Annotated in this window: 56 protein-coding genes and 2 pseudogenes (1 of these 58 only partly in view); 36 read left to right on the top strand and 22 right to left on the bottom strand. The window is 56.6% G+C overall.

The window, feature by feature from the left end:
• Positions 1 to 165, top strand: partial view of an NUDIX hydrolase gene (locus V7Q49_RS21865; protein WP_333855147.1) — the end only. 459 nt of this gene lie to the left of the window's left edge; 165 of the gene's 624 nt are visible here — the last part of the coding sequence; its start codon lies beyond the left edge, outside the window; the stop codon is at positions 163 to 165.
• Between the two features lie 39 nt (positions 166 to 204).
• On the opposite strand, the gene V7Q49_RS21860 is transcribed toward V7Q49_RS21865, so the two are convergent.
• Positions 205 to 591, bottom strand: a complete 387-nt coding sequence (locus V7Q49_RS21860) for a VOC family protein (protein WP_333855145.1) — start codon at positions 589 to 591, stop codon at positions 205 to 207.
• 132 nt (positions 592 to 723) lie between these two features.
• Between V7Q49_RS21860 and V7Q49_RS21855 the strand changes: the two genes are divergently transcribed.
• Positions 724 to 1,617 (top strand): PhzF family phenazine biosynthesis protein, encoded by an 894-nt coding sequence (locus V7Q49_RS21855; protein WP_333855143.1) that lies wholly within the window; start codon positions 724 to 726, stop codon positions 1,615 to 1,617.
• A 184-nt stretch (positions 1,618 to 1,801) separates the two neighbouring features.
• Positions 1,802 to 2,146, top strand: coding sequence for a HigA family addiction module antitoxin (locus V7Q49_RS21850; protein WP_333855140.1), 345 nt, complete (start codon positions 1,802 to 1,804; stop codon positions 2,144 to 2,146).
• Positions 2,147 to 2,221: 75 nt separating this feature from the next.
• On the opposite strand, the gene V7Q49_RS21845 is transcribed toward V7Q49_RS21850, so the two are convergent.
• Positions 2,222 to 2,572, bottom strand: coding sequence for a type II toxin-antitoxin system HicB family antitoxin (locus V7Q49_RS21845; RefSeq protein ID WP_333855138.1), 351 nt, complete (start codon positions 2,570 to 2,572; stop codon positions 2,222 to 2,224).
• Between the two features lie 470 nt (positions 2,573 to 3,042).
• On the opposite strand from V7Q49_RS21845, the gene V7Q49_RS21840 reads away from it, so the two are divergent.
• Together V7Q49_RS21840 and V7Q49_RS21835 are read left to right on the top strand one after the other, a co-directional pair.
• Positions 3,043 to 3,480, top strand: a complete 438-nt coding sequence (locus tag V7Q49_RS21840) for a hypothetical protein (protein WP_333855136.1) — start codon at positions 3,043 to 3,045, stop codon at positions 3,478 to 3,480.
• A 93-nt stretch (positions 3,481 to 3,573) separates the two neighbouring features.
• Positions 3,574 to 3,747, top strand: coding sequence for a hypothetical protein (locus V7Q49_RS21835; RefSeq protein WP_333855134.1), 174 nt, complete (start codon positions 3,574 to 3,576; stop codon positions 3,745 to 3,747).
• 64 nt (positions 3,748 to 3,811) lie between these two features.
• Here the strand turns inward: V7Q49_RS21835 and V7Q49_RS21830 are convergent, their stop codons facing one another.
• A complete protein-coding gene (locus V7Q49_RS21830) occupies positions 3,812 to 4,330 on the bottom strand; it encodes a DUF6622 family protein (RefSeq protein WP_333855132.1) in 519 nt (172 codons plus the stop codon).
• A gap of 585 nt (positions 4,331 to 4,915) precedes the next feature.
• Between V7Q49_RS21830 and V7Q49_RS21825 the strand changes: the two genes are divergently transcribed.
• The 7 genes from V7Q49_RS21825 to V7Q49_RS21795 all read left to right on the top strand — a co-directional run bounded on the left by V7Q49_RS21825 (position 4,916) and on the right by V7Q49_RS21795 (position 9,803).
• The gene (locus V7Q49_RS21825) at positions 4,916 to 5,101 is read left to right on the top strand and encodes a general stress protein (protein WP_103180815.1); all 186 of its coding nucleotides are present in this window, start codon (positions 4,916 to 4,918) and stop codon (positions 5,099 to 5,101) included.
• Positions 5,102 to 5,193: 92 nt separating this feature from the next.
• On the top strand, positions 5,194 to 5,688 hold the full coding sequence (locus V7Q49_RS21820; protein WP_032613377.1) for a YciE/YciF ferroxidase family protein: 495 nt from the start codon (positions 5,194 to 5,196) through the stop codon (positions 5,686 to 5,688).
• A 31-nt stretch (positions 5,689 to 5,719) separates the two neighbouring features.
• The gene (locus V7Q49_RS21815) at positions 5,720 to 6,226 is read left to right on the top strand and encodes a ferritin-like domain-containing protein (RefSeq protein ID WP_333855127.1); all 507 of its coding nucleotides are present in this window, start codon (positions 5,720 to 5,722) and stop codon (positions 6,224 to 6,226) included.
• A 15-nt stretch (positions 6,227 to 6,241) separates the two neighbouring features.
• Entirely contained in the window at positions 6,242 to 7,114 is an 873-nt protein-coding gene (locus V7Q49_RS21810; RefSeq protein WP_333855125.1) for a manganese catalase family protein, read from the top strand.
• A 75-nt stretch (positions 7,115 to 7,189) separates the two neighbouring features.
• A complete protein-coding gene (locus V7Q49_RS21805; RefSeq protein WP_333855123.1) occupies positions 7,190 to 8,593 on the top strand; it encodes a cytochrome ubiquinol oxidase subunit I in 1,404 nt (467 codons plus the stop codon).
• Positions 8,593 to 9,603: a cytochrome d ubiquinol oxidase subunit II gene (gene cydB / locus V7Q49_RS21800; protein ID WP_333855121.1), complete on the top strand. Its 1,011-nt coding sequence runs from the start codon at positions 8,593 to 8,595 to the stop codon at positions 9,601 to 9,603. The genes V7Q49_RS21805 and cydB overlap by 1 nt, the downstream gene beginning before the upstream one ends.
• 29 nt (positions 9,604 to 9,632) lie before the next feature.
• Positions 9,633 to 9,803, top strand: a complete 171-nt coding sequence (locus tag V7Q49_RS21795; protein WP_333855119.1) for a hypothetical protein — start codon at positions 9,633 to 9,635, stop codon at positions 9,801 to 9,803.
• 48 nt (positions 9,804 to 9,851) lie between these two features.
• On the opposite strand, the gene V7Q49_RS21790 is transcribed toward V7Q49_RS21795, so the two are convergent.
• The 4 genes from V7Q49_RS21790 to V7Q49_RS21775 are packed head-to-tail and all read right to left on the bottom strand — an operon-like array spanning position 9,852 to position 12,343.
• Positions 9,852 to 10,838: an SDR family oxidoreductase gene (locus V7Q49_RS21790; RefSeq protein WP_333855117.1), complete on the bottom strand. Its 987-nt coding sequence runs from the start codon at positions 10,836 to 10,838 to the stop codon at positions 9,852 to 9,854.
• A 9-nt stretch (positions 10,839 to 10,847) separates the two neighbouring features.
• Complete coding sequence (locus V7Q49_RS21785; protein ID WP_307763218.1) at positions 10,848 to 11,372, bottom strand: 2-oxo-tetronate isomerase; 525 nt, start codon at positions 11,370 to 11,372, stop codon at positions 10,848 to 10,850.
• Complete coding sequence (locus V7Q49_RS21780; RefSeq protein ID WP_333855114.1) at positions 11,369 to 11,821, bottom strand: DUF421 domain-containing protein; 453 nt, start codon at positions 11,819 to 11,821, stop codon at positions 11,369 to 11,371. The genes V7Q49_RS21785 and V7Q49_RS21780 overlap by 4 nt, the downstream gene beginning before the upstream one ends.
• Positions 11,822 to 11,830: 9 nt before the next feature.
• The gene (locus tag V7Q49_RS21775) at positions 11,831 to 12,343 is read right to left on the bottom strand and encodes a hypothetical protein (RefSeq protein WP_333855112.1); all 513 of its coding nucleotides are present in this window, start codon (positions 12,341 to 12,343) and stop codon (positions 11,831 to 11,833) included.
• A gap of 142 nt (positions 12,344 to 12,485) precedes the next feature.
• Between V7Q49_RS21775 and V7Q49_RS21770 the strand changes: the two genes are divergently transcribed.
• The 13 genes and pseudogenes from V7Q49_RS21770 to V7Q49_RS21710 all read left to right on the top strand — a co-directional run bounded on the left by V7Q49_RS21770 (position 12,486) and on the right by V7Q49_RS21710 (position 28,475).
• Positions 12,486 to 12,878 (top strand): YdeI family stress tolerance OB fold protein, encoded by a 393-nt coding sequence (locus V7Q49_RS21770; protein WP_333855110.1) that lies wholly within the window; start codon positions 12,486 to 12,488, stop codon positions 12,876 to 12,878.
• Between the two features lie 278 nt (positions 12,879 to 13,156).
• The gene (locus tag V7Q49_RS21765; RefSeq protein ID WP_333855176.1) at positions 13,157 to 14,779 is read left to right on the top strand and encodes a ShlB/FhaC/HecB family hemolysin secretion/activation protein; all 1,623 of its coding nucleotides are present in this window, start codon (positions 13,157 to 13,159) and stop codon (positions 14,777 to 14,779) included.
• A complete protein-coding gene (locus V7Q49_RS21760) occupies positions 14,779 to 15,327 on the top strand; it encodes a toxin-activating lysine-acyltransferase (RefSeq protein ID WP_333855106.1) in 549 nt (182 codons plus the stop codon). Before V7Q49_RS21765 ends, V7Q49_RS21760 begins: the two co-directional genes overlap by 1 nt.
• A complete protein-coding gene (locus tag V7Q49_RS21755) occupies positions 15,320 to 23,812 on the top strand; it encodes a two-partner secretion domain-containing protein (protein WP_333855104.1) in 8,493 nt (2,830 codons plus the stop codon). The genes V7Q49_RS21760 and V7Q49_RS21755 overlap by 8 nt, the downstream gene beginning before the upstream one ends.
• Complete coding sequence (locus tag V7Q49_RS21750; protein ID WP_333855102.1) at positions 23,805 to 24,053, top strand: hypothetical protein; 249 nt, start codon at positions 23,805 to 23,807, stop codon at positions 24,051 to 24,053. The genes V7Q49_RS21755 and V7Q49_RS21750 overlap by 8 nt, the downstream gene beginning before the upstream one ends.
• Positions 24,054 to 24,078: 25 nt before the next feature.
• A pseudogene (locus tag V7Q49_RS21745) lies at positions 24,079 to 25,048 on the top strand (VENN motif pre-toxin domain-containing protein); the annotation flags it as partial.
• A gap of 12 nt (positions 25,049 to 25,060) precedes the next feature.
• Positions 25,061 to 25,294: a hypothetical protein gene (locus V7Q49_RS21740; protein WP_333855100.1), complete on the top strand. Its 234-nt coding sequence runs from the start codon at positions 25,061 to 25,063 to the stop codon at positions 25,292 to 25,294.
• 130 nt (positions 25,295 to 25,424) lie between these two features.
• Positions 25,425 to 25,517: pseudogene (gene imm45 / locus V7Q49_RS21735) on the top strand (Imm45 family immunity protein); the annotation flags it as partial.
• Positions 25,518 to 25,571: 54 nt separating this feature from the next.
• Entirely contained in the window at positions 25,572 to 25,820 is a 249-nt protein-coding gene (locus V7Q49_RS21730; protein WP_333855098.1) for a hypothetical protein, read from the top strand.
• A gap of 69 nt (positions 25,821 to 25,889) precedes the next feature.
• Positions 25,890 to 26,306 (top strand): Imm63 family immunity protein, encoded by a 417-nt coding sequence (locus V7Q49_RS21725; RefSeq protein ID WP_333855096.1) that lies wholly within the window; start codon positions 25,890 to 25,892, stop codon positions 26,304 to 26,306.
• 227 nt (positions 26,307 to 26,533) lie between these two features.
• Positions 26,534 to 27,175 carry an SMI1/KNR4 family protein gene (locus tag V7Q49_RS21720; RefSeq protein ID WP_333855095.1) on the top strand — a complete coding sequence of 214 codons (642 nt, stop codon included), beginning with the start codon at positions 26,534 to 26,536 and terminating at the stop codon, positions 27,173 to 27,175.
• Positions 27,176 to 27,388: 213 nt separating this feature from the next.
• Entirely contained in the window at positions 27,389 to 27,724 is a 336-nt protein-coding gene (locus V7Q49_RS21715; protein WP_333855093.1) for a hypothetical protein, read from the top strand.
• A gap of 190 nt (positions 27,725 to 27,914) precedes the next feature.
• Positions 27,915 to 28,475, top strand: coding sequence for an Ail/Lom family outer membrane beta-barrel protein (locus V7Q49_RS21710; protein ID WP_333855091.1), 561 nt, complete (start codon positions 27,915 to 27,917; stop codon positions 28,473 to 28,475).
• A 14-nt stretch (positions 28,476 to 28,489) separates the two neighbouring features.
• Here the strand turns inward: V7Q49_RS21710 and V7Q49_RS21705 are convergent, their stop codons facing one another.
• Positions 28,490 to 29,401, bottom strand: coding sequence for a LysR family transcriptional regulator (locus V7Q49_RS21705; RefSeq protein ID WP_333855089.1), 912 nt, complete (start codon positions 29,399 to 29,401; stop codon positions 28,490 to 28,492).
• A gap of 97 nt (positions 29,402 to 29,498) precedes the next feature.
• Here V7Q49_RS21705 and V7Q49_RS21700 point away from each other — a divergent pair, with 97 nt between their 5' ends.
• On the top strand, positions 29,499 to 30,101 hold the full coding sequence (locus V7Q49_RS21700; RefSeq protein ID WP_333855088.1) for a short chain dehydrogenase: 603 nt from the start codon (positions 29,499 to 29,501) through the stop codon (positions 30,099 to 30,101).
• A gap of 77 nt (positions 30,102 to 30,178) precedes the next feature.
• Here the strand turns inward: V7Q49_RS21700 and V7Q49_RS21695 are convergent, their stop codons facing one another.
• The 6 genes from V7Q49_RS21695 to V7Q49_RS21670 all read right to left on the bottom strand — a co-directional run bounded on the left by V7Q49_RS21695 (position 30,179) and on the right by V7Q49_RS21670 (position 37,921).
• Positions 30,179 to 31,582, bottom strand: a complete 1,404-nt coding sequence (locus tag V7Q49_RS21695) for an amidohydrolase family protein (RefSeq protein ID WP_333855086.1) — start codon at positions 31,580 to 31,582, stop codon at positions 30,179 to 30,181.
• A 47-nt stretch (positions 31,583 to 31,629) separates the two neighbouring features.
• A complete protein-coding gene (locus V7Q49_RS21690) occupies positions 31,630 to 32,577 on the bottom strand; it encodes a carbamate kinase family protein (RefSeq protein ID WP_333855084.1) in 948 nt (315 codons plus the stop codon).
• Positions 32,578 to 32,697: 120 nt separating this feature from the next.
• Positions 32,698 to 34,242 (bottom strand): xanthine permease, encoded by a 1,545-nt coding sequence (locus V7Q49_RS21685; RefSeq protein WP_333855082.1) that lies wholly within the window; start codon positions 34,240 to 34,242, stop codon positions 32,698 to 32,700.
• A gap of 11 nt (positions 34,243 to 34,253) precedes the next feature.
• On the bottom strand, positions 34,254 to 35,669 hold the full coding sequence (locus V7Q49_RS21680) for a DUF1116 domain-containing protein (RefSeq protein ID WP_333855080.1): 1,416 nt from the start codon (positions 35,667 to 35,669) through the stop codon (positions 34,254 to 34,256).
• Complete coding sequence (fdrA, locus tag V7Q49_RS21675) at positions 35,669 to 37,210, bottom strand: acyl-CoA synthetase FdrA (RefSeq protein ID WP_333855078.1); 1,542 nt, start codon at positions 37,208 to 37,210, stop codon at positions 35,669 to 35,671. The genes V7Q49_RS21680 and fdrA overlap by 1 nt, the downstream gene beginning before the upstream one ends.
• A gap of 105 nt (positions 37,211 to 37,315) precedes the next feature.
• On the bottom strand, positions 37,316 to 37,921 hold the full coding sequence (locus tag V7Q49_RS21670) for an ankyrin repeat domain-containing protein (protein WP_333855076.1): 606 nt from the start codon (positions 37,919 to 37,921) through the stop codon (positions 37,316 to 37,318).
• A gap of 319 nt (positions 37,922 to 38,240) precedes the next feature.
• Here V7Q49_RS21670 and V7Q49_RS21665 point away from each other — a divergent pair, with 319 nt between their 5' ends.
• Positions 38,241 to 39,173, top strand: coding sequence for a LysR substrate-binding domain-containing protein (locus tag V7Q49_RS21665; protein WP_333855074.1), 933 nt, complete (start codon positions 38,241 to 38,243; stop codon positions 39,171 to 39,173).
• Here V7Q49_RS21665 and V7Q49_RS21660 read toward each other — a convergent pair.
• Positions 39,170 to 39,328 (bottom strand): YqaE/Pmp3 family membrane protein, encoded by a 159-nt coding sequence (locus tag V7Q49_RS21660; protein WP_333855073.1) that lies wholly within the window; start codon positions 39,326 to 39,328, stop codon positions 39,170 to 39,172. The genes V7Q49_RS21665 and V7Q49_RS21660 overlap by 4 nt on opposite strands.
• Before the next feature lie 222 nt (positions 39,329 to 39,550).
• Here V7Q49_RS21660 and V7Q49_RS21655 point away from each other — a divergent pair, with 222 nt between their 5' ends.
• The gene (locus V7Q49_RS21655; RefSeq protein WP_333855072.1) at positions 39,551 to 39,730 is read left to right on the top strand and encodes a hypothetical protein; all 180 of its coding nucleotides are present in this window, start codon (positions 39,551 to 39,553) and stop codon (positions 39,728 to 39,730) included.
• A gap of 43 nt (positions 39,731 to 39,773) precedes the next feature.
• Here V7Q49_RS21655 and stpA read toward each other — a convergent pair whose 3' ends face one another.
• Positions 39,774 to 40,178 carry a DNA-binding protein StpA gene (gene stpA / locus V7Q49_RS21650; RefSeq protein ID WP_333855071.1) on the bottom strand — a complete coding sequence of 135 codons (405 nt, stop codon included), beginning with the start codon at positions 40,176 to 40,178 and terminating at the stop codon, positions 39,774 to 39,776.
• Positions 40,179 to 40,807: 629 nt separating this feature from the next.
• On the opposite strand from stpA, the gene alaE reads away from it, so the two are divergent.
• Positions 40,808 to 41,257 carry an L-alanine exporter AlaE gene (alaE, locus tag V7Q49_RS21645; RefSeq protein ID WP_333855070.1) on the top strand — a complete coding sequence of 150 codons (450 nt, stop codon included), beginning with the start codon at positions 40,808 to 40,810 and terminating at the stop codon, positions 41,255 to 41,257.
• A gap of 32 nt (positions 41,258 to 41,289) precedes the next feature.
• Here the strand turns inward: alaE and V7Q49_RS21640 are convergent, their stop codons facing one another.
• Positions 41,290 to 41,634: a DUF2002 family protein gene (locus tag V7Q49_RS21640; RefSeq protein WP_333855068.1), complete on the bottom strand. Its 345-nt coding sequence runs from the start codon at positions 41,632 to 41,634 to the stop codon at positions 41,290 to 41,292.
• 161 nt (positions 41,635 to 41,795) lie between these two features.
• On the opposite strand from V7Q49_RS21640, the gene V7Q49_RS21635 reads away from it, so the two are divergent.
• From V7Q49_RS21635 to nrdF, 5 genes are all read left to right on the top strand, one after another.
• The gene (locus tag V7Q49_RS21635) at positions 41,796 to 42,122 is read left to right on the top strand and encodes a DUF883 family protein (RefSeq protein WP_333855066.1); all 327 of its coding nucleotides are present in this window, start codon (positions 41,796 to 41,798) and stop codon (positions 42,120 to 42,122) included.
• Between the two features lie 227 nt (positions 42,123 to 42,349).
• A complete protein-coding gene (nrdH, locus tag V7Q49_RS21630) occupies positions 42,350 to 42,610 on the top strand; it encodes a glutaredoxin-like protein NrdH (RefSeq protein WP_333855064.1) in 261 nt (86 codons plus the stop codon).
• The gene (gene nrdI / locus V7Q49_RS21625) at positions 42,607 to 43,017 is read left to right on the top strand and encodes a class Ib ribonucleoside-diphosphate reductase assembly flavoprotein NrdI (protein ID WP_333855062.1); all 411 of its coding nucleotides are present in this window, start codon (positions 42,607 to 42,609) and stop codon (positions 43,015 to 43,017) included. The genes nrdH and nrdI overlap by 4 nt, the downstream gene beginning before the upstream one ends.
• Positions 42,990 to 45,134: a class 1b ribonucleoside-diphosphate reductase subunit alpha gene (nrdE, locus tag V7Q49_RS21620; protein ID WP_333855061.1), complete on the top strand. Its 2,145-nt coding sequence runs from the start codon at positions 42,990 to 42,992 to the stop codon at positions 45,132 to 45,134. The genes nrdI and nrdE overlap by 28 nt, the downstream gene beginning before the upstream one ends.
• Before the next feature lie 9 nt (positions 45,135 to 45,143).
• Positions 45,144 to 46,103, top strand: coding sequence for a class 1b ribonucleoside-diphosphate reductase subunit beta (gene nrdF / locus V7Q49_RS21615; protein ID WP_333855059.1), 960 nt, complete (start codon positions 45,144 to 45,146; stop codon positions 46,101 to 46,103).
• Between the two features lie 41 nt (positions 46,104 to 46,144).
• Here nrdF and V7Q49_RS21610 read toward each other — a convergent pair whose 3' ends face one another.
• Positions 46,145 to 47,014 (bottom strand): aldo/keto reductase, encoded by an 870-nt coding sequence (locus V7Q49_RS21610; RefSeq protein ID WP_333855057.1) that lies wholly within the window; start codon positions 47,012 to 47,014, stop codon positions 46,145 to 46,147.
• A 253-nt stretch (positions 47,015 to 47,267) separates the two neighbouring features.
• Here V7Q49_RS21610 and V7Q49_RS21605 point away from each other — a divergent pair, with 253 nt between their 5' ends.
• A complete protein-coding gene (locus tag V7Q49_RS21605; protein ID WP_333855055.1) occupies positions 47,268 to 49,517 on the top strand; it encodes a sensor domain-containing phosphodiesterase in 2,250 nt (749 codons plus the stop codon).
• A gap of 6 nt (positions 49,518 to 49,523) precedes the next feature.
• A complete protein-coding gene (locus tag V7Q49_RS21600; RefSeq protein WP_333855053.1) occupies positions 49,524 to 50,990 on the top strand; it encodes a GGDEF domain-containing protein in 1,467 nt (488 codons plus the stop codon).
• A 109-nt stretch (positions 50,991 to 51,099) separates the two neighbouring features.
• Here V7Q49_RS21600 and cspE read toward each other — a convergent pair whose 3' ends face one another.
• The 4 genes from cspE to V7Q49_RS21580 all read right to left on the bottom strand — a co-directional run.
• Positions 51,100 to 51,312 carry a transcription antiterminator/RNA stability regulator CspE gene (gene cspE, locus V7Q49_RS21595; protein ID WP_106994905.1) on the bottom strand — a complete coding sequence of 71 codons (213 nt, stop codon included), beginning with the start codon at positions 51,310 to 51,312 and terminating at the stop codon, positions 51,100 to 51,102.
• A gap of 492 nt (positions 51,313 to 51,804) precedes the next feature.
• Positions 51,805 to 53,952, bottom strand: coding sequence for a formate dehydrogenase subunit alpha (gene fdhF / locus V7Q49_RS21590; protein WP_333855051.1), 2,148 nt, complete (start codon positions 53,950 to 53,952; stop codon positions 51,805 to 51,807).
• 161 nt (positions 53,953 to 54,113) lie between these two features.
• Complete coding sequence (locus V7Q49_RS21585; RefSeq protein ID WP_333855049.1) at positions 54,114 to 55,133, bottom strand: HoxN/HupN/NixA family nickel/cobalt transporter; 1,020 nt, start codon at positions 55,131 to 55,133, stop codon at positions 54,114 to 54,116.
• Positions 55,134 to 55,147: 14 nt separating this feature from the next.
• On the bottom strand, positions 55,148 to 55,542 hold a 395-nt coding region (locus tag V7Q49_RS21580), incomplete at its 5' end, for a Kae1-like domain-containing protein (protein WP_442913090.1).

Raw genomic sequence — 55,542 nt, 5'->3', positions numbered from 1 at the left:
TGTGAAGAGACCGGCGGCAGCCTGGCCATCAACCACGAAACCACCAGCCTCGGTTTCTTCGACATCCATGAACTTCCGCCATTGTCGCTGACGCGGATTGTCGCCGAAGAGCTGGAGGTCAGCATGGCAATCGCCACGTCAGATCGCCCGACCTTTTTTGACTGAGTAATGATAAAGGAGCGGGATCCGCTCCTTTACGTGCATTCAGCCCCACGCCCGGTTCTGCAAAACGACCCGGTAGCCGTCGTGATCCACGAAGGTACGCCCGTTAACGTCCCAGTAGGGATTAAACGAATCCACTCTGCTGAAACCCGCGTCGATCATCCGGGCGCAGGCCTGCTCCCACTCCGCTTTATCGGGATAATAGAGCACGAACAGGTCCTCTGCGGTGTGCAGAGGCTGGACGGGATGATGGAGACAAACCGTGAATTCGAGATGCCAGGGCAAATCTTCCCTGCCTGACATGATACCGCTGAAGCCCTGATGATCCTCGAAGTCGGCAAGCTTTTGCAGGCCTAACCCCTGGCTGTACATCTGAAACGATTTTTCGGGATCGGTTACGGGTCTGGCAATGCGCATATGGGTGAACATCGGATGCTCTCCTGTGGATTCAGGTTCGTAAGTGCGCTTTAGTGTATCTGCCGTTACGTTTTTCATTTTCCCGTGCGTGCCGAGGGAGTAACGTTACCGGCGTACTTTCAATCACTTCATTCAGGACAGGAAATGAAAAGACGCTATGTCGTTGCCGATGTTTTTACCGATAAACCCTTTCTCGGCAATCCCGTCGCCGTCGTGTTAGACGCAGAGGGTCTGAGTACAGAGCAAATGCAGCGGATTGCCGTTGAGTTTGGCTACAGTGAAACCACCTTTGTGCTTCCGCCCGACGATGCTGCCCATACGGCGCGGGTGCGAATTTTCACCCCCTCGCGTGAGATCCCGTTCGCCGGCCATCCCAACGTCGGCACGGCGTTTGTGCTGGCAAGCGATGCCGCGATAAAGGGCACAACGCTGCCCGAGACGCTGCTGTTCGAGGAGATTGCGGGCCTGGTGCCCGTCAGGCTGTTAAAAGACAACGACACGGTGACCGGCGCCGAACTCGTCACGCCGGAAGCCTTATCCTGCCGCTCTGAAGTCAGCCCGGAACAGGTCGCTGCCTGCCTGTCGCTGACGGCGGAAGATATCCGTACCGACACGCATAACCCTGTTGTTGCCTCGGTTGGCCTGCCGTTTCTGGTGGTGGAGCTCGCCTCGCGGGATGCACTTCGCCGCTGCGTGCCGAATATGCAGGGCTTCCGCGCGACGCTGCCGCTGGATGGCGCGGTCTCTGTTTATGCTTATACCCGGGATAAAGATGCCGGTGAGGTGGGCGATCTGCAGTCACGGATGTTGACCCCGCGCATGACGGAAGATCCGGCGACCGGCAGCGCCACCGCCGCGGTGACCGCCCTGCTGGCACTGCATTGGGATAAAACCACGCTGTCGCTGCAGGTGAGCCAGGGCGTTGATATGGGGCGGGCAAGTTTGCTTTATTCGGGGTATGACGCCGCGTCAGGCCAACCCGTGGTGCGGGTGGGCGGCAGCTGTGTGATTACTTTGGAAGGGGCGTTTACGCTGTAAAGTTGCATCGCTGGACCATCGCCGGGTGGCGGCTACGCCTTACCCGGCCTACGAACGGCGGAGTTCGCACCATAAGATAGCCACACGAACCATGTAAACAAACGCACTTGAGCACAGTGCGTGAGTGCATTACACTGCCCTACGCTTTCAGATGGGGATACCCGCTAAACAAGGCAGGTCATAAATGGCATTCACAAACAGCACCCGTAAACCCACTACACCCGGCGATATTCTGCTTAACGAGTTTCTTGAGCCGCTGCATTTAAAAATTGCCGATCTGGCCGTGATGCTAAACGTGCACAGAAACAGCGTCAGCGCGCTGGTCAATAACAACCGAAAGCTGACCACAGACATGGCCGTGCGGCTTGCCCGGGCATTTGATACCACCATTGAGTTCTGGCTGAACCTGCAGCTGAATGTCGATATCTGGGATATTCAGCATGACGAGCGCATGCAGGCGGAGCATCGGCAGATCATCACCGCCGCAGAGATGCTGGCGAAGAGAAAAGCGCCATCGTCTGTGGCTTAATGCTGCCACGATATGATCTTATGACTGCGGGCCCTTTATTGGCCCGCATAGAGATAAACATTGATCTGGACGCACTTAGACCAACGCCAGTTCACGTTCTAATACTTCAACAATTAATTGGTTCTTAGAAATTGCATGCTGTTTAGCTACGGCTGTCAGCCGTGCGCCCAGACGCCCAGATACACGAACAGTCAGACGTTCCTGTTGCTCTTCGCGAAATGGTTGAATACCTTCTTCACGACAATCCTGTAGATATTCTGCCAGAGAGGTTTCTCCCTCTTTTTGCAGACCGGCGATGCTGTCCGCGACAAAATCACAGTAACCAGAAACATTAAGAAACTTACCGCGAAACGCACCGATTTCAGCCTCAAAGGTAATGATTGCGGGTTGCCCCTGAATCATCATGATTTTGCTGATATATGCCATTTTCCCCTCCCGTGAAGTGTTTCGACCCTGATTATCTCTGATCCTGACGGAGACGAAGTGTGACATGAGCACCGCAACCAACAAACCAGGATAACGACGTGCAACATCATTATTGCGCACCGTCTTCCCGTTGAACTGCAACAATTCCTCGCATTTCCCCTGTTTCTGAAGACGCCTCGCAGGAATGAAATCTGTCTTATTTCCCTTCTTTAACAGTGGCTATTTGCGGCGTAGGGTGTCTGCACGCCAGCAACATCTGGCGTCGGGATTGGCATCCTGCATAACATACTGGTAGCGCGAGGCTTTTTTTGCGCTATGCGTCCGGCTACACTCTAGGGTGGGCCGGGCGAGGGCGCTGAAAAGCGCGCCGGTTATCAGTATGTCCGGTTATGCCAACCTCGTCCGGCTCCGCCACCATTGGAAATTGGCATTTCCTGTGGCGGCGATAAACACATACTGAGGTTATTTATATGGCTACTATCAACCCACTCATTACCGCCCCCTTCGACCACAACACTGATTTCACCGAACTGGCCGATAACTGTGAACGTTTCTGTGAAGCGATGCTGTGCGAAGAGGATCCGACCATGAAAACCGCCCTGTGCGGCCGTCTCGCTGCCTGCCTGGCGCTACTGAAGCCGACGCTGCATGAACCCATTCCCCGGAATCTTGAGGCATATCTCACCGTCGATACCCTGCCCCTGTATCAGCCGGAATTTGCGCCGGAATCCGATGCGCTTTGCGGTTATTGTGAAGCGATTGCCAGACTATTAATCAGCAATACGCTGGCACCGGATACCGCACGCATCATGAGCGATCTGCTGGCAGAGTTAACCGGCTATTTTGCCGAGCGCCTGAAGGCGCCGCGCTGGCTGGCAACCGAGACTGGTGTGGAGTGGATTAACTGATGTGAAGGTTTCCTCTCACGATAACGTGAGGGGAAGATAACTGCTAAAGAATGCAAATAAAATTAGATGGTTAAAAATCTACCGGGAGACATGATGATCAAGCAAAACAAAAAAATCGACTCCGTTAAAGCGATTGCTGCAGCCCAACGCGCCGTAGATTTCTGGGCAACGATTGATGGCAACAAGCTTGCACGCGTAGGCGAGCGTGAAAAAAAAATGGACCTCGTTGGGCCAACAAAGAAGGCTGGATGCATCAAATTCGATTAACGAGGTCTCTCCGACGTGACGCGTTCAGCCGCTCCCCACTAAACGAGAAGCACGGCTGTGAAAATCACCCCGCCTCCTGCACCTCCGCCGCCCGATACACCCGCACATAGCGCGCAAACTTGCCGACAAACACCCCGGCGAACAGCCCCCCGGTGATGATGGCGAACGCGCTCACCCCAGGTCGCTGTAGCACCTCGGGAGCGATGGCGCTCATCACCCCCAGGACATATTTCACCGCAAAGGCCAGCATCATAAACGGCAGGGCCGAGTAGTCCGCCTCACGAAAGATACTGCGCGGAGCGGCGGCGCGCGCCACTGCCGTGCGTTTGATCAGGATATAGCCTATCGCCGCGCCGCTGAGTAATCCCACCAGCCACAGAGAGCCGGTAGCCAGCGTTAGCTTGCGGAAAATCAACAGATCGTAGATATCCCAGAGCAGAAAAATGGCCGGGATGATGGCCAGCTTCTCCAGCGCCACGGTCGCCGGTTTGCGCGCCCGGATGCCCCGGCTTATCAGAAACAGCAGTATGACATACACCCAAACCGGGGTGTGGATCAGGATACCCGAAATGAAATCAATCATATGGCTCACCGTTGCAGCTACCAGGATGACACCGCGTCAACGCTCCGGTTCAGTATTGCGTATAGCTTCCGGTTCGCCCTCATACTTTAATCGGGTATTTAATTCCGCGCTTCGCTTACCCTTTTTGGAGTAGCATTTTCCATGAATGACTGTAATCCATGCATAATATACCCTGGCGCTTCGCTAGATTATTTTTTAGCCACACTTCCGCGCTGCGAATAATATAAAAAACCAATTAAGACTAATCCCACGTATTTTTATTTTATATACGCTATGTATCGCTTACCTAAAATGTAAACAACTGTAAAGAGCCCCGCCGCGTCTGGACTCGCGCGTTTCAACGAGACAGAGAAAAACGTACAAAGCCGCTATCCCGGAAGGTCGTTTGATAACATAACCTTGAGGGAAAATAGCCAAAAAACAAGCGAACCGATATTTCTCCCAACTCATCATGCGGACTGAAAATTATTCCAAAATTCCGGTTTGACTCTTCAAAAATACTGTCTAAATTTAATTCTGAACGACAACGGATACGAATAAAAACGTATCTTACTGACATAAACGATGTATATGAGGAAACATAATATGGCAGAGCAACGTGGTGGTTCAGGTAATTTCGCACAGGATCGTGAAAAGGCCTCTGAAGCTGGCAAAAAAGGTGGACAGCAAAGCGGCGGTAATTTCAAAAACGATCCGCAACGCGCTTCTGAAGCAGGTAAAAAAGGGGGTCAGCATAGCCATGGTGGCGGACGTAAATCTGACAACTCTTAATTCATCTCATTATTAAAACCTGTTCTTCACTTTAATCGGTACTCTGCGAGTCCGCGGGCTCGCAGAATTTTTATGTCACTGGAGAAAAGCGTATGAATATGAAAAGCATAGAGGATGTCTTTATTCACCTGCTCTCTGACACTTACAGTGCAGAGAAACAGCTGACCCGTGCACTGGCAAAATTGTCCCGCGAAGCCGCCAGCCCGGATCTGAGCGCTGCGTTTAAAGCGCACCTGGAAGAGACCCACGGCCAGATTGAACGTATCGATCAGATCGTGGAGAAAACGCCGAATATTAAACTGAAAAGAATGAAATGCGTTGCAATGGAAGGCTTAATTGAAGAAGCCAATGAAGTCCTTGAAAGCACAGAAAAAAATGAAGTACGCGATGCGGCGCTGATCGCTGCGGCGCAAAAAGTCGAACACTACGAAATTGCCAGCTATGGCACGCTCGCCACCCTGGCGGAACAATTAGGTTATACCCAGGCGGTAAAATTATTAGCCGAGACGCTGGAAGAAGAGAAATCCACCGATCTTAAACTCACCGATCTGGCCGTCGGTAATATTAATCAGAAAGCGGAAAAGTAAGACTGAATTAACCGAACCCGAGGAAGAAAATATGAATCACGTAGAACACTACCATGACTGGCTACGCGATGCTCACGCCATGGAAAAGCAAGCCGAATCAATGCTCGAATCAATGGCCAGCCGCATCGATAATTACCCTGATGTCCGCGCCCGAATTGAACAGCATATTACTGAAACAAAACACCAAATTACCCTGCTGGAAGAGATCCTCGATCGCAACGATATTTCCCGCTCGGTGCTGAAAGACTCTGTGAGCAAAATGATGGCGTTCGGTCAGTCTGTCGGCGGCATCGCCGCGTCGGATGAAATTGTTAAAGGTTCTATTAGCGGCTACGTTTTCGAGCAGTTCGAAATCGCCTGCTATACCTCCCTGCTGGCCGCAGCGAAAAAAGCCGGAGACGTGGCATCCGTTCCCGCTATCGAATCTATCCTCGCGGAAGAGCAGCGCATGGCCGACTGGCTTATCCAGCATATCCCCAACACCACGGAACAATTCCTCCTGCGCGCTGACGCTGAAGGCGTTGAAGCGAAAAAATAAAACAGGAGTGAGCCTATGTTTCGACACGTAAAACAGTTGCAATACACCGTCCGCGTCGCTGAGCCAAATCCCGGCCTCGCAAACCTGCTGCTCGAACAGTTTGGCGGCCCTCAGGGCGAGCTGGCTGCCGCCTGCCGTTACTTCACCCAGGGTCTGGGGGATGACGATCCGGGTCGCCGCGAAATGCTGATGGATATCGCGACCGAAGAGCTGAGCCACCTCGAAATCATCGGCACGCTGGTCGGTATGCTGAATAAAGGGGCCAAAGGCGAGCTGGCGGAAGGCACCGAAAGCGAAGCGGAACTGTACCGCTCCCTGACGCAAAACGGTAACGACAGCCATGTCACTTCCCTGCTGTACGGCGGTGGGCCATCGCTGACCAACTCCGGCGGCGTGCCGTGGACGGCGGCCTATGTCGACACCATTGGCGAAGTCACCGCCGATCTGCGTTCGAATATCGCAGCGGAAGCGCGCGCCAAAATTATCTATGAACGTCTGATTAACGTTACCGACGATGTCGGGGTAAAAGATACCCTCGCGTTCCTGATGACCCGTGAGGTCGCGCACCAGCTCTCGTTTGAGAAGGCGCTACAGTCGATTCGCAATAATTTCCCACCGGGGAAACTGCCGCCTATCGAACAATATTCAACCACCTACTACAATATGTCTGCGGGTGACGATCTTCGCGGCAGCTGGAACAGCGACGAAAACTTTGAGTACGTCGCCGATCCACAACCCGCTGTTGACGGTGGCGACGGTGGCGCTCAGGTCACGCTATCAAAAGAGCAGGCCGCTCTGTTGAAAGCGATGGCGAAACGCACCGAGTCCGATCCAAAGGCCAATCCGTTGACTGGCGCGGAGCTGGGGGCCGGTAAGAAAAAACCGTAACCCCGCGCCGAAGTCCATGCTGTACCACGATGCCCCGTTTCTTACGGGGCATTTCGCTGACAGGGGTAGAGTACGATGTTCGAACTCGATGCGTTCCATCTCGCCAGGCTTCAGTTTGCCTTCACAGTGTCGTTTCACATTATCTTCCCGGCCTTAACCATCGGCCTCGCCAGCTATCTGGTGGTGCTTGAGGGCATGTGGCTACGGACGAAGAATGACGTCTGGCGTTCGCTGTATCACTTCTGGTTAAAAATCTTCGCCGTTAACTTCGGCATGGGCGTGGTCTCCGGCCTGGTGATGGCCTATCAGTTCGGTACCAACTGGAGCGGTTTTTCCCAGTTTGCCGGGAGCATCACCGGCCCGCTGCTCACCTATGAAGTCTTAACCGCCTTCTTCCTCGAAGCGGGTTTCCTCGGCGTGATGCTGTTTGGCTGGAACAAGGTCGGGCCCGGCCTGCACTTTTTTGCCACCTGCATGGTGGCGCTGGGCACCCTGATGTCCACCTTCTGGATCCTCGCCTCCAACAGCTGGATGCACACCCCGCAGGGCTTCAGCATCGAGAACGGCCAGGTGATCCCCGAGGACTGGTTTGCCATCATCTTTAACCCTTCGTTCCCTTATCGCCTGATCCACATGTCCATCGCCGCCTTCCTGAGCAGCGCCCTGTTTGTTGGCGCATCGGGGGCCTGGCATCTGCTGCGCGGCAACGACACCCCGGCGGTACGCAAAATGTTCTCAATGGCGCTGTGGATGGCGCTGCTGGTCGCGCCGATTCAGGCCTTTGTCGGGGATATGCACGGTCTGAACACCCTTGAGCATCAGCCGGCAAAAATCGCCGCCATTGAGGGGCACTGGGAAAATCCTCCCGGTGAAGCCACGCCGCTGCTGCTGTTTGGCGTACCAGATATGGAAGAGGAACGCACCAAATACGGGCTGGAGATCCCGGCGCTCGGCAGCCTGATCCTCACCCACAGTCTGGATAAGCAGGTTCCGGCGCTGAAAGATTTCCCGAAAGATGAGCGGCCCAACTCGCTGATCGTCTTCTGGTCGTTCCGCGTGATGGTCGGCCTCGGGCTGCTGATGATCCTGATGGGGGTCGCAAGCCTGTGGTTGCGCCGCCGCCGCCGTCTCTACCACTCTCGCCCGTTCCACTGGTTTGCCCTCTGTATGGGGCCCGCCGGGCTGGTGGCGCTGCTCGCAGGTTGGATCACCACCGAGGTGGGCCGCCAGCCGTGGGTGGTGTACGGCTATCTGCGCACCGTTGACGCGGTGTCGCTGCACAGCACCCTGCAGATGAGCATCAGCCTGCTGGCCTTTATCGTCGTCTACTGCTCGGTGTTTGGCGTGGGGTATGTCTATCTGGTGCGGTTGATTAAGAAAGGGCCGCAGCCGACGGACGAGCTTACGGTTAAAACCGACGGCAGGCCCGCGCGTCCGCTCTCGGCGGCAGAACCGGTACCGGAAGAGGAGAAACCATAATGGGCGTCGATATCTCAGTGATCTGGTTTGCCATCATCGTCTTCGCCACCCTGATGTACATCATTATGGATGGTTTCGATTTGGGTATCGGCATGCTCTTCTACTTTGAGCGCGATCCGCAGGCGCGGGACGTGATGGTCAACAGCGTCGCCCCGGTGTGGGACGGGAACGAAACCTGGCTGGTACTGGGGGGCGCGGGGCTGTTCGGCGCTTTCCCGCTGGCCTATGCGGTGATCATCGATGCCCTGACGATCCCCCTGACCGCCATGCTGATCGGCCTGATCTTCCGCGGCGTGGCCTTTGAGTTTCGCTTTAAAGCCACGCCGTCGCACCGCGCCTTCTGGGACTACTCCTTCGCCGGTGGCTCGCTGCTGGCGACCTTTAGCCAGGGCATTGTGGTGGGGGCGATGATTAACGGTTTCGACGTCGAGGGCCGTCGCTTTGCCGGTTCCGCGCTCGACTGGCTGACGCCCTTCAACCTCTTCTGCGGGCTGGGGCTGATGGTGGCCTATACCCTGCTGGGCACCACCTGGCTGATCATGAAAAGCGAGGGGGCGTTACAACAGCACATGCGGGATCTGACCCGCAAGGTACTGCTGGCGCTGCTGGGGGTGGTGGCGGTGGTCAGCGTCTGGACTCCGCTCGGCTGGCAGTATGTGTCCGAACGCTGGTTCTCGTTGCCTAACTTCTTCTACTTCCTGCCGGTGCCGCTGCTGGTGGCGGTATTTGGGGTCTGGATCTGGCGGCTTACCCGCAATCCGCACAGCCACGCCAGACCGTTTATTCTGACACTCGGGCTGATTTTCCTCGGCTTTAGCGGGCTGGGCATCAGCCTGTGGCCCAACATTATCCCGCCACGCATCACCATCTGGGATGCCGCCGCCCCGCCTTCCAGCCAGCTGTTTATGCTGGTGGGGACGCTGCTGATTATTCCGTTGATTTTGGTTTACACCGCCTGGAGTTATTACGTGTTCCGCGGCAAGGTGACGGATACCGAGGGTTATCACTAAGCTGCAGCATCGCCGGGTGGCGGAGGTAAATGCAAAACGGCAACTATGTTGCCGTTTTTAGTGTTTGCTCCCTCTCCCTGTGGGAGAGGGTCGGGGTGAGGGCATCAGGCCGCACCCTGCAACATCGCCGGGTGGCGGCTACGCCTTACCCGGCCTACAAAACCTACAACTACAAAACCCACAGCATGCACGACCCGTAGGCCCGGCAAGCAAAGCGCCGCCGGGCATTGCCGCACCCGGCCTACAGGCTACTTCCGCCGTCCGACACACTTCGCGATCAGCAGCAGCCCGGCCAGCGCGGCGGTGCCGAGCAGGGCTTTGCCCGGTACGCCGGAGGTGATGGCCGCGGCGCGGGATTTGGCCTCCGGAGAAAAACGCCCGTGCACCCGGTGCGCGCCGCCGACCGGTTCGCTCAGGTTGTCCCGCCGCTCAGGCGGGTTGAGCGTCTCCTCCATCTGCCCTTCCCAGGCTTTTTTCACCATCAGCCGGTCGAGAAAACCGGGGAACAGGAATTGGCCGACAATCGCCCCGATAGTGCTGCGCCCGACCCACAGCTCGCGCACCGGTCGCTGCGCCACGCTAAAGATGGCCTCGGCGGCGACCTCCGGCTGGAACACCGGCGCGACCGGACGCATGCTCCAGGCGAACTTGTTCCGCGCCCAGTCAAACTGCGGGGTGTTGAGCCCCGGCATCTGCACCATCACCAGATCCACGCCGCTGCGCTCGTGCATCAGCTCGGTACGCAGCGCGTCGGTAAAGCCGCGGATCGCCGCCTTGGCGCCACAGTAGGCCGACTGCAGCGGAATGGAGCGGTAGGCCAGCGCGGAGCCCACCTGAATAATCACTCCCCTGTCGCGGGGGACCATCTGCTCCATCGCCGCCCGCGTGCCGTTGACGCAGCCGAGATAGGTGACCTCCGTCACCCGGCGAAATTCATCGTCGGTGATGCTGTAAAACGGCGCCAGGGTGGTACACATGGCATTGTTGATCCACACGTCAATCGCGCCTAACCGGTCGGCCAGCGTCAGGGCCGCCTGGCTCAGCGCCGCGGCATCCACCACGTCCACGCTCACCGCATGGCAGTTCACGCCGTAGTTCGCCACCTCCGCCCGCGCGGCCTCCAGGCTATGATCATCGCGGGCAATAAGCCCCACGTCGTAGCCTGCCGCTGCAAAGCGCAGCGCCGTGGCCTTACCTACCCCAGCCGTTGCGCCGGTAATCACCACCACACTCATAACCTCTCCTTAATGCAGCTGCTTTTTCCAGTGCGGGATCTGCCGCAACAGTTCTGAGAGCGCATAGCGAACCGCTTTCTCAATCACGTCTTCACACTCGCCGGTGAAGTGCTGCACGGCGGTTGTCACCTCGCCGCGAAAGCACCAGCCAAACCAGACGGTCCCCGCCGGGGTGCCATCCTCGCCGCCGTCCGGCCCGGCATAGCCGCTGATGGCGATGCTGATATCCGCATCGGCCAGCTTCAGCGCCCCTTCGGCCATCTCACCCACCGTCTGGCTACTGACGGCGGTGTACTTTTCCAGGGTGGCATTGCTGACCCCCAGCACCTTGTGTTTGGCTTCATTGTTGAAAGTCACCACGCCGGTGCCAAAGAACGAAGCGGTATCCTTTTCTGCGCAGAGCGCCGAGGCCACATTGCCGCCGGTACAGGACTCGGCCGTGGTGAGCAGCCAGCCCAGATCGGTCAACACCGTCGAGACCTGACTGGTCAATTCCTTGGTCGTTTTAGCCTGGTTCCAGATATTTTCTTTCATGATTCACTCTCTTCGGGAATAATCGAAATATGCCCATTTCGTTCAAGGATTGCGTATTTAATTTTTTCCAACTGATATATGCCGTGATTTTGCCGGGCCGATACCAGAATATCGTCACAGGAGACATCCACCTTTTTTAATTTTTCGTTTTGTAACTCACCGTGCACCACCAGAATAACCGGGGAGCCATCGAGCATCGATTCCGCGCCGGAAATATATTTTTTTGCCACCCCGAACAGCATATCAATCATGACCAGCGTAATAATGGTTAGCATGGCACCAGTTACTGAAAAATCTTCCCCCAGCAGCGCCTGCTGGGTGGCCTCACTAATAATTAATAACAGGATCAGATCAAAGCTGGTCATTTGCAGCAGCGCCCGGCGTCCGGCAATTTTAAATACCACCAGCAGAATCAGATAAATTGCCACCGCCCTGAGTATCATTTCCATACTGGTCCCCTACGGATAGATAAATTGCCAGAAAGAGAGACCCGGCTGATTATTGACTGTGACAGTGGTGACGGTTTTACCGGGCCGATCCGGGTTGGTATAGAGCCAGACGGTAAAATCCTTCCGCGGTTTCGCTGCCTGATAAACCAGCACCAGCTCCCCGCCCTCGCTGTGCATTTCGTCAGGCTGCGGCCAGATATTATCGGTCTGCGTTCGCGCCATATATTCCCCACCAATACGCAGCGTCAGGGGGGCATTACTTTGACCCGTCAGGGTAATTTTCAACTCGACGGCAGATTGCAGTCGGCCAAAGCGCTGGTATTCCACCTGCACGCTGTGCGTGGGGTTGGTTTTTGTCGTTTCGCTAAAATATCCGCCGGAAAAAAGCCCCAGCAGCGCAGCGGCAATAATCAGCAATAGCAGAACGAAACCGAAGCGGCGGGCGTTGTATTCAAACTGCAGGGCAGCATGGTTTTGTTTCACACCGGGCAAAGGCGGGGATTTTTCTTTTGCGTTCGCCATATATCACCTCACCGTTTCGCTTATTAAGATTATACAGCCAGATGATTTTTATAGATAAAGTGGATTAAGACTGTTCCTGTTTGCAAAATAAAAAATAGCAACCAGGCTTAATCTGTCAAGCAAGTTAAACTAAGGAGGCAGTATGAAATTAACCGTCGCACCCTTATTGTGTTGTCTTTTAATCTCAACGGCGTATGCCGCAGATAAAGGTGGACTGGAGAAAGATGCTGCCCCTCCGCCGCCGCATTCTCTGGACGAGGGTTATCGCGGCACCGAGGATGCCAGAATCATGACCGTGGAGCAGGCTAAAGAGATGCACGATGGCGCGACCATCTCCCTGCGCGGGAATTTAATCGATGGCTCCGGTGGCGATAAATTTAAATTCCGCGATAAAACCGGCACTATTGATACGGTAATTCCGCAAGCCGTATTTGACGGACGCACGGTAAAACCCGATCAGATGATCAGCATTAATGGCAGTCTGGATAAAAAAATGACCCCGCCGGTCGTTCGTGTCGACCGTATTCAGAAATAGATATTAATTTCACTTAAGTTTCGCGTGGATATTCCCCCCACATCCACGTGAAACTCCCGATATATTCTTTCCAGAGCCGAACCTACCAGATTTGAGGAGCCCAAAACTCGGATAATTCTGTGCTTTAGGATTAATCCCCCTTTTTTTCCCTTCCCAATACTTAAACAATTTTACACAAATTCACATTGTATTCATTTTGCTTACACAGCAGGGATTCGCCGATGAAAGCCCGCCATAATATCGCCCTGATAATAACGACAGCCACTGGCCTGACGTTAATGTTCCCTGCCCTTGCCGCAGAGCCGGATAATCAATTTATTATTCAGCAGCAGCGCCAGAGAGCATTAGAGCAGCAATTAACCCCGCCCGTTCCCGATGTGCGTCTTTCCGAGCCGTCCTCCGGCTACGGCAAAATTGCCTTCCCGACGGAATCCCCTTGCTTCCCGATTAACCGCGTCGAGCTGAGCGGTCAGGACGCCCTGCCCCACTGGTTGCCGCTCCAGCGGATTGCGGACCAGGCCCAGGGCCGCTGTCTGGGCGGAAAAGGGATCAACCTGCTGATGAGCACCATGCAGAACCGCATCGTCGACCACGGCTGGATCACCACCCGCGTGCTGGCCCCGTCGCAGGATCTGAAGAGCGGGACGCTGAAACTGGCCATCGTGCCGGGCACCATTCGCCACGTGAAGCTCACCGAAGAGAGCGACGACTACATCCAGCTCTACAGCGCCTTCCCGGCCCACGAGGGGAACCTGCTGGATCTGCGCGATATTGAACAGGGGCTGGAAAACCTCCAGCGTCTGCCGACGGTCGAGGCCAACATGGAGCTGCTGCCGGGGGAGAACCCGGGCGAGAGCGACGTGGTCATCACCCGTAAGCAGAGCAAAATGTGGCGTATCGGCCTGTCGCTGGACGATGCCGGAACCGAAACCACCGGGCGCTACCAGGGCGGCGTCACCCTGTCGCTGGATAACCCCTTCTCCCTGAGCGACCTGCTGTATGTCTCGGCCAGCCACGATCTGAACGACAAAGGCGGCAAAGGCAGCAAAAACTACACCGCCCACTACTCGGTGCCCTTCGGCTACTGGATGCTGGGCGTCACCGGCAGCGACTATGACTACCACCAGACCGTCGCCGGCCTCAATCAGGATTATCGCTACAGCGGTAAAAGCAAAAACCTCGACATTCAGCTCAGCCGCGTGCTGCACCGCAGCGGCTCGCAAAAAACCACTTTCTCTTACGACGTGCTGGCGCGGGAGACCCGCAACTATATCGACGATACGGAAGTGGGCGTCCAGCACCGTCAGACCGCGGGCTGGCGTATCGGGCTGGATCATCGCCACTACATCGGCCAGGCGACGCTGGATGCAGGCATTAGCTACCAGCGCGGCACGCGCTGGTTTGGCGCTCAGCCTGCGCCGGAAGAGTACTGGGGCGATGCCACTGCGCTTAGCAAAATTACCCAGCTCAGCGCCGGACTCGATCTGCCGTTTGCCATCGGCTCGCAAAACTTCCGCTACAACGTCCAGTACCTGCGCCAGATCAGCAACACGCCGCTGACACCGCAGGATCAGTTCGCCATCGGCAACCGCTGGACGGTGCGCGGCTTTGACGGCGAGCGCACCCTGAGCGCCAGCCACGGCTGGTACGTGCGTAACGATCTCGCCTGGCGCACGCCGCTGCCGAATCAGGAGTTCTATCTGGGGGCCGACTACGGCGAAGTGGGCGGCTACAGCTCGGATCTGCAGGTGGGTAAACACCTGGCAGGCGGCGTGGCGGGCCTGCGCGGCAACGCCTTTAACACCGGCTACGACCTGTTCGCCGGGACGCCGTTCTCGAAGCCGGACGGCTTTGAAACCAGCGATCTCACGCTCGGCTTTAACCTGAACTGGAGCTGGTGATGCGCGTCGGACATCTGGATATCAAAGCGCCGCTGATCCTCGGCGGCCAGGAGAGCGAGGCCGAAGTGCTGGGGGCCACCGTCTGGCTGTGGATGCACTCCCCGATGCACCGGGACGCCCCGCTGCACGCCCTGCCCACCCTGCTGCTGCCGATCATCAAGCGCCAGCAGTACGTGCTGGTCAGCGAAAACGATCGCCCAATCTTTTTCCTCAGCTGGGCCAGCATGAACGAGGAGGCGGAAGCCCGCTACCTCACCCGCCCGGCCATCGAGATGAAAGAAGAGGACTGGGACAGCGGGGATCGGATCTGGTTCTGCGACTGGATCGCCCCCTTCGGCCATACCCCCGCGATGTATAACCTGATGCGCCGCGACATCTTCCCCGACCACGTCTGCCGCGCGCTGTATCACCGCGGCGCGGAACGTGGCAAGCGCGTGATGCTGTTCCACGGCAGCCACGTCAGCCGTCAACACGCCAGAGAGTGGCAACAGAATCACCCGCTCACCGTGAGCCTGCCGGAAGCGTTTAAAGGAACGAACCATGAATAAGAACCTGTACCGAATTGTCTTCAACAAAGCGCGCGGCATGCTGATGGTAGTGGCGGATATCGCCCGCTCCGGCCGCGCCGGTTCGTCCCGTTCTTCCGGCATCGGCCATACGCACAGCCAGCTTATCGGCAAGGTGAGCGCTATCAGCTTTAGTCTGTGGCTGGCGATGGGAGCCGTGCAGACGGCGCAGGCGGCTATCGTGGCGGACGCCGGTGCGCCAAAAAACCAGCAGCCAACGGTCATCAACAGCGCCAACGGCACGCCGCAGGTCAATATCCAGACCCCGTCCGCTGCCGGGGTGTCACGTAACAACTACACCCAGTTCGACGTGGACAGCAAAGGGGCGATCCTCAACAACTCGCACAAAAACGTGCAGACCAATATCGGTGGGATGGTGGCGGGCAACCCGTGGCTGGCAAAAGGCGAAGCCAAAGTGATCCTCAATGAGGTGAGCTCCCGCGACCCGAGCAAGCTGAACGGCATGATCGAAGTGGCCGGTAAAAAAGCCCAGGTGGTGATCGCCAACCCGTCGGGCATCACCTGTAGCGGCTGCGGCTTTATCAACGCCAACCGCGCCACCCTCACCACCGGCCAGCCGCAGATGAAGGACGGCGCGCTGACCGGGTTTAACGTCGAGCGTGGCGAAGTGGTGGTCGACGGCGCGGGGATGGACACCTCCGGCGCGGATTACACCGACATCATTGCCCGTTCGGTGAAGGTTAACGCCGGGCTGTGGGCCAACGATCTGAAGGTCACCACCGGGCGCAACAAGGTGGATGCCGCCCACGAGGTGATTGAAAAAGGCAGCGACGATCCCGCCACCCGTCCGCAGCTGGCGGTGGACGTCGCCAGCCTCGGCGGCATGTACGCGGGCAAAATCCGCATGGTCGGCACCGAGACTGGCGTCGGAGTGCGTAACGCCGGGGCCATTGGCGCTCAGGCGGGCAGCGTGACCATTTCCGCCGACGGGCGCATCGAGAACAGCGGCACCGTGCGCGCAGGCGACAGCGCCGGCCTGCACACCGCCAGCGAGCTCAACAACAGCGGCGTGATTACCGCCGCCAATAACGTCCGGGTCAACGCGGCAAGCCTCAACGCGAGCCAGCAGAGCGTGCTGGCCGCCGGGGTGAAAAGCGACGGCAAGCTCGCCGACGCGGGGGATCTTGAAATCAGCACCAGCGGTCAGCTCAGCGCCCACGGCCAAACCCTGGCGGGGGGTAATCTCAGCGCCCGCGGCCAGGGCGTGGACGTCAGCGGCAGCCAGACCCAGGCGAAACGTGTACTGCTCGACGGCGGTGCGGGGGATGTAAGCACCGCCAGCGCGAAGGTCAACGCCAGCGAACTGAACGTTCGCAGCGGTAAGATGCTCAACAACGCCGGGGGGACCCTGAGCGCGGAGACGATTAACCTCAGCGCCCACGACCTCAGCAACCAGCAAGGCAAAATCGCCCACAGCGGCAGCAGTGCTTTCGCAGTGGATCTGCCTGGCACCCTCAATAACCAGCAGGGGCAGATTGGCGCGGCCAACGGCGTGCAGCTCAAGGCTGACAACATCGACAACACCGCCGGACAGATCGTGGCGGTGGCGGGCAACACCCGCCTCGAGGCCGGGACGGTCAACAACCAGCAGGGGCTGATTTCTGCCGCTGCGGGCGAGAGTGAAATCGTCAGCCAGCAGGCGGTGAACAACGCCAAAGGCCGCATCGAGGCGGCGAAAACCCAGCGCATCAGCGCCGGGAGCCTCGACAACCAGCAGGGGGTGATTGTCGCCGATGGCGCAACCCTGGCCCTGAACGGCGGCGCGTTTGACAACCGTTCCGGCGCCCTGCTCTCTCAGGGCTCCCTTAGTCTTGAGAGCGGCGTGCTGAACAACCAGAGCGGCTTCCTGGCGAGCGACGGCGATTTCAGCCTCAACGCGGGCGCTGTCGACAATACCGACGGCCAGATCGGCGCGAACCGGACGTTGACCGCCGGTTTCGACTCGCTCAGCAACAGCGGCGGCGCGCTGAAATCGGTCGGGGCCATGACCCTGAGCGGCCGCCTGCTGGATAACAGCCACGGCACCACCTTCTCCGGGGATAGCCTCGCCTTTAACGGCGATACGCTGAACAACACCGCCGGGCAGCTGGCGGCGGCGAAGAGCCTCTCCCTGACCACCACGCAGCTCAGCAATAATACAGGCGTGCTGCAGGGCGACGGCGTGAACGTCACCGCCGGCGTGCTCGATAATAGCGCTGGTACCCTTAACAGCCTGGGGGCGCTGAACCTCTCGGCGGAGAGCCTTAATAACCAGGCCGGTACCCTGGCGGCCAGCGGCACGGCAGATATTGCGGCCACCAGCCTGGATAACCGCAACGGCGGACGGGTGATTGGCGAGGCCGATACCGCCCTGCACAGCCAGAGCCTGCAAAACGGCGGCGGGCAGATCCAGTCGGTGGGCGATCTGCTCCTCGACAGCGCCAGGGGAATGGTGGATAACGCTTCCGGGCTGATCCGCAGCGGCAAAAGCGTGACCCTTAATGCCCTGAACGTTATTAACCAGGATACCCTCGGCGCAAACCAGGGGCTGGAAGGCCAGAGCCTGACGCTGAACACCGGAACCCTGGATAACCAGCGCGGCAGCATCCTGGCGAATAACACGCTGGATATTCATAACAGCGGCGTGCTCAACAACAGCGCCGGGGCGTTGGCCTCCGGCGGCACGCTGGATCTCAGCGGCAGCGGACTGAATCTGATCAACGCGGGCGGCACCCTTAAAGCGGGTAAAACCCTGAGCGTGGAGGCGGCATCACTGGATGCCAGCGGCCAGCTGCTGTCGCTGGGGGATATGGATCTCCACAGCACCCGCGGCGTGAACAATACCGGCACCACCATCGCTAACGGCAACCTGACCTTCTCCACCGACGGCGATCTGACCAACAGCGGCCAGCTGATGGCGGGCAGCGCCCTCGACGTGCAGAGCGCCAACCTGACTAACCTCGCCAGCGGCGAAATCAATGCGGGCAGCACCACCCTGACCGCCACCGGCACGGTGCGCAATACCGGCCTGATCGACGGGATCGCCACCCGCATCAACGCCGATACCCTGACCAACATCGGCACCGGACGGATCTACGGCGATGCCGTGGGCGTGAATGCAATCACCTTCAACAACCTGGCGGAAAACGGCACCGCGGCAACGCTGGCCGGACGCGAGCAAGTGAACCTCGGCGTGCAGACGCTGAATAACGCCGATCACGGCCTGATCTACAGCGCGGGCAGTATGGCTATTGGCGGGGCGCTGGACGACAACGGCGCCGTCACCGGTCGCGCCGGGACCATTAACAACCACAGCTCGACCATCGAATCCGCCGGGGATATGGCGATTGCCGCCGGGCAGATCAACAACATCGACGACCACTTCTCCACCGAGGTGGTGCGGGTGTCGCAGGAAGATCTCACCGACTATCAGCACTCCGGTTCAACCAACCGCTGGAGTTCAACTGAGGACGGCGTCTGGGTGGATGACAACTCCTCGGACGGGCTGCGTAACCTGAATACGCCAGAAGATACCGGCGCCAATAACGACAACTTTAACCAGTACGACTACACCCGTACGATTGACGAAACGCGCATCAAAGAGAGCGACCCGGCGAAGATCCTCGCTGGCGGCAACCTGCTGATGACCGGCGACAAACTGTTTAACGACAAGAGCCAGGTGATCGCGGGCGGCACCCTGGCGATTGACCAGATGGGCAGCGTGCAGAACGAGGACGTACCCGGCCAGCGCTTTACTACCGATGAGGGCACCGTCACCCATTACTACCGCATTCGCCACAAAGGCGACGATGAACAGGGGCGCGACCGCACGGCCTACACGCCGCCAACCACCATTCAGGATATCGCCCTCAAACCGGGCCAGCTGATCAGCAACGGCAGCGTCGACGGAAGCAACCTCAGCATCACCCCGCTGGTGTTGTCGGGAACGGACGTGACCATTGGTCAGGCCGCGGGTGTAAAACCCGCGCCGCAGCAGACCGTTTCGCCGGGCGAGCCGGTGACCCCGCCTGCCGGACAGCAGTTTGAAGTGACTCCGGCCGATGGCGCGATCCGCATTATCGGCCCCAACACCACCCTGCCGGACAACAGCCTGTTCAAGGTGAACCCGTCGGCGGAGGTGCCGTATCTGGTGGAGACCGATCCGCGCTTTACCAACGAGCGCCAGTGGCTCGGCAGCGACTATATGCAGAACGCCTTTACCGCCGATGGTGACAGCACGCAGAAACGGCTGGGGGATGGCTACTACGAGCAGCGTCTGATCCGCGAGCAGGTGATTGGCATTACCGGCCAGCGCTATCTCGACGGCTACAACAACGACGAAGAGCAGTACAAAGCGCTGATGGATCGCGGCATCACCTTCGGCAAGCAGTACGACCTGAAGATCGGCGTGGCGCTGACGCCGGAGCAGATGGCGCTCCTGACCGGGGATATTGTCTGGCTGGTCAACACCCAGGTGAAAATGCCGGACGGCTCGATGGAGAACGTGCTGGTGCCGCAGGTTTACGCCAAAGTGAAACAGGGGGATATCGACGGCTCCGGGGCGCTGATTGCCGGGAACAACGTCTCCATCAAGCTCAACGGCGACCTGTTTAACCGTGGCACGATTGCCGGGCGCAAAGTGCTGCAGCTGGATGCCGACAACATCACCAACCAGACCGGCACCGTTCAGGGGGCGGACGTCAACCTGAACGCCCGCACCGATATCAACAACATCGGCGGTGCCATCGTGGGCGACAGCAGCGTGCTGGCCAGCGCCGGACGCGACATCAATCTCATCAGCACCACCACCCACGCCGAAAGCGTTAACGGCGAGAACAGCTTCGCCCGCACCACCCTCGACAGCGTTTCCGGCATTTACGTGCAGGGCGACGACGGTAAGCTGGCGCTGCAATCCGGGCGGGATATCACCCTGACCGGGGCGCAGGTGATCGCCAGCGGCGAGAACGGCAAAGCGCAGCTGGTGGCCGGGCGGGATATGACCCTGAATACGGTAGAGACCGCCAGCCGCGATAACCTGGTGTGGGATGCCGACAACAGCCTGAAGCAGGGGCAGACCAACAGCGTCGGCAGTGAAGTGACGGGCAAAGGCGACGTCACTCTGGCCGCCGGTAACGATCTCAACGCCCGCGCCGCTGCCCTCTCCGCCGGAGAGGCACTTAACGTCAGCGCCGGGAATAACCTGACCCTGGCAGCGGGTGAGAATACGCAGGATCTGGACGAACGGCATAAAGTGGTGGGCGGTAACGGCTGGCTGTCGAAAACCACCACCACCACCCGCGACCAGATTGATCGTCAGACGGTGGAGAGCAGCGAGCTGAACGGCAACACCGTTAACCTCACCGCCGGAAACGATCTCACCGTGCGCGGCAGCAACGTGGCGGGCACCGGGGATGTTTCTCTGCTGGCAGGCAATAACCTGAACATAGAGACCCAGGCCGAGCGCAATAACGAGCTGCACCAGAAGCAGGAGAAAAAATCGGGGCTGCTGAGCTCGGGCGGGATCGGCTTTAGCGTCGGCACCCAGAGCATCAAAACCACCGACACCGGCGCGGACGCCACCCAGGCGGGTAGCACGGTGGGCAGCGTCAACGGCGACCTGTCCCTGCGGGCGGGGGATCGCCTGACGGTGAGCGGCTCGGATCTGGTGGCCGGTCAGGATATGACGCTCACGGGTAAAAACGTCGATATTACGGCGGTGAATAACCGCAGCCAGCAGACCCACGAGGTGGAGCAGAAAACCTCCGGGCTGACCCTGGCGCTCTCCGGCACCGTCGGCAGCGCGCTGAACAGCGCCGTCGAGGCCTCGCAGCAGGCGAAATCCTCCGGCAGCAGCCGCCTGCAGGCGTTGCAGGGCGTGAAGGCGGCGCTCTCCGGCGTGCAGGCTGCCCAGGCCGGGCGGATGGACCAGGCGCTGGGCGCGGACAAATCAAACACCAACACCGTGGGTATCAGCCTCTCCTACGGCAGCCAGTCGTCGAAATCGACCCAGTACAGCGAGCAGAACACCGCTCAGGGCAGCACCCTCAACGCCGGGCGCGATCTCAGCGTGATCGCCACCGGCAGCGGCGCGCGCGGCGCGGACGGGGATCTGACCGTGGAGGGCAGCCAGCTGAAGGCGGGCAACGATATCACTCTTGCCGCCAACCGCGATCTGTACCTGCGCTCGGCGCAAAATACCCAGCTGCTGGACGGCAAAAACGAGAGCAAGGGCGGCAGCGTCGGGGTGGGCATCGGATACGGCTCCGGCGGTGCGGGCATCAACATCTCCGCCAGCGTTAACCGCGGCAAGGGCAACGAGAGCGGCAACGGCACCACCCACAGTGAGACCACCGTGGACGCGGGCCGCCAGGTGAATATCCTGACCGGACGTGATGCCACCCTGACCGGGGCCCAGGTAAGCGGCGAAACCGTGAAAGCGGACATTGGCCGTAACCTGACCCTCACCTCCGAGCAGGACAGCGATCGTTACGACTCGAAACAGCAGAACGCCAGCGCGGGCGGGAGCTTCAGCATCGGCTCCATGACCGGCTCGGCCAGCGTCAACGTCAGCCGCGACAAGATGCACAGCAACTACGACTCGGTGGTGGAACAGACCGGGATCTTCGCCGGCAAAGGCGGCTACGACGTGACCGTGGGCGAACATACCCAGCTCAACGGGGCGGTGATTGGCTCGACGGCGACCGCCGATAAAAACCGTCTCGATACCGGCACTATTGGCTTTAGCGATATCGAAAACCGCGCCGATTTCGAAGTGGAACACCAGAGCGTGGGCATGAGCACCGGGGGCAGCATCGGCAGCCAGTTTGCCGGCAACATGGCCAACGGCCTGCTGGTGGGCGCGAACCGCGACGGGCACGACAGCAGCACCACGCACGCTGCAGTATCGGACGGCACCCTGATCGTTCGCGACCAGGATCGTCAGGTTCAGGATGTCAACCAGCTCAGCCGCGACGTGGAGCATGCCAACCAGACGCTCTCCCCTATCTTCGATAAGGAGAAAGAGCAGGAGCGACTCCAGCAGGCGCAGCTGATCGGCGACATTGGCAATCAGGTGGCCGATATTGCCCGCACCGAGGGCAGCATTCGCGCCACCAACGCGGCGAAAGAGAAGCTGAACCACGTCAACGCGCAGGATCTGCAGGCGGCGAAAGCGGCGTGGGAGAAAGCCAACCCGGGCAAAACCGCGACGCTGGAAGATATTAACGGCCAGATCTACCAGACGGCGTACAACGATGCGATGAATGCCTCCGGCTTTGGCACCGGCGGAGAGTATCAGCGGGCGATTCAGGCGGCGACGGCAGCGGTTCAGGGGCTGGCCGGGAGCGATCTCAGCGCGGCCCTCGCCGGGGGTGCCGCTCCGTATCTGGCTGATGTCATTGGGCACCGCAGCGGGTTGAGCAACGAGGGCAAAGTTGCCGCGCACGCGGTGGTCAACGCTGCGCTCGCCGCCGCCCAGGGACAAAACGCGCTGGCGGGTGCTGCCGGTGCCGCCACGGGCGAACTGGTGGGGATGATCGCCCTCGAGATGTACGGCAAATCTGCCGATAAGCTGGATGAAACGCAGAAGCAGACGGTTTCTGCGCTGGCGACGCTGGCGGCGGGACTTTCCGGCGGACTGGTGGGCGACAGCTCTGCTTCTGCCGTGGCAGGCGCGCAGGCAGGCAAGACTACGGTTGAGAATAACTCCCTTGGCGACATCGCCGCGGCCCTGGCACAGGGTAAAACCACCGCGCAGGTCGCCGAAGAGCAGGTGAAGGCCGAAAACGAACGCTATAAGCGCGAAAACTGTGGCGGGATGAGCGCCGAAGCCTGCGCGGTTAAAATGTACACCGAGCGTCGGGAAGCGCTAAAAGATATGGCGTTGTTCGGTGTAGATTTTGTCCCGGTCGTGGGTGATATCAAGAGCTTCGCGGAAGCGCACAGTGCGCTTGATTATCTGGCGGCGACGATTGGCATCATTCCTGGCGCAGGGGATGTTGCGGGCAAAGCCATTAAGGGTGCGGAAAAGGCGCTTAAAGCAGGCGATCTGGAAGCGGCATCTAAGTTCATTAATGAAGCCAGCCATGAGATCAACATTAAATGGGTGGACGAAAATGCACGTATGAGTAATAGAGCCAGAGATTACAATGATTCTGCCTCCGGCGCTCGTTCCAATATTGAAACCAAAAAAGGGCAAGCACCCGCTATCGATCGCATTGATGATAAAGGAATTACTCGTCCTGTTCGTTTTGATGGAGTAGAGGGTAATATCATGATTGATCGTAAAATTTCGGTCGTGACAACGGCAAAAGCGAAAAACCAGGCGCTAAGACAATCGGAAGCACTCCAAAACAACGGCATGACTGGACGCTGGGAAGTGCCAAATCAGACACAGGCAAACCGCGCTCAAAAGATGTTTGATGAGCTCGGAATCAAAAACATAGAGGTTAAAATTGTCCATGAGTAATCCAAATCAATTAGTAAAAATTATCGCTGATTTCGCTATTTTCCTGGAATTTAATGATGAAGATACCCTAAATCCCGATGCTGCAATTGAGATGATGGAAAGCATTGCCGCCGATCTTGACCTGCTCAGCAATGACGAAAAAGCGAACCTTATTAAATCTTTTGAGGACATTTCAAAAATGTACAGTGGAGAGGAAGCTGACTTCGTCAAAGATCTGCCCGATACCTTTGGTTTGCGTTGACCAGTAGTTGTCAGGCAGGTGCTAAAAGGCAAAAGAGCGGCTGCAGCAGGCGCAGCTGATCGGCGAGATTGGCAATCAGGTGGCCGATATTGCCCGCACCGAGGGCAGCATTCGCGCCACCAACGCGGCGAAAGAGAAGCTGAACCACGTCAACGCGCAGGACCTGCAGGCGGCGAAAGCGGCGTGGGAAAAGCCAACCCGGGCAAAACCGCGCCCCTTGAAGACATCAACGGCCAGATCTACCAGACGGCCTATAACGAGGCGATGAACGCTTCCGGCTTTGGCACAGGGGGTAAATACCAGCAGGCAATTCAGGCGGCGGCGGTTCAGGGGCTGGCCGGAAGCGACCTCAGCGCCGCCCTCGCGGGTGGTGCCGCCACGGGCGAGCTGGTGGGCATGATCGCCCTCGAGATGTACGATAAATCTGCCGATAAGCAGGATGAAACGCAGAAGCAGACGGTTTCAGCCCTGGCGACGCTGGCGGCGGGGCTTTCCGGCGGACTGGTGGGCGACAGCTCTGCTTCTGCCGTAGCGGGGCGCAGGCGGGTAAAACGACGGTGGAGAACAATTTCCTTGGTTCTACATCTTCAGACAAACTTGACAAAGCCGTTGAGAAAATTAAGAACGGTGATAAGACGCTAGCGACAGCTAGTGAGCTTATTAAGTTGGAAAATGCTGACAAACGCAGTGATGCATTGGTTGCAAAATTTACTAAAGATCCATCACAGATGAGCAGCAATGAACGGGCTGAATTGGCAGGTTACTTACGTGTTTACGCATCAGAGATGGAGAGGGAATACGGTTCTACTGTTTCGCAAGAACTGGTCAAAGGTTTGCTCTCCGGGCAGGATTACATGAAACGTGACGCTGACTCTGAGGCCATGTCAAAGGCTCAGACAATCATGAATACATGGGGCTATCATAAATCGAATGCCAGCATTGGGAATGCTACAAAAGGAACACTTGATGAAGCTGATAAATCTATTAAAAAATGATCAGGGGGTAATTTGAACACCCTGATTATGTTAATAATACGTTGTATAATTTGCATTTTTATTCTAGCGATGGCTGGCTGTCTTCTTGGCAGGTTAATGGTGTTTTTTAAAACTAATTCTTTATTTTTTGATTGGGGAAAGGATGTTTTTTACTCTTTGAAAGTAGGTGTTTCTGCTGGTGCGTTAGCAGGGTTTGGTATCTGGATAAAAGTAAAATTACAACAAAAAAAAGAAGATGGTAAATAAGCCAACAATAATCTCAGTCAGCAGACTGGGATTGTTGTTGAGAATAACGCTCCTGACGACATCGCCGCAGCGCTGGCCCAGGGTAAAACCACCGAGCAGGTGACTGACGAGTGGGTGAAGGCCGAATTGGGTTATCAACAATTGGGCTAAATGGATCTATCCCGAGTGTAATGTGGAGGATGTTCATATTCTTGAAGGGTATGTGGTAAAACCTGTTGAGTAAGGAGGAACCACTGAGTAAGTAGACGATCAGTAAGACAATGCCGGAGATACACCTATGAACCTGTTGACTCATCTTGTTAAAGTTATCGCTGATATGGCCATTTTTCTTGAATTCTCTGACGAACATTCGCTCAATCCAGATGCCGCTGTGGAAATGCTGGAACATATTGCCGCCGAGCTTCAGCTATTAACGGAAGATGAGAAAGGGAGCATTATCAGTGCCTTTGCAGAGATTGCGAAAGCGTATCAGGGGGATGAGTCCGACTTTGTCAAAGCCCTTCCCGATACGCTGGGATTACGTTAGTGTTCCAGTGGAAATCCGTCTGTGTAGAATGGCTTTTGAAGAATAAGTCTATTCACGAGGTTCGCTAATATGTTAGTTAATATTGCTGAAATACAAAGACAAGCTGATGAGATGATTTTACGAGCAGGCTTTCCAAAACATTCAGTGAATCTGTGTTCTGCTCCCGTTGGCGATGGCACTCCCTATATTTCATTCGAAAATGATTCATATAATTATATTTATTCAGAAAGAGGGTATGAGTTTTCCCGAAAAGTCACTCACTCTTTGAATACGCTGCTTTACTGGGTTATGTCCGAATTCGCCTATCAGATTGCCTACCAATATGAGTTAGATCACAGAGTTGAAGGGAGGGATGGACGGCGCATCGCTTTTCCAAAATTCATTGAAATCATGGAGAATTTCAACCCAATGTGGGCATCGGAAGCACGAAATGACATTCAAACAATTCTTGCTGAAGCGCCCTATGACGATAGTCTCTATATATAATTGAGGGCAACATCGCAGCGGTATTGGTGCAGGGTAAAACCACCGAGCAGGTGGACGAAGAACAGGTGAAGGGCGAATACAGATATGCGTCGTTATCTGGTTTAGCTTTGCAACTACTCTATCGAAAACAATCTGACCAACGGCCACCCTGCATGGCATGGCTGTGAAGTGACGCTGGATATTGAAACACTTAAAATAAATATTAATTTTAAATATGAGAACTAAAAATGCCTCTATTTTTAGAAAAACTTTTATCCGTTTGCAGTGGTGATATTTCATCATGTAAGGGGCATAAACTACCCTCAGGCTTTCATAATTATCCGCTGATTGATGATTTAATGAATCTATTAAACAACAGAAACGGATTTTATGGTTTTGAATCAGCTTTGCATGTTTTCCCTTTTGAGACAGTGAGGGAAGAGATCGGCGTGATTGCCTGGAATGACAATAGGTTATGGATTGATTGTTACGATAACCTTGCCCGTAACGCCCTTTTCTTTGCTGAAGATGTTTTTGGCGGTCAATTTTGTATAAAACAGGATGGCATATACACGTTCGATCCAGAGACAGGCTCTTTTGATTACCTTGCGCCTGATATCAATGAATGGTGTAGACAAATACTTGAAGACTATGAGGTATTGACAGGCTATCCCCTGGCAAACGCATGGCAAAAGAAGCATGGTCCAATCCCGGTGGGATATCGCCTGGTTCCCAAAATACCCTTTGTTGCGGGTGGAGAGTATGAGTCAGATAATCTTTATTTAGAAAAATCGACAGCGGCCATGAAAGCAAGAGCCAATATTGCATTGCAAATAAGAGACGTACCCGATGGCAGCAACATCCAGCTAAGGTTAATGGACAGGGATTAATACAGGGGTCACAAATGAATCATCTCATCCCCGGCATCATTTCTTTCTGAGTGGTTGCGTGGTGGCCGATATGGACTCCACCAACCACACCGCCTTTCCGTACTCCTGGACGTTGCAGAAGCCCGCAACAATGGGACATACCGATGCCGCTTAAAGCGCCACGGGAAAATGTAACTAAGTGCTCAACCATGACGGAATAAAGGATAGAAAAATATGCGCGATTCCCAGAGTATTTATAATGATATTGGCGCAGTCTTAATAGCCGCAGCGCCCGATAACGCCGCAAAAATCATCACGCGCGCTGAGCTGTCACCCGAAAATGACCACTGCAAATGTGAATTTGATTATGTGGACAGCACTTCAGGTGAGACAAACTGGTTTACTGCAGGCGCACAAGCCAATGCTGACTTGCTGGATCTCCTGGTTGAGCTGAGGAAATTTTTTGTTGATAACGTCTCATCACAACAACCCTCGTTCTGGCACGCCTGTGAAATAACGGTCGATGTTGAAACGCTCAGGATCGTTATCAACTTTAAATATGTCGACTAAGCTTCACACCCTACCAATATAGGGGAGGAAAATTCCAGGACTATTCTGGCCTTTAAGATTATTCCCTCTTTCATCCCCTGCCAAAAAAACCAACAATTTTATCGGTTTATTTGCGGTGGCGTATCTCCAGCCTGGCCTGGGGATATATCCGGCTTCGTCTATAAAAAAACGACAACAAGGATTACGGAAAATGAAAAAGGTATCTCTGGCGGTATTGGTTGCGGCGGGTCTGGCAAGCGGCGCGGCTCTGGCGGATAATCAGACCGTTTCTGTGGGTTATGCGCAGAGTAACGTTGAAGACTTTAAAAATATTCGCGGCGTGAACGTTCAGTATCGCTATGAGTGGGATTCCCCGGTCAGCCTGATGGGTTCATTTACCTATATGAGCGGCGATCAGGACGAGCATTATTATCTCTTCTCTGACTCCGTTAAAAACCATATCGAAGTGAAATATTACTCCCTGATGGCTGGCCCGGCGTATCGCCTGAATGATTTCGTTTCCCTGTATGCGCTGGGCGGTGTGGCCCGCGTGAAAGCAGACGGCCATACCACCTGGGTGAACGGCGGCGACAACTACACCCAGCGCGACGGCATCAATGAGAAATCGACCTCTTTCGCCTACGGCGCGGGCGTGCAGTTCAATCCAACGCCTGAGTGGGCGATCCACGTCGGTTACGAAGGTACCACGGCCGACCTGGGCGACGATTACGCAATCGACGGCTGGAACCTGGGCGTAGGTTATCGTTTCTGACACCCACCCTCACCCTAACCCTCTCCCTGGAAGGGAGAGGGGACAGTTTGTGCATGTTTCATGATATGTGCGATAAATTGCGTAAGTTTCGGCAAAGGCCGCAGATCCTGTCGCCATAACAGATGCACCGGTCGGGGTTGTGGTGTGTAACGTTCTAAAACACGTATAAGCCGGCCGGTCGCCAGCTCATCTGCCACCAGCACCTCCGGCTGTAACAGCAATCCCGCCCCGGCAATCGCCGCCATCCGCAGGCCATACCCATCGTTACAGCGCAAAATCGCATCGCGCTTCCAGCGCACCTCCCCTTCCACGCCCGGCAGCCGCCACTCGTTGCGCGCGGTCCAGACCGTATGGGACAAGCAGAGGTGATCCACCAGATCGTCCGGCGTTTGCGGCGTGCCGTGGCGGGCTAAATAGTCCGGCGCGGCGCAGATCACCATCCGGTACGGGCAGAGATATTTTGCCACCAGATCCTCGGTGTGGATGTCGCCAATGCGGATCGCCAGGTCCACCCCCTCCTCTACCAGATCGACCATCCGGTTGGTGAGATCCAGCTCGACGCGCACCTCCGGGAAACGCTGCAAAAAGGTAGCGGTCAGCGGGGCAATCACGCAGCCGCCGAACGAGGTGGGCGCGGTCACCCGCAGCGTGCCCGCGGGCGCGGTACGCAGGCGCTCTACCGAGCTTTCGGCGATGGCGACCTGCTCGATGACCCGCTTTGCCTCGTCAAAGTAGACGCGTCCGGCGTCGGTCAGACTCTGGCGGCGGGTATTGCGCTCCAGCAGCCGGGTGCCGAGCTGGGTTTCCAGGTGCGCGATGTACTTCCCGACCATCACCGCCGACATCTCCAGCCGGGCGGCGGCCCCGGTGAAGCTGCCGCTCTCCACCACCGCGATAAAGGTCTCCATGCCGCGAAACTTATCCATATTACAAACCTCTGGTTAGCAATGTTCTAACTTTAGCCCAGTTTATCTGCCTTTTTATTTATTAAAGAATGAGAACTCACAACAGAAGGAGTCGGCTATGAAAATCGTCATTATTGGTGCCAGCGGTACGGTCGGTCAGGCAGTCACCGAAGCGTTAAGTCGTCGTCATGAGGTCATTCGCGTGGGTCGCACGAAAGGCGATCATCAGGTGGATATCACCTCGCAGGCCAGCGTGCAGGCGCTATTCGAGAAGATCGGCCCGGTGGATGCGATTGTCTCCGCCAGCGGCGGGCTGCACTTTGGGCCACTGTCGACCATGACTGACGGCCAGTTCAACCAGGGGCTACAGGATAAATTGCTGGGCCAGGTGCGGCTGGCGCTGACCGGGCAGCACTACCTGAACGAAGGGGGGTCGATCACCTTGATCAGCGGGATTGTGGCCCACGAGCCGATTGCCCAGGGGGTGAATGCCACTACGGTGAACGCCGCGCTGGAAGGCTTTGTCCGCGCCGCGGCGTGCGAACTGCCGCGCGGGATCCGCATCAACCTGATTAGCCCGACGGTGCTCACCGAATCGGCAGAAGCCTACGACGGCTTCTTCCCGGGCTTTGAAAGCGTACCCGCCGCGACCGTGGCCCTGGCCTATCGCCGCAGCGTGGAAGGAGTGCAGAGCGGGCGGGTGTATAAGGTGGGGTATTGAGGTAAGTGCGGCCTGTTGCCCTCACCCCTCCCTCTCCCACAGGGAGAGGGCGCAAACACTAAAAACGGTAACTGGCGTTACCGTTTTGCTTTTACCTCCACCGACCCCCAAACGAGATTCCCGTTATGGAAGGTCGCGGTGCGCGGGGAAATGCGCGCCACGGCTTCGGCGGAGCAGGAGGCGTCCACCAGCACAAAGCTGGCGGCATCCTGGGCTTTCGGCCATACGCGCTCGCCTTTGTCGTTTAGCGGCAGCACGTCGCCGGTGGCGATCCCCAATGCGCGCGACAGCGTCTGCTCGTTCGGCCGGATATAGAGCTGGGCATACAGATTGGCTTTTTCCAGCATGTCGCCCAGGCCATACGGCGACCAGTGGTCGATCACGCTGTCGGTGCCGGTCATCACAAACACCCCTTTATCCCGCAGCTGCTTGAGCGGCATATGCAGGGTGCCAATCGGCACGGTGGAGGCGATGGTGATCTGCTGCGCCGCCATGCGGGTGGCAATCTCATCCACCTGCTTTTCGTCCATCATCGCCAGCGCAAAGGCGTGGCTGATGGTCAGCTTGCCCTTCAGCTCCGGCGTTTTCTCCACGGTTTGCACCATGTAGTTCACCGCCGCGATGCCTGCGGGGCTGGTTTCGTGCAGGTGAATATCGACCCCTTTGTCATAATCCAGCGCAATCTGGAACATCAGATCGAGGGATTTCTCCATCGCGCCGTCGACGTTGGTCGGATCCAGCCCGCCGACGTAGTGCGCCCCGGCCTGCATCGCCTCGCGCATCAGCTTTTCCGAGTTCGAGAGCAACAGGCCGTGCTGCGGGAAGGCGACAATCTCGCAGTCAAAACCCGGCTTGCGACGCGCCAGTACCGCCTGTAAATTCTCGAGGTTTTTCAGGCCGGAGGTCGGCTCGATGTTGCAGTGGCTGCGGGCGATGGTAGAGCCCTTCGACTGGATCAGATCGATTAACTTTTCCGCGCGCTCCTGGGTGTAAGGCTGTAATTCCGGGAGCAGCTTTTGCTCCAGACGGATCATGTCCTGAATGGTGGTGCCCGCCGGGCGGTTGAGCGAGCGCCACGGGCCGCCGTAGAAGGTTTTATCCAGATGGATATGCATGTCGCGCATCGCCGGGAGCAGCAGCTTGCCGCCGCCATCGTAGTGCGGCAACGTGGCGTCGGCGTGGCTGTTGTTATCCCGCAGGGCGGCGATCTTGCCGTCCTTGATCTCCAGGGTTTTCAGCTCGGTGCGGGTGCTGACAGCCACGTCGCCGTCGAAATTAAACCCGGCTTCCAGCAGCACGTTGTCCAGATAGTAGTGTGTCGCGGTGATGTTCATCGGTTTGCCTGTTTCGCAGGTTGGCTTCGCGGATTGCGCAGCATACGCGACGGAGCCGGTAGCGCCAAACAGCGCGCAGGCGGTGGCAGCGGTTGCGATTTTGCCGCTCTGGCTGAGAAACTCCCGGCGGCTTTTATTCTCACTCATTGTCTTTTCCTTTTACTGTCTCGCGGCGGGCGGGAAGCCCACCGGGGTTAAGCCACAATATGGGTGCCGGTCTCGCCGCGCAGCGCCGCAGGCAGGCAGTCCGGCGAGGTGATAATCACCCGCTGGCCGCCGTGGTGCAGGAATTCCAGACTGGCGACGATTTTCGGCAGCATGCTGCCGGCCGGGAAGTGGCCCTCCTCCATGTAGCGCGTCATCTGCGCCACGTTCACCGTCTCCAGCGCCTGCTGGTTGGGCTTGCCGAAGTTAACGCACACCTTCTCGACGCCGGTGGTGATCACCAGCACGTTGGCGTAGATCTCGCGGGCCAGCAGCGCGGTGGAGAGATCTTTGTCGATCACCGCATCCACGCTCTGGTAGTCGCCCTGCTCGGTACGCACCACCGGAATGCCGCCGCCGCCCGCACCAATCACCACAAAGCCTTTTTGCGTCAGGGCCTTGATGGCATCGACTTCGACGATACGCACCGGCTGCGGCGAGGCCACCACCCGGCGGTATCCGCGGCCTGAATCCTCGACGAAATGCCAGTCGGGATGGGCGCGTTGCAGCTCATCCCGCTGGGCTTCACTGAAGAAGGCCCCAATGGGTTTAGTCGGATGGGCAAAGCCGGGGTCGTTTTTGTCGACTTCAACCTGAGTAACTACCGTCACCGCCTTCTGCTCGCCGCGCGCGGCCAGGCGGTTGTTGAGCGCCTGCTGGATCAGGTAGCCAATCCCGCCCTGGGTATCGGCCACGCAGTTCGCCAGCGGGGTGAGCGGCAGCCCTTCGCGCTCGTGGGCAATTTCCGCCCGGCGCAGATCCAGCCCCACCTGCGGACCGTTGCCGTGGGTGAGGACGATGTCATAGTCGGAGGCCAGCATCTCCAGCACCGATTCCGCGACCGCTTTTACCGCCTGCGCCTGGTGCTCAATCGACTGGCTGGCGTTATCTTTGATAATGCTGTTGCCGCCGATGGCGACGACCATGAGTTCTTTCATGTTGTTTCCTTTCGAAATGGTGCGGTCTGGTGCCCTCACCCCCACCCTCTCCCACAGGGAGAGGGGGTTCAGGTTCCCTCTCCCTGTGGGAGAGGGTTAGGGTGAGGGCATCAGGCATTATCAGGCTTCAGAAACAGGTGCCGCGGCGCTTGCCGCTTCCCGACTGTCCAGGTAGTGTTTCACCACAAACATGCCGCTCATCATCAGGTAGGCGGTGACGAAGGTCAGGGAGCTGCCCTCGGCGAAGCCCACCACCGGGGCGTGGATCACGCCGAAAAGGGCCAGCAGCGCCCCGACCGCGGCGGCGACCGCACCGCGCAGCGGTTTATTGATGATGGCGAAGATGGCGATACAGCCCCACAGCATGCTGGCGAGCGGTGCGCCGTTGCCGAGATGCATCAGCCCTTCGTAGTAAATCCCTTTGCTGTGCAGCACGTCGGTGCCGATTTTCGCCGCGTTGGTGCCCGCCGCCCCCATCACGCTGTTCATCATGGTCAGCGCCCAGTTGGCGATCCATGGGAACAGACAGATAAAGATGACGGGCACCTCCACTTTGGGCGTTTCCCTCACCACCTGGTTGGCGGTGACCACGCCGATAAACACCAGAATCGGCACGATGGCGGTCATCGGGATGATGGCGAGCATAAACGCTCCCAGCCCGAACAGCGGCACGATGAACATGGTCACGCCGGAGGCCAGCGTGTAGCCGATGCTGGCCCCCATCGCTTTCCAGCCCGCGTGGCCGACGTAGACCGTCACCGGGAACGGGTTGCCCATCAGGCAGCCGAGCATCGAGGCCAGACCGTTGGCCAGCATCACCTTGCGGGTCGGGTACTCATCCCCTGCCGCGTGGGCGCTTTCGATGTTCTCGAGGTCAAAGATGTAGTTCGCCAGCCCCAGCGGCACAGCGGACGCCAGATACGGCAGCGCGTGCGGCAGCCCCTGCATAAAGCTGTCGATATGCACTTCCGGCGGGTTAAAACCGAAGGAGGACATCGAGGCCTTGATCGCTTCCGGGCTTTGCAAACCGGAGATCCACGCCAGGGCGGTACCGGCGATCAGCAGCAGCAGACCGGTCGGAATGCGGGCGAAAATCGGCTTTTTGCCAAACCAGTTGATAAAGATCAGCAGCAGCACGATGAAGGAGACCGTCGGCGCTTCGAACGCCTGCAGCATCGGGTTCATCGCCAGCAGCAGCAGACCCAGACCGGAGAGGCACGACAGCAGCACGGTACGGGGGATCATCTTGCGGATGGTTTCGCCGAGGAAGGAACCGCCCGCGAGGATCATCGCCTCCACGAAGCACCACACCAGACCAATCTGGATGGCGAAATCCGCATCGCCGGTCTGCTGATAGACCGGCATCAGCACCAGAAAAGTCACGGTGAAGATCGACGGGGCGCTCGGCCCCGACGGCAGTGCGGTCACGTCGTTACGCCCGGTCTGGCGCGCCATCTGCAGGCCGAACCACGCGTAGCAGACGCTCGCCACCAGCACCGCCAGCCCGAAGGCCGGCGCAATACGTCCATAAACAATCTCTTTCGGGATGCCGACGACAAAAATGAGCAGCCCCATCATGGTCAGCAGGTTCGTCAGGTTGTTGGTCATTAACCCGAAGTACGCCGCCCAGTCACCTCTTTTCCACTCCAGTTTCATGCTTTTCATGGATGCTTACCTTACAGGAAGTAGCGATTGCGGAAGGTTAACAGCGCCTTTTCAAAACAGCTAAACGGCGGGTGGACAATGCCCGCCCCAATCATGCCGATCCCTGCGTCCTTGTGGGCAATGGCGGTGTTGATCACCGGCAGAATGCCGCTGCCCGCGACTTTGGTGATATCGATGGCGGTCGGAATGCCCATAAACGACAGCAGCGGAATGGTGACGTTCGGGTTTTCACCGAGGGTGATCTCGCGCATCTGCCGCGAGAAGTCGATGGCTTCTTCCACCGTGCCGCCCACCAGGGCGACAATCGCCGGGGCCGTCGCCATCGCAAAGCCGCCGATGCCGTAGGTTTCAGTGATCGCGCTGTCGCCGATATCCAGCCCGGAGTCTTCCGGTTTGTAGCCCGCAAACATCGGGCCAATCACCTGCTGCGCCGGGCCGGTGAACCACTGCCCCGGCAGGCCGGAGACGCGCAAGCCAAACTCGTAGCCGTTGCGCGCCATGGTGGTGACCACGGTGCTGTACTCGATACCGTGGGCGGCATCCAGCGCGGCTTTGCACATTGCCATCCACGTCGGGCCGGAGAAGTAATCGCTGCTGGCGACAAATTCGAACACCTGGCGCTGCTGCTCTACCGGATAACCGGCCTGGATCAGCCCCGGCGTCAGGGCCTGGATCAGCAGCGTGGTGCCGGCGTTGTTGCGGTTGTGGCACTCGTCGCCCATGTGCAGGGCCTGGGCCAGCATCAGGCGCAGGTCGATTTCGCCGATGATGTTCATGGCGTCGCGCAGCATCGGGCCGAGCACGTCACGCATCCAGTTCAGGCGGTCGATCACGCTCTGGTCGTTGGCCCCCATGCGCAGGATCTTCGCCATCTGCTCGCTGAGGTTGGTGAAGGCGCGATTGCCGTAGGTTTTGTTCTCGACGATGTGCATAAACATCGACGCCGAGGTGACGCCCGCCATCGAGCCCACGCAGTCGTGCTCGTGGCACGGCGAGAAGGTAATGTCGCCAGAAGCCGCCAGCCGCGCCGCGTCCTCCAGATCCGTCGCCAGCCCTTCAAACACCAGCGCCCCGGTGACCGCGCCTTTCATCGCTCCGCACATGTTTTCCCAGGCCACCGGCGGACCGGCGTGGAGGATGGTGGTGCGGGTCATGCCCGGCACGACGTTGATCGCCTGATCGAAGCCCACCAGCACCGGGTGGGACTGGATAATGCGCTCCAGGGCAATCTTGTTGGCGGCAGCAATTTTCTCCGCCAGCGGTTTATCCGCCAGCTGATCCAGGGCTTCCACCACCTGCATATTGCCCTGCCCCGGCGGGGTCCAGTCGAGATGGGTAACCGGGACGTGCTGCTTTTTCAGGTCGTCGCTAAACAGGGCGATGCCGACGTTAATGACGTTCAGCGGCTGGTTAAATAAGGTAGTCATCAGGCTTTCTCCCCTTTGCAGACAAATTCACGTGCCAGTAATCCGGTATTGGTACTGCTGCTGGCCCAGATCACGCCCGCATCGGTCAGGAGCTGGCACTGCTGGGTCAGGGACGGGGTATCCTGGTCGGTGCCGAGCACGTAGCCGAGGATCTCCAGCGGACGGTTATCGGCACGGGCGATCGCCTGCGCCTCTTTGATCGCGTCGATCATCACCCCCACCGGATCTTCGTGCGATCCGAAGCCGAGGACAAAGTCCATGACGATCACCCCCACCTCCGGATCGCGGGCCTCCTGCAGCAGGCGGCTGATGCGGTTGGTCGGGTCGATCATCGGGTGCGGTTTGCCGTTGGTGAAGTCGTCGTCACCAAAGTCGAGGAAGGTGTGGGCCTGGCTGAGGTTGATATCCGCCAGACGTTTGGTCGGATCCGGCTGAATGTTGCTGAAGACGTTGTCGTACTTTTCCAGCGCGGCGAACATCGCTTCGTCGCACAGGGTGCCGCCGCAGAACAGGCCACGAATGTACTTCTGCTGCGGAGTCAGGCGGGCGCGCACCTCTTCAATCAATGGCCAGTTGAGCGGATGCAGATCGAGAGATTCTTTCTTGATGCCGGTCAGCAGCACCGCTTTCAGCGCTGCCTCTTTGGTGCCGCGGGCAAACTGCAGGCCCTCTTCATCGGCCGGTGGCTGGTTACGACCGAGGAAGCAGACGACCACCGGTTTACGGCAGGCGCGGGCGCGGGCCAGCACTTTCTCGGCCACCGCAGGCGCAGGGGGTTTGGAGATGAGCGCGATGACCTGGGTGGCGTCGTCCGCCTCCAGCATGGCGATGGCGTCGAGCATCATCAGCCCGCCGATTTTTTCACTCAGATCGCGACCGCCGGTGCCAATCAGCTGGGAGATCCCGCCGCCGAACTCGTGGATGCGCGCGCTCAGCTCCTGGCTGCCGGTGCCGGACGCGCCGACGATGCCAATCGGCCCGCGACGCACCGCGTTGGCAAAGCACAGCCCTGCCCCGTTAATAATGGCGGTGCCGCAGTCCGGCCCCATCATCAGCAGTCCTTTCTCGTGGGCCAGCTGCTTGAGCGCCAGCTCGTCGTCGAGGGAGACGTTATCGGAGAACAGCATCACGTTGAGGTCGTTCTCCAGGGCCTGGCGCGCTTCGCGGGCGGCAAAGGTGCCGTTGACCGAGATCACCGCCAGGTTTGCGTCCGGGCGATGGGTTTTGGCGCTGGCGAGGGTGGCGTAACGCGCTTCGTGGCTGCCGCTACTCTCTTTGCGGGTGAACAGGGCTTCGATGGCGGCCAGGGTTTCATCGTTGGCGGCCTCGCCTTTAATGACGATCATCAGGTCGCCGTTTTTGGCGTCCGCTAATTCCGGCGTCAGCAGGCCGAGATTTTTTAATACGCCTTTATTCATTTCGGTGGCCATGGCGACAAAGGCCTGCTCCACGCCGGGTAATTTATTGGCTTTGGTGGAAACCGACATCAGCGAAACAGAATCAAAATAAGTATTCTTTTTTATAACGATTTTGGTGGGCATAACGTCCTCCTGGATGCGGGCAAAAGGGGGCCACATCACGCCCGCAGGCATGATGGAAAAGGCTGTTTTTATTTCAGGCCAGCGCGAAACGGCTGGCCGGGGGTATTACGCGCCGGCGGCGATCAGCAGATCGGCGATCTCGCTGACGCCTTTTTCCCGCGCCAGTTCGAGGGGGGATTTGCCGTATTTGTCGGTCATGTGCGGGTTGGCGCCGTGGTCGAGCAGCAGCTTCACGATCGCCTGCTGGCGGGCACCGCCGTCATTGAGGACGATGGCTTCCAGCAGCGGCGTCCAGCCCACGAAGTTGGTGTGGTTGACGTTGATGTCGGTGTGGGCCAGCAGCGCCTGCACCACTTCCAGATGGCCTTTCTCGCTGGCCGGGGTGATCCCCACGCCGCCGAAGCGGGTCAGCCTGTCGAGATCCGGGTTGGCCGGCAGCACCAGGCGCAGCAGGGTGAGATCGTTGGTCAGGCAGCTGATGAGGAACGGGTTAAAACAGGTCTGATCCTGCTGGTCGATATTGGCCCCGGCGGCAATCAGTAACTCGACGCAGGGATAATGTTTATTCAGGCTGGCAATAATAATGGCGGTTCTTTTCTGCCGGTTGGTGGCGTTAATATCCACCCCTTTTTCCAGACAGGCTTTTAATGCGTCGGCATTGCCCTGTTCGGCGGCTAGCAGAAATTCAGTAACGAGCTCATTGCTGGACATATCCACACTCCTGGTTTTCCTTTCTGATGGACTGAGCATAGCAACGGCCTGGTCAGAAAAGAATCCGCTTAAAAATGATTCATCGACAGCCAATTCATTGTTGAGGTAAATTCAACAGTGGAGTCAAAATGTGCGTCTGTGCAACCTTTTCCTTATGTTTTACCGCTTTTTAAGCCCTTAAATTGCATTCTGCTTATGTTTACGCAGGCCTTGTGCCGCGCGGCTCGCAGCAAATTAGCAGAACTGTGACCGGCGTCAAATGCGTTGTAACCACTTTGTTAAAATATGTTCAAAACTGATGGGTGCCGGGAGCCATAATATGAATTCCATCTTTACCGAAGAGAACCTGCTGGCCTTCACCACCGCGGCGCGTTTTGGCAGCTTCAGCAAGGCCGCCACCGAGCTGGGGGTGACCACCTCGGCCATCAGCTACACCATCAAACGGATGGAGACCGGCCTCGACGTGGTACTGTTTGTGCGTAACACCCGCAGCATCGAGCTGACCGAATCGGGGTTCTACTTCTACCGTAAGGCGATAGATCTGCTGAATGACTTCCACGCCATCAAGCGCGGGATCGACACTATCTCGCAGGGGATTGAGACCCGGGTGCGGATCTGCATCAACCAGCTGCTCTACACTCCGCGCCACACCGCCCGCCTGTTGCAGGTGCTGAAAAAGCAGTTCCCCACCTGCCAGATCACGGTGACCACCGAGGTGTACAACGGCGTCTGGGATTCGATCATCAATAACCAGGCGAATATCGCCATTGGTGCCCCGGACACCCTGCTCGACGGCGGCGGGATTGATTACACCGAGATTGGCGCGATCCGCTGGGTGTTTGCCATCGCCCCGGAACACCCGCTGGCGCTGGCTCCGGAGCCGCTGGCCGAGAGCCAGCTGCGGCTGTACCCCAACATCATGGTCGAAGACACGGCGCACACCATCAATAAAAAAGTGGGCTGGCTGCTGCACGGCCAGGAGGCGATCCTGGTCCCGGATTTTAATACCAAGTGCCAGTGTCAGATCCTCGGCGAAGGAATTGGATTTTTACCGGAGCATATGGCGAGAGAGGCGGTGGAGGCCGGGCTGCTGGTGACGCGGCGCATTAACAATCCGCGTCAGGATTCGCGCATGCTGCTCGCCACGCAGCATGCGGCGACCGGCCAGGTCACCCGCTGGATCAAACAGCAGTTTGCTCCCCAGGGGGTGCTGACCGGGATCTACAGTGATTTACTGTGGCGGGAGGGTTAGCTGCGGCTCTGCACCCAGAACGCGTGAATAAGGCCGGGGATATAGCCCAGCAGCGTCAGGATGATGTTGAGGATAAACGCCCAGCCGAACCCTTTGCCAATCAGCACGCCAAGCGGGGGGAGCAGGATAGTAATTACGATACGCCAGAAACCCATAAATTCTCCATACAAGCAGTCAGGTCATTGTTAAAAAAGGAAATTTACCTTTAAGCGTAGCGAGTTTACGCCCGGCTGCCAGCGTTCGCGTGGAGTTTTACCCTCTTTTACCCTCTTTACACAGGTTGAGGCTGGAAATTCAGGAGTAATCCGCGCGGGGCGCTGTACCCGGGCCTGCGCCTGGGCTAATGTTAGGGTCGAAACAATGATGAGGAGATAAGTATGTTTTCTGTAGGCGATTATGTACAACCGCGCATGGGCGGTCCAAAACTCAAAGTGATCGAAGTGCATGAAGATCAGATTGTGGCGGTGCAGGCGAGTAACGAGCAGGGGGAGAAATTTACCCTGAAAGCCGCGGACGTGGCGCTGTATAAAGAAGAGGGTGATTTTGGGGTCTGCTAAGCAGAAGCTACCGGGCGGTGTTATTCCGCCCGATATGCACAGATTAAATCAGGAAATCATCCAGTGATTTACCTTCTGCCAGTGCCAGAACAATAGGCTTCGGCGTACGACCCTGACCGGTCCAGGTTTTTTCCTGACCGTCGACATCGGTAAAGCGATATTTTGCCGCACGCGCCTGGCGTTTTTTCGGCTGCGCCGGGGCGTTCAGCAGATCGGAACCCAGCAGATCTTCCGGTGAAATACCATCGGCTTTCATCTTCTCCAGCAGGGCGTTAATTTTCTCACTCTGCTCGGCGCGCTGCTGTGCGACTTCAGCCTGCTCATTACGTTTTTCTTCCGTGACGATGCGCAGCTTTTCGAGCATATCTTCCAGCACGTCCAGCGAGAATTCACGCGCGGTGGCGCGCAGAGTACGAATATTATTAAGATTCTGTAGCAGCGAAGTCATATTAAATGAAAACCTTTTCAAGTCGGTAAAATAAACAATAGCGGCCATGGTAATTCATTTGTTTATGAACATCCAGACAACAGCGCACGAAAATATAATTTATCACAAATTAAACGAAACTAAGAAAATATAAAGCGCAGTGCTTCTCTTTTTGTATGATTTATCCTGATTAATACTTTAATGATTATTTCATTTCTGAACGTTTCCGCAGGAATTGAGAGGTGATGCCCCCCTTCAGAGATAGCGAATTTTCATTCACTTTTACCGCATAAAACGAAAATGGGCTTTTTAGCGTTTCACGCTAAACAAACTCAAACTAACGAGATAACCAGCAAGCAAAGCGCGAATTTTTAGCCCCTGGAGACAGCCCATGCCAGGCGCTGAAAAATAAAAATGCAACGCATTGTTTATAAAAGATAAAAACCAAGACCGAAGAGAAAATGCCGCCGCGCTGGCAAAACCGATTCGTTTAGAGAATTTTAGGGACAAAACGCCATTAAATAAAAATTTATCGCTAATTGTAGGTTTCAATGCAGAGAGATACGCTATACACGAAAAATAAAGCAAACTAAAGCACTAACCCAACCCGCTTTAGCCTCTCTGTTACACGACCTTCAAGGAGTCAGGACATGTTCTCTCGGCAGTCTCGCCTGCGTCACGCGGTAGCGGATACCTTTGCTATGGTGGTCTACTGTTCGGTGGTGAACATGCTGATTGAAATATTCCTCTCCGGAATGAGCTTCGAGCAGTCGCTTTCCTCCCGCCTGGTGGCCGTCCCGGTGAATATCCTTATTGCATGGCCATACGGTTTCTATCGCGATGCGGTGATGCGTGTTGCCCGCCGCTATTTCCCTACCGGCTGGATGAAAAACCTGGCCGACGTGGTGGCCTATGTCACCTTCCAGTCACCGGTGTACGTCGCAATCCTGTTAACGGTGGGCGCTGACTGGCATCAGATCGCCGCGGCGGTCAGTTCCAATATCGTGGTGTCGATGATGATGGGTGCGGTGTACGGCTATTTCCTCGATTACTGCCGACGTCTGTTCAAAGTCAGCCAGTATCATCAGGTCAAAGCGTAAAGTACGGCGACTGGCGAAAGCCAGTCGCGTCGTTATTGCGAGTCGCCAAACAGGCCTTTCAGAAAGCGTTCCAGCGCCATGCGGGAACTGAAGCCATGCGGAATACCATAATGTTCCTGGTTATTGCCCCCTAAATAGAGCGGGAACTGCTGATAATGGTCGCTGGTTTTGATCTCTGAAGCAGGCTCCGCAAAGGAAAGACTTCTCTCTTTCAGCGTCGGGTGAATGATCAGCGCGGTGCGCCCCATACGGGCTTCGCGGTTCACATAAACATAATTATCGCCACGACGGTACCCGTATGCTCTTGGGGTTACCACATCCACGGTAAATCCCGCTTTTTCAAGTTCGCGCGCAACCTCATCGGGTCGTAAATACATATTCTTTCCTCGTTATCATTTCCTGCCGGGCAACCTTACCGTATTGAGCAATAGCAGGGCTTTCAGAAAAATCCATAAACGGCCTGATAAGCCGTGACCGGCTTCAGATATTAAAAAGGTGGTCTAAACTCTTAATTACCGCAAATACAAGGGAGAAGCATATGTTTAACCGTTCGAACCGAAACGATGTTGACGACGATGTTCAGGATATCCATAACGATGTCAGGAAATTAGCGGATTCGCTTGAAAGCGTGTTGAAATCCTGGGGATCGGATGCGAAGGACGACGCGGATGACGCCAGACGTAAGGCCAAATCGCTGCTGCGTGAAACTCGCGCACGTCTGCAGGGTCGCTCGACCGGCAAGCAGGCCGCCTGTGATGCGATGGGCTGCGCCAGCACCTTTATCCGTGAACGTCCGGTGTGTGCGGTAGGTACCGTCGCCGCGGTGGGGATCTTTATCGGCGCGCTGCTCGCCCTGCGCAAATAACCCTCAATCCGGCTTTCGTCCTTCTGACCCCCATGCCCTGCGGTGTGGGGGTTTTTCTTTTTTCAGGCCTGCGTGCGCCCTCTCCCGCTGAACGCATCACCGGCAGTCGATCTATCGAATTTTCCCATATCTTGTATGGTTGAAACTTACGACAACTACATCTAGTATTCCCTTTAGCAAGACAGACTCCTGGTGACGCACTACGTGGCGTCGGAATCCTATTCTAGATGGAAATACGAATCATGCGCATTATTATTTACACTCGAAACGACTGTGTGCAGTGCCATGCCACCAAACGCGCGATGGAGAGCCGCGGCCTGGCCTTCGAGCTGGTGAACGTTGACCTGGTTGCCGATGCAGCAGAGACGCTTCGCGCCGAGGGATTTCGCCAGCTGCCGGTGGTGATTGCCGGAGAAACGCGCTGGTCGGGCTTCCGCCCCGATCTGATTAACCGTCTGCCCCAGCCTGCGCAGGCCGCCCGGGCATGAGCCTGCTCGTTTACTTCTCCAGCAGCTCGGAGAACACGCACCGCTTTATCGCGCGCGTCGGGCTGCCCGCCGTGCGGATCCCGCTGAACGAGCGGGAGCGGATCCAGGTAGACGAGCCCTTTATTCTGGTGGTGCCCAGCTACGGCGGCGGCGGAACGGCCGGAGCGGTACCGCGACAGGCGATCCGCTTTCTCAACGATCCGCATAACCGGCAGCTTATCCGCGGGGTGATTGCCGCCGGCAACCGTAATTTCGGCGAGGCGTTTGGCCGCGCCGGGGATGTCATCTCACAAAAATGCGGCGTGCCGTTCCTCTATCGCTTCGAGCTGATGGGAACCCGGCAGGACGTCGACAACGTGCGTAAAGGAGTGAACGAATTTTGGCAACGACAACCGCAGAGCGCGTGATGCAGAGATCGACCGATTTCCATGCGCTGAACGCCATGCTGAACCTGTACGATCGGGACGGGAAGATCCAGTTCAGCAAAGATCATGAGGCGGTGGACGCCTTTTTTAACGCCCACGTCTACTCCAACAGCATGACCTTTGCCAGCCCGCAGGCGCGTCTCGATTACCTGGTCAGCGAGAGTTACTACGATCCGAAGATTCTGTCACGCTTCGACAGCAACTTCGTATTGAGCCTGTTTGCTCATGCTCACGCCAGCGGTTTTCGTTTCCAGACCTTCCTTGGCGCATGGAAGTTTTACACCAGCTACACGCTCAAAACCTTCGACGGCAGGCAGTACCTCGAGCACTTCGAGGATCGGGTGGTGATGGTGGCCCTGACCCTCGCTCAGGGGGATGAAACCCTCGCCCGCCAGCTCACCGACGAGATGCTCGCCGGACGCTTCCAGCCCGCCACGCCCACCTTCCTCAACTGCGGCAAGGCCCAGCGCGGGGAGCTGGTCTCCTGCTTCCTGCTGCGCATTGAGGACAATATGGAGTCGATTGGCCGCGCCGTGAACTCGGCGCTGCAGCTCTCCAAACGCGGCGGCGGCGTGGCGTTTTTACTCTCGAACCTGCGGGAAGCGGGCGCGCCGATCAAGCGCATTGAGAACCAGTCCTCCGGAGTGATCCCGGTGATGAAAATGCTGGAAGATGCCTTCTCCTACGCCAACCAGCTGGGGGCGCGTCAGGGAGCCGGGGCGGTCTATCTCCACGCCCATCACCCGGATATCCTGCGTTTTCTCGATACCAAACGGGAAAACGCCGACGAAAAAATTCGCATCAAAACCCTGTCGCTGGGGGTGGTGATCCCGGATGTCACCTTCCGGCTGGCGAAGGAGAACGCCGACATGGCGCTGTTCTCGCCCTATGACGTGGAGCGCATCTACGGCAAGCCGTTCGGCGACGTGGCGGTGAGCGAGCTATACGACGCGCTGGTGGCGGACTCGCGGATCCGTAAGACCTACATTAACGCCCGCGACTTCTTCCAGCGGCTGGCGGAGATCCAGTTTGAGTCCGGCTATCCGTACATCATGTACGAAGACACGGTTAACCGCGCCAACCCGATTGCCGGGCGAATCAACATGAGCAACCTGTGCTCGGAGATTTTGCAGGTCAACAGCGCCTCAACCTATGACGAGGATCTGGATTACACCCGGGTCGGGCACGATATCTCCTGCAACCTGGGCTCACTGAACATTGCCCACACCATGGACTCCCCTGACTTTGGCCGCACCGTTGAAACCGCGGTGCGCGGCCTGTCGGCGGTGTCGGACATGAGCCACATCCGCAGCGTGCCGTCGGTGGAGGCCGGGAATGCCGCCTCGCACGCCATCGGCCTCGGGCAGATGAACCTGCACGGCTATCTGGCGCGGGAGGGGATTGCCTACGGCAGCCCGGAGGGGCTGGATTTCACCAACTTCTATTTCTACACCATCACCTGGCACGCCCTGAACACCTCGATGAAGCTGGCCCGTGAAAAGGGGCAGCGTTTCGCGGGCTTTGAACAGTCGCGCTACGCCAGCGGGGAATATTTCAGTCAGTATCTGGAAAACGACTGGCAGCCAAAAACGGAGAAGGTGCGCGCCCTGTTTGCCCGGGCAGGCGTAACCCTGCCGACGCGGGAGATGTGGCAGCAGCTGCGGGACAACGTGATGCAGTACGGCATTTACAACCAGAACCTGCAGGCGGTGCCGCCCACCGGGTCGATCTCGTATATCAACCATGCGACCTCGAGCATTCACCCTATCGTCTCGAAAATTGAGATCCGCAAAGAGGGCAAAACCGGGCGCGTTTACTACCCTGCCCCCTTTATGACTAACGAGAACCTGGCCCTGTATCAGGACGCCTACGAGATTGGCCCGGAAAAGATTATCGATACCTATGCCGAGGCGACCCGGCACGTCGACCAGGGGCTGTCGCTGACGCTGTTCTTCCCGGATACCGCCACCACTCGCGACATCAACAAAGCGCAGATTTACGCGTGGAAGAAAGGGATCAAGACCCTGTACTACATTCGCCTGCGCCAGCTTGCGCTGGAAGGCACCGAAACAGAAGGCTGCGTGTCCTGCGCACTGTAAGGAGAGAAGATGAAACTGTCACGGGTTCACGCCGTTAACTGGAACAAGATTGAAGATGATAAGGATCTGGAGGTGTGGAACCGCCTGACCAGCAATTTCTGGCTGCCGGAAAAGGTGCCCCTGTCGAATGACGTGCAGGCCTGGGCCACCCTGAGCCACGCCGAGCAGCAGCTCACCATTCGCGTCTTTACCGGCCTGACGCTGCTCGACACGGTGCAGAACACGGTGGGCGCGCCGGCTCTGATCGCCGATGCGCTGACGCCCCACGAAGAGGCGGTGATGTCGAACATCAGCTTTATGGAGGCGGTGCATGCCCGCTCCTACAGCTCGATCTTCTCCACGCTCTGTACCACCCAGGACGTGGATGCCGCCTACCGCTGGAGCGAAGAGAGCGACGCTCTGCAGCGCAAGGCCCAGCGGGTGCTGGAACACTACCGCGCCGACGAGCCGCTGAAGAAGAAGATCGCCAGCGTGTTTCTGGAGTCGTTCCTGTTCTACTCCGGCTTCTGGCTGCCGATGTACTGGTCGAGCCGGGGCAAGCTGACCAATACCGCGGATCTGATCCGGCTGATCATCCGCGACGAGGCGGTACACGGGTACTACATTGGCTATAAGTACCAGAAAGGGCTGGAGAAAGTGAGCGAGGCGGAGCGCGAGGCGTTGCAAGGCTTTGCGCTGGATCTGCTGATGGACCTGTATGACAACGAGCTGGCCTACACCGAGGAGCTGTACGCCGGCACCGGCTGGGAAGAGGATGTGAAGGCCTTCCTCTGCTACAACGCCAACAAGGCGCTGATGAACCTCGGCTACGAGGCGCTGTTCCCGCCTGAGATGGCGGAGGTAAACCCGGCGATCCTCGCCGCGCTGTCACCCAACGCCGACGAAAACCACGACTTCTTCTCGGGGTCGGGATCGTCGTACGTGATGGGTAAAGCGGTCGAGACCGAAGATGAGGACTGGAATTTCTGAGGATTTCACCCCGGCAAGGGGTGAAATCGTGGCGTAGCGGCTCAGTCGTGAAGCGTGACGCCCAGGCAGTGACGCACATAATCCGGGTTAAAATGCTTCACGGACTCCCCGACGTAACCCAGATCGAGGGAGCCGATCTGCGCCATTTCGCTCTCCGTCAGGGAGAAATCCCAGATGGCAAAATTCTCTTCAATCCGATGCTGATGGGTGGATTTTGGAATAACCGTTACGCCGCGCTGCACGTTCCAGCGCAGCACCACCTGCGCAATGGTTTTGTTATGGGCGTCGGCAATGCCTTGCAGCATCGCATTTTCATACGGCTTGTGTCGTCCACCGCCTAACGGTGCCCAGGCTTCAGGCTGCACGTTGTAATAGCGCATGGTTTCCAGCGCGGCCGGTTGGGCAAAGTAAGGATGCAGCTCTACCTGATTGACCATCGGCCTGATTCGGACGGTTTCACAGAAGTTGGCTAAGACATGGGCATAAAAATTGGACACGCCAATCGCTTTCAGTTTACCGGCATCATATGCCTCTTCCATCGCCCGCCACGCGCTGAAATAGTCCCGCATGGCCTGATGCAGCAGGTAGAGATCAAAATATTCCAGCCCCGATTTTTCTAACGACGCCTCGATCCCCGCTTTGGCCATCTCGTAGCTGGCCATGTCCTGCACCCACAGTTTTGAGGTGATGAACAGTTCATCGCGGGTACACAGCCCCTCGGCAATGGCTTGCCGAACGGCGTCGCCCACGGCATCTTCATTGCCATAGACCGCAGCGGTATCGATCAGAAGATAGCCTGCCCGAATGGCACTCAACACGGACTGCTTACACTCTTCTTTGTCGGTGACCTGAAAAACACCAAAACCGGCCATCGGCATTTTCAGGCTATTGCTTAATTCTGCATATTCCACGGTTGAACTCCTCTGCGCTGTCAGACAGGCATTTTAAAATAAAACGGCGGCGGCAATTAAGAGGCAGAACCTGACAGGAGTTATGAAAACCATTCATGAATTGCCAGTCTTAACACCGGGAAATTGAGTGTGATCATGTTCACACTAATCAATTTAAGTTAAGATTTAACATGCATAATATTTACATGTTATCAAGCCGGAAAGGATGCCTGCACATTGCTTTATGGTAACGCTACTCTGTGACGAGCATTTCATGACCATTACTGAATCGATAAAGTCTTATTATAATTTACACAAAAGCAGCAAAATTCTTCACACAGTGATTACATTTATTACTGTACTTGTTTTTCTGCCTGTCTTGCGAGAGCTTTCTCCACGCGTTGCAATTGACCATACCATTATTTACGTGGCGTATTTGCCTATCAGCCTTTTTATCGCGCTGGTCGGTATTTATGGTGCCAGCGTCTTGCCCGCATTAACGCTGGCTACCTGGTTGTCACTGCAGCATGAATTGACGCTTAATATCACCCAAACCTGGGCGGTGACGCTCAGCCTGATGATCCCGCTGGCGATTGCCCAGTTTATTTTACATAAAAGACTGGGGCGCTATGCCAGAATAGATATCACCAGGAGCACAGGAATTTTTGTCCGGCTGTGGTGTTTCGGATTTATTTATCCCATTCTCGCCCAGGCGGCAATGTATATTGTTGGCGCGCTAACCCTCATCCCCGATGATTTTCAGTATTACTTTTCAGCCAGTGAAATTCGCCTGTTGATCCTGAATTTGCAAAGTCTGATGATGCCCGCAGTGGTCTTTAGCTCCGGTTTATATTACTTATTAAGATTCCTGACTTCGTGGCATTACGCCCGGAAATTCTGCACCAGGAATATCCTCGAAGCCAGCAACCGCAATACCTTATTTGCCTGGATGATCGTAACCAGCGCGCTTATTTTTACCTATACCAATGTCAGCCAGTACCCGGTTATCTCCAGTTACGCCATTCCGCTGGTGTTTCTGGCCTTTGTGTATGGGGTGATTAATTTTAGTGCGGCCTTTATCTCGCTGGTATGGCCGTTTGCCATTTTTATACTCATCACCGGTAACCCGCAGTTTATTAAAACTGTCGAGAAACAGCAGCTTTTAACCTGTTTCTCCGCCTTTTTTATCGTGTTCACTATCGCCAATGCCTATCTCGCCACGATGAAAAGAAATCTGAAGCAGGCAAACGTAAAAATAACCGCCGCTGCCCGCCGGGAGCCGCTGACCATGCTGCCGAACCTGCTGCTGTTGAATAAAGATCTTCAGCAACTGACCCATCCGGCGATGCTCTGTTACGTAAAAATATTCTCTGCCGATAACCTTGATAAGCATCTTGGCTTTACCTTCCGCGTTAATGCCAAAGTCGCCGTTTATTATTTACTGAAAAAATTCCTGCCGGGAAACTACAGCGTCTATTCCGTGCCTTATGGCGATTTGTTGATTGTTCTGCCGGAGAAGAGTGGCCGTAACATCATGCAGGCGCTGTTGAAGAAGCTTAATCAGGCAAAAACTTATGCCAGGATTAGCGACGTGGAGGTCGCGTTCGGTCTGTCGTGGGTGGCCTACAACACGCAGGCTGATTTAAGCAAGTCTATCTCCGAGCTGGATTATCTGGCGACCACCAAAGGCCTGGATAAAATTAGCGCGCTTGATAAAAACCAACATTTCATTGAGCAACATATGACGCTGGATATCGCGTTGTTGCAAAAGCTTAAGCATGCCCTGCTCCGCAATGACATTGTGCTGTATGCGCAAAAAATAGAACGCAGAAACAGTGACGAACAATATTATGAGATCCTCTGCAGGATGAAACTCGACGGCGAGATCGTTACGCCTGATAAATTTATACCAACGATTACGGAGTTTGGCCTGTGCGGACTGCTCGACTTCAAGGTACTGGAAGCCTTTATCGATTTTTATCATGAAAATTTAGATAAGTGCCAGGACATTCGTTTTTCACTCAATATCACCCCGGAAACCCTGGCAGATGAACACACGGCTGAAAGGATCATTTTCATGTTTGAGAAGAAGAATAAAAAACCCGACAACATTGTCTTTGAAGTCACCGAAGAACAGCTGTTTTTAAATGAAAGAAACGTACTCAATAACATTAAATCCTTACGTCATTACGGCTTTGACATTGCTATTGATGATTTTGGTACCGGGTATGCGAACTATGAAAGGCTGAAAAATCTTGATGCCGATATCGTTAAAATTGACGGGATGTTCATTAAAGAAATTACGAGTAACAGAGTGGATCAGCTGATTGTAAAATCAATTATTGATATCGCCCGGGCAAAAGGCATGTCTATCGTTGCTGAGTATGTGGAGACGCAGGCGCATCAGGAGCTGTTATCGCAGCTTGGCGTGGATTATCTTCAGGGATATTACATAGCGAAACCGCAGCCGCTGGAAGGCATTATGAAAGAAAAATCAGCTTCCATTCACGCTTATACGGGGTAAAGGATAATGTTTCGCTTTTCCAGAAAGAAAATCGCCAGCAAAGTCTATGCTATCGCCGCAGCCGTCTGCGTAATATTTTTGGCGATCATGATGACGTTTATTTACCTCCATCAAAAAAATGAAGCCATCAAGCTGACCAACGAGGTGCGCGCCAGACTGCTGAACATTTTTGATGAAAATGAAAATATCGCCGATGCGATAACCACCAAATACACCACTTCCCTGCAACACGGCAGGTGCGAAATCCCGGCGCTGGCCCAGGAAAATGACGAATGGCACTGGCAGAAATTCAACGACGCCGCCGCAGATCAGGGCAGCCTGTTTTTATACCAGCCGCCCGATTTGGCTGAGCGATGCCTAGTCTCGTCGGCACTTTTTGTGCGGCAGAACATTGCTAAAAGCGATCTTTCCACCAAAGAGGGTTTTCGCTATATCATCAGCATGCGGCAAAAAATGTTCTATTTTTTCAGCAGGATCACGTCAGACACATTTTCTATTGAAGATTCGAAGATGTTCAACGAACTGCCTTTTTATATTCCCAGTATGCCGGATTATTATAAGCGCAAGCTGACCCATAACCTGACGCAAAAGGGCACGGTCGCCACCCCCATTTATCATGATTTGATCACCCGAACCGACGCCTACAGCGTGGTGAGTTTTATCTACGATCTGAACAGTAGCACCGAGCCGGTCGCCTACCTGCTTTACGATCACAATCTTGAAGAGCTGCACGGCCTCGCGAAAACCTTAGCCCGCCAGAATAAATGGGTGAAGATCACGCTGCATGAGACGGACAGTCCGAACATATTGTGCATTTTTGGCTGCGATATTACCCACTCTTTCCAGGCTAACGTTGAATCAGGGCTGTCATCGCAGTTTAAGGTGATCACCCATATCAACATTTTTGCCTCTATTTTTCACAGCCTGATGTTCAAGCTGCTTATACCGATTACGCTGCTTCTGTTTATGCTGGTGGTGAAACTGACTTCACGCTATCTGACCAGCGTGGCGCGCCATACCTTAATCGACCACTTAACGGGTCTGTACAGCCGTAAAATCGAAGCTGAGCTCACCCACTCCACGCTTGAAAGCAGCTTTTTTGCCCTGGTGGATTGTAATAAGTTCAAAACAGTTAATGACATGCATGGTCATGCGGTAGGCGACAGGGTGCTGCAAATGGTCGCCGACGTGATTAAACATACGCTCCGCAGAGACGATATTGCCATTCGTTACGGCGGTGACGAGTTTCTGATCATTATCAAAACCGAACAGAAAAGCTCTGCGCAGCGGGTGATGGAAAGGATCGCGGAAGAGATTGCCCGGCGGTCAATTGTGGTGAATGGCAAAGTGATAACCAGCACTATTTCATACGGTGTCAGCAAATTTAGCCAGGATCTAAAAACCAGTATCCTGTTGGCTGATAAAGAGATGTATAAAATGAAAAAGCAGCAGGCACAGACGCCGGCTAAGTAACAAAATAAAAAACCCGCTCATGGCGGGTTTATTTTATTATCAGCAGAAATTAACTGCTCAGGCTATTACCTTCATCGCTATCGTAATAACTACTGATAATTAACGCAGATTACAGGACTGTGACGTTTCCGGCAGCAGGACCTTTAGCGCCATTTTCAATGGTGAAGGAGACCTTCTGGCCTTCTTCCAGCGTTTTGAAGCTGTCGCTCTGGATAGCAGAGAAATGTACGAAGACATCTTTGCTGCCGTCATCAGGGGTGATAAAGCCAAAACCTTTATCTGCGTTAAACCATTTTACTAAACCAGTCATTTTATTAGACATAGATAATTCCTTAATTATGAGCCACTTAAGCGCGGCGATGATGGCCTGTATTGAGAGAGTGACTTACCTGGCACTTAGGAGAAGACTCACGAAGAAGGGTATCTGTGGATAACACTTGAACTGAGGACTGCTTTACTAAAACTGCTTTCGTAAGGTCTGTTTTCCAAACCGATGGCGCTATTAAGACATACAAAAATAAACGACGCAATGTTTATATTATTTATTTTACCCATGTAAACACCCGGATGGCTGAATGGCTACCCTCTACTTCCATTTAAATTTTTAGCTTTTTCAATCGAAGGAATATATTCCAGATTAAAGAATGAGATGCTTCTGTTTTTTAATTTAAGTAACACGCAAAAAAAGCAGCCCCTGAGGGCTGCTGAGTAGGATAACGCTCGCATTTATGCCGGGTGGCGCTGCGCTTACCCGGTCTACAGAATCGTAGGCCCGTGCAAGCAAAGCGCCGCCGGGCGGCCATTCTGGGCTGCTTTACCCTTTTGCCAGCTCCCTCAGGTGCTTTTTCAGCTTGTGATACTCATCAATCACATACTGTTCAGCCCTCTGCTGGTCGGCAATCGGCTCCACGCGCACGGCGCAATACTTATACTCCGGCGTTTTGGTAATCGGGCTCAGGTTCTCCGTCACCAACTCGTTACAGGCACCAATCCACCACTGGTAGGTCATATACACCGCACCAATATTCGGGCGATCGCTCACCTGGGCGCGGGTAATAACTTTGCCTTTGCGTGAGGTGACCCACACCAGGGCTTCGTCCTCAATACCGAGGCGCTTCGCGTCGGCGGTATTGATCTGGGCATAGCCCGGTTCATCCGCCAGCGCGGCCAGCGCCGCACAGTTACCGGTCATCGAGCGGCACGAGTAGTGGCCGACTTCACGCACCGTCGACAGCACCAGCGGGTACTCTTCGGTGAGCTTGTCGATTGGCGCTACCCAGTCGCAGGTATAGAGCTGCCCCAGCCCGTTCGGGGTGGAGAACGCTTTCTCGAACAGGTAATCCGTCCCCTGATCGGCCTCTGACTCGTCGCGGCACGGCCACTGGATATAGCCCAGCTCGCCCATCTTCTCGTAGGTGGCACCGAAGAAATCCGGGCACAGATGACGCAGTTCATCCCAGATCTGCTGGGTGTTGTCATAGTGCATCGGATAACCCATCCGGGTGGCGATCTCGCTGATGATCTGCCAGTCGGTTTTGAGATCCCACTTCGGCTCTACCGCTTTGAAGAAGCGCTGGAAACCACGGTCGGCGGCGGTGTAAACCCCTTCGTGCTCACCCCAGGAGGTGGACGGCAGGATCACATCGGCGGCGGCCGCGGTCTTGGTCATAAAGATATCCTGCACAATGACCAGCTCCAGCTCCTCAAAGGCCTTACGCACCGCAGACAGCTCGGCGTCGGTCTGGAGTGGATCTTCCCCCATGATGTACGCGGCACGCACTTCGCCGTGCGCGACCCGGTGAGGCAGCTCGCTGATGCGATAGCCGGTATGGGCTGGCAGCGCGTCCACGCCCCAGGCTTTGGCGAACTTCGCCCGGTTTTCCGGGTTGTTGATGTACTGATAGCCCGGATAGGTATCCGGCAGCGCACCCATGTCGCACGCGCCCTGGACGTTGTTCTGGCCGCGCACCGGGTTAACCCCCGCGTACGGCTTGCCGAGGTTGCCGGTCAGCAGCGCCAGGCTGGTCAGGGAACGGACGGTTTCCACGCCCTGGTAGAACTGGGTCACGCCCATGCCCCACAGAATGGCCGCGTTTTCCGCTGCGGCATACATCCGGGCCGCCTGGCGGATCTCCTGGGCAGTCACCCCGGTGATCGCTTCGACGGACTCCGGCGTATAGCCTTCGACAATTTTGCGATACTCTTCGAAGCCTTCGGTACGCGCCGCCACAAAGGCGCGGTCGTACAACTGCTCTTCGATAATCACGTGCCCCATCGCGTTAAGCAGCGCGATGTTGGAGCCGTTTTTCAATGCGATGTGCATATCGGCGATGCGCGCGGTTTCAATTTTGCGCGGATCGCAGACGATAATCTTCGCCCCTTTGCGTTTGGCTTTGATCACCCGGTTCGCCACGATAGGGTGCGAATCCGCCGGGTTATAGCCGAAAATAAAGACCATATCGGCATTCTCGATGCCAACAATGGAGTTACTCATTGCGCCGTTACCGACCGACTGGTGCAGACCTGCAACCGATGGGCCGTGTCAGACGCGCGCGCAGCAGTCGACGTTGTTAGTGCCGACTGCCGCGCGGGCAAATTTTTGCATGATGTAGTTGGTTTCGTTCCCGGTGCCGCGCGATGACCCGGTGGTCATGATCGCATCCGGGCCGTGTGCGGCTTTGATCGCGTTGAGCTTAGTGGCAACGTAATCCAGCGCTTCGTCCCAGGAGACGGCTTCCAGCTTGCCGCCGCGCTCGCGACGGATCATCGGTGATTTCAGGCGCGGGGTCAGGATCTGCGTATCGTTGATAAAATCCCAGCCGTAGTAGCCTTTCAGGCAGAGATCGCCCTGATTGGTCTTACCCTGTGCCGCTTCAGCCTTGACGACTTTGCCGTTATCGACCACCAGGTTGATTTTGCAACCCGATGCGCAATAGGGGCAAACCGTGACGACTTTCTTCATCGGTAGTTACTCCGTTAGTAATATGTCCTCAGCGGTATGCATTAAGTGTGCCAGCCTGCAATTTGGAGTTAAGCGTTTGAAATAGTGGAAAAATACGGGAGAGGGTTTGCGGGGAACCCGCCGTTCGTCATAAATGTCATGACGAACGGACAGCGATGACGTTAGCGTACGACCAGCGCGTCGTAGCCTTTGAAGCGGTAGTTGATCAGAGAGGCGATCCAGCAGAGGATAAACAGCCCCACCACGATAAACCCGGCGTTGCCGAGGTTGTCATTTAGGGCGGCCACGCCGTTCCACAGCCCACCCGTCAGGCCAAACTTATCGGCCAGCAGGCCCAGCGCTTCCAGCCCGCCGATAAACAGCGCCACTACGACCGAGGTGCCGGTGATGGTCATGTTGTAGTAGAGCTTGCGCTGCGGCTTGTTGAAGGCCCAGCCGTAGGCACCCACCATGATCAGGTTGTCGAGGGTGTCGATCAGCGCCATGCCGCTGGTGAACAGCAGCGGAAAGACCATGATCGCCCACACCGACATGCCGCTGGAGGCCCCGGCCGCGGAGATGCCCAGCACCCCGATCTCGGTGGCGGTATCAAAGCCGAGGCCAAACAGGAAGCCCACCAGATACATATGCCAGCTGCGGGTCACCAGGCGGAACGCCGAGCGGAACAGCCAGTTCATCACCCCGCCGCGGGCAAAGGAGACCTCTTCCGGCACCTTCTCGCCGCGCTTCATTTTGTTAAAGCTGCCCCAGACGTCGCGCAGGATCGCCAGGTTCACCAGCGCCATCGCCAGCAGGAAAAAGGCCGACACCGCCGTGCCGATGGTGCCGCCGGTCTCGTGGAACCACTCCATGTTGCGGCTGAAGGCGGTCGCGGTCGCGGCGATGGCAATCGAGGCCAGCACCACGATGCTGGAGTGGCCCAGCGAGAACCAGGCCCCGACGCCGCACGGACGTTTGCCCTGCTGCATCATCTTGCGGGTGACGTTATCAATGGCGGCGATGTGGTCGGCATCCACCGCGTGACGCAGGCCGTAGCACCACGCCAGCAGGCTGGCCGCCATCAGCGACGGGGTGTTGTGAAACAGGTAAAACGCGGTTCCCCAGGCGAGTATATTGGTGGCGATCAAGGCCAGCATCAGCGCCATGGCTTTGGGGTGGTTATTGAAGTATTTGATAAACATCCTGATATCCCGATTTAAGAAAGAGACGCGGCGGCAATCACCGCCTGCCCAAATGCAATCGCGCCGTCTCCGGCGGGCAGCCGCCCGGGAAACAGCACGGTAAAATCGTCCAGCCAGAACTGCAGGCGTTCCCGCAGGAGCCGGTTATGCATCACTCCACCGCTGCAAACGACAGTGTCGAGGTTGCGCATCCTGGCGTGCAGCGCCGCCAGCGTCGCCAGGCCGTGGGCCAGCGCGTCGTGAAATGCCCACGCCCGCGCCTCAGCCGGTGCCTGCCAGCCCAGCCACTGCTGCCAGAAGGTGACCATATCCAGCTCGCCGTCGCGTACCGGCAAGGTGACCGGATGGCTGACCGGCCCGCCGCGCAGCGCCAGGGCCTCCAGCCGACAGGCGGCCTCCCCCTCGTAGC

This window comes from Leclercia sp. (assembly GCF_036780805.1).
Taxonomy (GTDB): domain Bacteria; phylum Pseudomonadota; class Gammaproteobacteria; order Enterobacterales; family Enterobacteriaceae; genus Enterobacter.
Note: the sequence above shows the minus strand (reverse complement) of the source record. Positions and strands in the feature narration are given on the sequence as shown.

What these genes read in the sequence shown, in the direction of transcription:
- V7Q49_RS21700 (WP_333855088.1), top strand. Translation starts at nt 29,499, where the DNA reads ATGAAAATCGTCATTATTGGTGCCAGCGGTACGGTCGGTCAGGCAGTC.
- V7Q49_RS21765 (WP_333855176.1), top strand. Translation starts at nt 13,157, where the DNA reads ATGTTCCCTGCCCTTGCCGCAGAGCCGGATAATCAATTTATTATTCAG.
- cspE (WP_106994905.1), bottom strand. Translation starts at nt 51,312, where the DNA reads ATGTCTAATAAAATGACTGGTTTAGTAAAATGGTTTAACGCAGATAAA.
- V7Q49_RS21655 (WP_333855072.1), top strand. Translation starts at nt 39,551, where the DNA reads ATGTTTTCTGTAGGCGATTATGTACAACCGCGCATGGGCGGTCCAAAA.
- V7Q49_RS21680 (WP_333855080.1), bottom strand. Translation starts at nt 35,669, where the DNA reads ATGACTACCTTATTTAACCAGCCGCTGAACGTCATTAACGTCGGCATC.
- V7Q49_RS21635 (WP_333855066.1), top strand. Translation starts at nt 41,796, where the DNA reads ATGTTTAACCGTTCGAACCGAAACGATGTTGACGACGATGTTCAGGAT.
- V7Q49_RS21780 (WP_333855114.1), bottom strand. Translation starts at nt 11,821, where the DNA reads ATGGAAATGATACTCAGGGCGGTGGCAATTTATCTGATTCTGCTGGTG.
- V7Q49_RS21695 (WP_333855086.1), bottom strand. Translation starts at nt 31,582, where the DNA reads ATGAGTGAGAATAAAAGCCGCCGGGAGTTTCTCAGCCAGAGCGGCAAA.
- V7Q49_RS21670 (WP_333855076.1), bottom strand. Translation starts at nt 37,921, where the DNA reads ATGTCCAGCAATGAGCTCGTTACTGAATTTCTGCTAGCCGCCGAACAG.
- V7Q49_RS21755 (WP_333855104.1), top strand. Translation starts at nt 15,320, where the DNA reads ATGAATAAGAACCTGTACCGAATTGTCTTCAACAAAGCGCGCGGCATG.
- V7Q49_RS21790 (WP_333855117.1), bottom strand. Translation starts at nt 10,838, where the DNA reads ATGAGTGTGGTGGTGATTACCGGCGCAACGGCTGGGGTAGGTAAGGCC.
- nrdI (WP_333855062.1), top strand. Translation starts at nt 42,607, where the DNA reads ATGAGCCTGCTCGTTTACTTCTCCAGCAGCTCGGAGAACACGCACCGC.
- V7Q49_RS21805 (WP_333855123.1), top strand. Translation starts at nt 7,190, where the DNA reads ATGTTCGAACTCGATGCGTTCCATCTCGCCAGGCTTCAGTTTGCCTTC.
- alaE (WP_333855070.1), top strand. Translation starts at nt 40,808, where the DNA reads ATGTTCTCTCGGCAGTCTCGCCTGCGTCACGCGGTAGCGGATACCTTT.
- V7Q49_RS21815 (WP_333855127.1), top strand. Translation starts at nt 5,720, where the DNA reads ATGAATCACGTAGAACACTACCATGACTGGCTACGCGATGCTCACGCC.
- V7Q49_RS21770 (WP_333855110.1), top strand. Translation starts at nt 12,486, where the DNA reads ATGAAATTAACCGTCGCACCCTTATTGTGTTGTCTTTTAATCTCAACG.
- V7Q49_RS21730 (WP_333855098.1), top strand. Translation starts at nt 25,572, where the DNA reads ATGAACCTGTTGACTCATCTTGTTAAAGTTATCGCTGATATGGCCATT.
- V7Q49_RS21665 (WP_333855074.1), top strand. Translation starts at nt 38,241, where the DNA reads ATGAATTCCATCTTTACCGAAGAGAACCTGCTGGCCTTCACCACCGCG.
- nrdF (WP_333855059.1), top strand. Translation starts at nt 45,144, where the DNA reads ATGAAACTGTCACGGGTTCACGCCGTTAACTGGAACAAGATTGAAGAT.
- V7Q49_RS21605 (WP_333855055.1), top strand. Translation starts at nt 47,268, where the DNA reads ATGACCATTACTGAATCGATAAAGTCTTATTATAATTTACACAAAAGC.
- V7Q49_RS21840 (WP_333855136.1), top strand. Translation starts at nt 3,043, where the DNA reads ATGGCTACTATCAACCCACTCATTACCGCCCCCTTCGACCACAACACT.
- V7Q49_RS21685 (WP_333855082.1), bottom strand. Translation starts at nt 34,242, where the DNA reads ATGAAAAGCATGAAACTGGAGTGGAAAAGAGGTGACTGGGCGGCGTAC.
- V7Q49_RS21720 (WP_333855095.1), top strand. Translation starts at nt 26,534, where the DNA reads ATGCCTCTATTTTTAGAAAAACTTTTATCCGTTTGCAGTGGTGATATT.
- V7Q49_RS21660 (WP_333855073.1), bottom strand. Translation starts at nt 39,328, where the DNA reads ATGGGTTTCTGGCGTATCGTAATTACTATCCTGCTCCCCCCGCTTGGC.
- V7Q49_RS21845 (WP_333855138.1), bottom strand. Translation starts at nt 2,572, where the DNA reads ATGGCATATATCAGCAAAATCATGATGATTCAGGGGCAACCCGCAATC.
- V7Q49_RS21860 (WP_333855145.1), bottom strand. Translation starts at nt 591, where the DNA reads ATGTTCACCCATATGCGCATTGCCAGACCCGTAACCGATCCCGAAAAA.
- V7Q49_RS21775 (WP_333855112.1), bottom strand. Translation starts at nt 12,343, where the DNA reads ATGGCGAACGCAAAAGAAAAATCCCCGCCTTTGCCCGGTGTGAAACAA.
- V7Q49_RS21640 (WP_333855068.1), bottom strand. Translation starts at nt 41,634, where the DNA reads ATGTATTTACGACCCGATGAGGTTGCGCGCGAACTTGAAAAAGCGGGA.
- V7Q49_RS21825 (WP_103180815.1), top strand. Translation starts at nt 4,916, where the DNA reads ATGGCAGAGCAACGTGGTGGTTCAGGTAATTTCGCACAGGATCGTGAA.
- cydB (WP_333855121.1), top strand. Translation starts at nt 8,593, where the DNA reads ATGGGCGTCGATATCTCAGTGATCTGGTTTGCCATCATCGTCTTCGCC.
- V7Q49_RS21760 (WP_333855106.1), top strand. Translation starts at nt 14,779, where the DNA reads ATGCGCGTCGGACATCTGGATATCAAAGCGCCGCTGATCCTCGGCGGC.
- V7Q49_RS21835 (WP_333855134.1), top strand. Translation starts at nt 3,574, where the DNA reads ATGATCAAGCAAAACAAAAAAATCGACTCCGTTAAAGCGATTGCTGCA.
- V7Q49_RS21855 (WP_333855143.1), top strand. Translation starts at nt 724, where the DNA reads ATGAAAAGACGCTATGTCGTTGCCGATGTTTTTACCGATAAACCCTTT.
- V7Q49_RS21585 (WP_333855049.1), bottom strand. Translation starts at nt 55,133, where the DNA reads ATGTTTATCAAATACTTCAATAACCACCCCAAAGCCATGGCGCTGATG.
- V7Q49_RS21705 (WP_333855089.1), bottom strand. Translation starts at nt 29,401, where the DNA reads ATGGATAAGTTTCGCGGCATGGAGACCTTTATCGCGGTGGTGGAGAGC.
- V7Q49_RS21750 (WP_333855102.1), top strand. Translation starts at nt 23,805, where the DNA reads ATGAGTAATCCAAATCAATTAGTAAAAATTATCGCTGATTTCGCTATT.
- V7Q49_RS21830 (WP_333855132.1), bottom strand. Translation starts at nt 4,330, where the DNA reads ATGATTGATTTCATTTCGGGTATCCTGATCCACACCCCGGTTTGGGTG.
- V7Q49_RS21715 (WP_333855093.1), top strand. Translation starts at nt 27,389, where the DNA reads ATGCGCGATTCCCAGAGTATTTATAATGATATTGGCGCAGTCTTAATA.
- nrdH (WP_333855064.1), top strand. Translation starts at nt 42,350, where the DNA reads ATGGAAATACGAATCATGCGCATTATTATTTACACTCGAAACGACTGT.
- fdrA (WP_333855078.1), bottom strand. Translation starts at nt 37,210, where the DNA reads ATGCCCACCAAAATCGTTATAAAAAAGAATACTTATTTTGATTCTGTT.
- V7Q49_RS21600 (WP_333855053.1), top strand. Translation starts at nt 49,524, where the DNA reads ATGTTTCGCTTTTCCAGAAAGAAAATCGCCAGCAAAGTCTATGCTATC.
- V7Q49_RS21850 (WP_333855140.1), top strand. Translation starts at nt 1,802, where the DNA reads ATGGCATTCACAAACAGCACCCGTAAACCCACTACACCCGGCGATATT.
- stpA (WP_333855071.1), bottom strand. Translation starts at nt 40,178, where the DNA reads ATGACTTCGCTGCTACAGAATCTTAATAATATTCGTACTCTGCGCGCC.
- V7Q49_RS21795 (WP_333855119.1), top strand. Translation starts at nt 9,633, where the DNA reads ATGCAAAACGGCAACTATGTTGCCGTTTTTAGTGTTTGCTCCCTCTCC.
- V7Q49_RS21690 (WP_333855084.1), bottom strand. Translation starts at nt 32,577, where the DNA reads ATGAAAGAACTCATGGTCGTCGCCATCGGCGGCAACAGCATTATCAAA.
- V7Q49_RS21725 (WP_333855096.1), top strand. Translation starts at nt 25,890, where the DNA reads ATGTTAGTTAATATTGCTGAAATACAAAGACAAGCTGATGAGATGATT.
- V7Q49_RS21810 (WP_333855125.1), top strand. Translation starts at nt 6,242, where the DNA reads ATGTTTCGACACGTAAAACAGTTGCAATACACCGTCCGCGTCGCTGAG.
- V7Q49_RS21785 (WP_307763218.1), bottom strand. Translation starts at nt 11,372, where the DNA reads ATGAAAGAAAATATCTGGAACCAGGCTAAAACGACCAAGGAATTGACC.
- V7Q49_RS21820 (WP_032613377.1), top strand. Translation starts at nt 5,194, where the DNA reads ATGAATATGAAAAGCATAGAGGATGTCTTTATTCACCTGCTCTCTGAC.
- V7Q49_RS21710 (WP_333855091.1), top strand. Translation starts at nt 27,915, where the DNA reads ATGAAAAAGGTATCTCTGGCGGTATTGGTTGCGGCGGGTCTGGCAAGC.